The organism is Pseudomonas sp. GV085 (genome assembly GCF_003050925.1).
In the GTDB taxonomy this organism is placed as follows: Bacteria; Pseudomonadota; Gammaproteobacteria; order Pseudomonadales; family Pseudomonadaceae; genus Aquipseudomonas.
In genome coordinates this window covers 171,852-227,583 of record NZ_QAOV01000006.1, presented here as the reverse complement: position 1 = coordinate 227,583, position 55,732 = coordinate 171,852, and the positions used below count along the sequence as shown (strand labels likewise).

Below are 55,732 nucleotides of genomic sequence, written 5' to 3'. Positions count from 1 at the left end.
GCTCGACGTGGCCGAACACGCCAAGGTCTCCAAGGCCAGCGTTTCGCGGTTCATTGGCGATGATCGCGCCCTGCTCTCCGATGCCATTGCCCAGCGCATCGAACAGGCAATTGCCGAACTCGGCTATCGCCCGAACCAGATGGCCCGCGGCCTGAAACGCGGGCGCACCCGCCTGATCGGCATGCTGGTGGCCGATATCCGCAACCCTTATTCAATTGCCGTGATGCACGGGGTGGAAACCGCCTGCCGTCAGCACGGCTATAGCCTGGTGGTGTGCAACACCGACCGCGACGACGAGCAAGAGCGCCAGCACCTGGCCCTGCTGCGCTCGTACAACATCGAAGGCCTGATCGTGAACACCCTCGGTCATCACCGCGACCAATTGCACGAACTGCACCGGGAAATGCCCATGGTACTGGTGGATCGCAAGGTGGAGCACCTTGAAAGCGATATGGTCGGGCTGAACAACCCGCAGGCCATCGAGATGGCCCTCGCCCATCTTGAAGAGCGCGGTTATCGCGATGTGTTGCTGGTCACCGAACCGTTCGACGGCACCAGTTCGCGAATCGAGCGGGTCAGCAGCTTCAAGGCGCAAATCGGGCAACGCCCGGCACTTCGCGGCACGCACATCGAAACCGGCAGCGAGCTGACCGCACAGCTGAAATCCTTCCTCGACGCGCCTGGCCCCGGCCCTAAGGCGTTGTTTTGCGCGAACGGGGTTGCGGCGCTGGCCAGCACCCATGCGTTGCGTGAACTCCAGTGCAACCTGTTCGACGACGTGGGCTTGATCGCCCTCGATGACCTGGATTGGTACCCGTTGGTGGGCAGCGGCATTACCGCCCTCGCGCAGCCGACTACCGAGATGGGCGCCAGCGCGTTCGAGTGTCTGCTCAAGCGGCTGCGGGGGGATGACGGGGCGGTGCGGACGCTGGATTTTTCGGCGCGGTTGGTTGTGCGGGGTTCGACCCTTGGGAATTTGCGTTGAATGTTAAGACGCCATCGCGAGCAGGCTCGCTCCTACAGTGGATTTGTGAATATAGGCCCATTGTAGGAGTGAGCCTGCTCGCGATGGGGCCCTGACTAGCACCACAAAAAAATTTGAACAAAAATGAAACCGGTTTCAGAGGTAGAAAAACAATGAACAGACCAGCCGTTTCCATCAGCCTTTCCAGCTACGGCGCAGACATTGTGCGTCAACGCGGCCAGGGCAGCTTCATCGAGATTCTCGCCGCCGCCGGCGCCACGCGCATTGAGTGGCGTGAGGAATTACTGACCATCGAGGACCCTGCTCAACTGGCCGATGCCACTCAGGCAGAAGGCCTGCAGAGCGTGTATTCATCACCCATGGAGCTATGGCTGGCCGGGCAATCCAGGCCCAACCCCGAACTGGTCACGGCCCTGCAACGCGCCCAGGCGTTCGGCGCCAAATGGCTGAAAGTGTCGCTGGGCTATTTCACCGACAACAGCGATCTGCAAACCCTCGCCCGAGTGCTGGGCGAAAGCGCCGTGCAGTTGCTGGTGGAAAACGACCAGACCCTGCACGGCGGCCGCATTGAACCCTTCCAGCGCTTTTTCGCGGACGTCGAGCGGCACGAGCTGCCGATCAAAATGACCTTCGACATCGGCAATTGGCACTGGCAGGACCAGTCCGCCGCCAGCGCCGCGCGGTTGCTCGGTCGTCACGTCGGTTATGTGCACTGCAAAGCGGTCACGCGCCGTGCCGACGGCAAACTGGTCGCCATCCCGCCCGCCGCCAGTGACCTGCAACAGTGGGAACACCTGCTGCAGCACATGGCCCAGGGCGTTATGCGGGCCGCGGAATATCCGCTGCAAGGCGATGACCTGGTGCAACTGACCACCGAGCACGTCGCTGCCCTCGCCCACCTCGGCCAATCGCAGCTGGAGAGTGCTCATGTCTGAGATCGATATTCTGTCCTTCGGCGAGACCATGGCGATGTTCGTCGCCGAGCAGGCGGGTGATCTGGCCAGCGTCGGCGCTTTTCACAAACGCATTGCCGGCGCTGACAGCAACGTTGCCATTGGCCTTTCCCGACTGGGCTTCAACGTGGCATGGCTGAGCCGTGTCGGTGCCGATTCGCTGGGCCGGTTCGTGGTCGATACCCTGGAAAAAGAAGGCCTGGATTGCCGCCACGTCGACATCGACACCGCCCACCCGACCGGTTTTCAACTCAAGTCCCGCACCGACGATGGCAGCGATCCGGTGGTCGAGTACTTCCGCCGTGGTTCGGCGGCCAGTCACCTGTCGCCACACTCGATCGTGCCCCAATTGCTCAAGGCCCGACACCTGCACGCCACCGGCATTCCTCCGGCGCTCTCGGAGTCGGCGCGGCAGATGTCGTTCGAATTGATGACCTGCATGCGCGAGGCCGGGCGCAGTGTGTCCTTCGACCCGAACCTGCGCCCGAGCCTGTGGGCCAGCGAGCAACAAATGATCACCGAGATCAACCGCCTCGCCGCCCTCGCCCATTGGGTGCTGCCGGGGTTGAGCGAAGGTCGCTTGCTGACCGGTTTCGAAGACCCGGCCGACATCGCCGCCTTCTACCTCGACCAGGGCGCCGAAGCCGTGGCGATCAAGCTTGGCCCGCACGGGGCTTACTACCGCACACATGTTGATCAGGGTTTCGTGGCCGGCGTGCCGGTGGCAACGGTGGTCGATACGGTGGGTGCCGGCGATGGTTTTGCCGTCGGCATGATCAGCGCGCTGTTGGAAAACCAAAGCGTGGTCGAGGCCGTGAAACGCGCCAACTGGATTGGCAGCCGGGCGGTGCAAAGCCGCGGGGATATGGAGGGGTTGCCGACCCGATCCGAAATGGTCAGCGAATTTGAGGTCGCCATCGCGAGCAAGCTCGCTCCTACAGAGGATTTGTGTCGAACGTAGATCCAACGTAGGAGCGAGCCTGCTCGCGATGAGGCCAGCACAGTCACTAAAGATTCAAACCGTTACCTGCTGCGACAAAAACAACAAGCTCAGGAGCACCACCATGAAAACCGCAACGCTCGCCACCCGCCGCTGGTGGTACATCATGCCCATCGTGTTCATCACCTATAGCCTGGCGTATCTGGATCGCGCCAACTATGGGTTCGCCGCCGCATCCGGCATGGCGGCCGACCTGATGATCACACCAGGCCTGTCGTCGATGCTCGGCGCGCTGTTCTTCCTCGGCTACTTTTTCTTCCAGGTACCCGGCGCGATCTACGCGCAGAAACACAGCGTGAAGAAGCTGATTTTCGTCAGCCTGATCCTCTGGGGCGGCTTGGCGACGTTGACCGGGATCGTCTCCAACGCCTACTGGCTGATCGTCATCCGCTTCATGCTCGGCGTGGTCGAAGCGGCAGTGATGCCGGCGATGCTGATCTACCTGTGCCACTGGTTCACCCGCGCCGAACGCTCGCGGGCCAACACCTTCCTGATCCTCGGCAACCCGGTGACCATGCTCTGGATGTCGGTGGTCTCGGGCTATCTGGTGCAACACTACAGCTGGCGTTGGATGTTCATCGTCGAAGGTTTGCCAGCGGTGTTGTGGGCATTCATCTGGTGGCGCCTGGCCGATGATCGCCCGTCACAAGCCAAGTGGCTCAACGATCAGGAAAAACAGGACCTGGAAAGCGCACTGGCCGCCGAACAGGTCGGCATCAAGGCCGTGAAGAACTACGCCGAAGCGTTCCGCTCACCCAAAGTGATCATCCTGGCCCTGCAGTTTTTCTGCTGGAGCATTGGCGTGTACGGTTTCGTGTTGTGGCTGCCATCGATCCTCAAGGCCGGCGCGCAAATGGACATGATTCAGGCCGGCTGGCTGTCGGCGCTGCCGTACCTGGCCGCGGTGATCGGCATGCTGCTGGTGTCCTGGGGTTCGGACAAACTGCAAAAACGTAAACGTTTCGTCTGGCCGCCACTGCTGATTGCTTCGATTGCCTTCTATGGTTCCTACGCCTTGGGTGCCGAACACTTCTGGTGGTCCTACACCCTGCTGGTGATTGCCGGCGCCTGCATGTACGCGCCTTACGGACCGTTCTTCGCAATCATTCCGGAGATCCTCCCGGCCAATGTCGCGGGCGGCGCCATGGCGCTGATCAACAGCATGGGCGCCCTGGGTTCCTTTGGCGGTTCCTATTTGGTCGGTTACCTGAACAGCTCCACCGGCTCGCCCGCCGCCTCGTACCTGTTGATGAGCGGCGCGCTGATGTTCTCGGTGCTGCTGACCATTCTCCTCAAGCCCGGCGCCAGCGATCGGGAGCGGCCCGCGGCCACGGTAACGCGCACCGCCACGGCACATTCCTGAATTGAAGTTGAGATCTCGAAGATGAAAAAGCAGGTCGTCCTGTACAAGAAACTCTCGCCGCTGCTGATGGCTCGCCTGCACGAGCAGACCGAAGTGACGCTGATCGAAAGCCTTGATGCCGAGGGCCTGGGCAAACTGCGCGATGCCCTGCCCCGCGCCCACGGCTTGCTGGGTGCCAGCCTGAAACTGGATGCCGAACTGCTCGATCTGGCACCCAACCTCCAAGCCATTGCCAGCGTCTCGGTGGGTGTCGATAACTACGACGTCGACTACCTGACCGAGCGGCGCATCCTGCTCAGCAACACGCCGGATGTATTGACAGAAACCACCGCCGACACGGGTTTCGCGCTGATCCTGGCAACGGCCCGGCGCGTCGTGGAATTGGCAAACATGATTCGCGAAGGCAATTGGACCCGCAACATCGGCCCCACGCATTTCGGCAGCGACGTGCACGGTAAAACCCTGGGCATCATTGGCATGGGTCGCATTGGCGAGGCGCTGGCCCAGCGCGGGCACTTCGGTTTCGGCATGCCGGTGATTTATCACAGCCATTCGCCGAAACCGGCGGTGGAACAGCGGTTCAACGCGCAGTACCGCAGTCTGACCGCGCTGTTGCAACAGGCGGATTTCATATGCCTGACGTTGCCGCTGACCGCTGAAACCGAAGGGCTGATCGGTGCAGAGGAGTTTGCGCTGATGCGGCCCGAAAGCATCTTCATCAACATTTCCCGGGGCAAGGTGGTCGACGAAATGGCAATGATAGAAGCCTTGAGCGCGGGCCAGATTCGCGCGGCGGGGCTGGACGTATTCGAACGCGAACCATTGAATCAGGACTCGCCGTTGTTGCAGTTGAACAACGTGGTGGCGACACCGCACATCGGCTCGGCGACCCATGAGACGCGCGAGGCAATGGCCCGGTGTGCGGTGGACAACCTGCTGGCGGCGCTGGCGGGTGAACGGCCTGTGAACTTGGTGAATCCTGGAGTTTGGAAAGACTGAAGATCAAAAGATCGCAGCCTGCAGCAGCTCCTGCATGGACCGGGTTCACCGCAGTTTTGTGGATGGACATCAATCCTGGAGCTGCCGCAGGCTGCGATCTTTTGCTGTGGCGATCAGGCCCGCCGCGCCTCCAGCAAATTTGTCGCACACAATGCAATTCGCCGACAGGCATCGGCCAGCTTCATCTGATCCACCACCAACCCAATGCGGATATGCCCCGCCGCGCTCGGCCCGAACGCTTCGCCGGCCAGCACCGAGACGCCATGGCCCTCCAGCAGCCGTTCGGCGAAGCGCTGGGCCGACAACCCGGTCTGGCGTACATCGACCATCACGAACATTCCGCCATCCGGACGAATCGGCTTGAGGCCCGGACATTGGCCCAGACTTGCACACACCAGGTCACGACGCTGGCGATACTCTTCGCGCATCGAGGCCACTTCCGGCAGGTCACGGTCCAACGCCAGCTGCGCGGCGTTCTGCACGAAATCCGGGATACCGAACAACATGCTCAGCGACAGATTGACCAGGTGTCCGGCCATGGGTTTGGGCCCGATCACCCAGCCCACCCGCCAACCGCTCATGGCGTGGGACTTGGACAGGCTGTTGATCGTCGCCGTCCGTTCGGCCATGCCAGGCAGGCTCGCGGGGCTGATGTGCTCGCCCTCGTACAGCAGATCGCTGTAGACCTCGTCGCTGATCAGCCACAAATCGTGACGAATGCACAGCGCCGCCAGCTCCTGCCAGATCGCCAGTGACAAACTGGCGCCGGATGGATTGTTCGGACTATTGAGCAGGATGGCGCGAGTCCTCGGCGTGATCCGTGCCGCGACGTCCGCCGGGTCGACGCGAAACCCGTTCTGCGGACGCACTGGCACCGGGACCACTGTGGCCGCACACGCGCCGATCACACCTTCATAGGTCACGTACATTGGCTCGGCGACGATCACTTCATCGCCCGGATCGAGCAGGCATTGCGCCACCGAATACACCGCGCACTGCGCGCCTGGAAAGACGATCACATGCCCGGCATCCACCGCCTGACCGCTGCGTTGGCGCTGCCGGCGGGCAATGCTGTCGCGCAGCCCCCGACTGCCGCGCACTTCAGGATAGTGCGTGTCACCGGCCAACAGGCTGGCGATAGCCGCCTGGACAATGGGTTGCGGCGTATCGAAGTCGGGATCGCCAATTGACAGCAGCAGGACGTCGACACCCTGTTCGCGCAATTGCAGCGCTCGATCGTGAATCTGCCAGGCCGCCGCTCCGTCACCGGCGATTCGTTGGGTCAAGGCTGAATAGCGCATGTTTGTCTCCTGTCGCGCGGGTGCTCCAAGCCTCAACCCTATCTCAAATCGCGAAACACGCCACCATGGCGTTCAAATCCACCGCCAAAACTCCCATCAGGGCTTTTGTGAAAAACCCTCAGCCGCAGCGAACGGCCATCCGCCAGACGCGAGCGATGTCGGTCGCCCGCTCACGCAGCAAGCGCGGCGCCTCGGCACAGGCCTGGTCCAGGGTCATCGGCCCACTCGCCAGGGCAAACGCAGCGTCGATGCCATGCTCATAGAGCGCCTGATAACCGTCGCCCAGGGTGCCGGCAATGACGATGACCGGCACGCCTTGCTGGCTGGCGACACGCGCCACACCAAACGGCGTCTTGCCGCGCAGGGTTTGCGCATCGAAGCGCCCTTCCCCGGTGATCACCAGATCGGCGCCTGCAACCGCCTCGGCCAGGCCCACGAGTTCGGCAACCACCTCGACCCCGGCCTTGAACTGCGCCCCCAGGAACGCTTTGGCGGCAAAACCCAGGCCACCCGCCGCGCCACTGCCCGGCTCGTCACGGACATCCTTGCCCAAGGCTGTCGCGCAATGGTCGGCAAAGTGCCCCAGGGCACGGTCCAGTTGTTCGACCTGCGCCGGCGAGGCGCCTTTTTGCGGGCCGAAAATCTCCGAAGCGCCGTGGGGACCGCACAACGGGTTGTTGACGTCGGCGGCGATGTCGAAGCGTACCGGCGCCAGACGCGGATCCATGTCACTCAGATCGACGTGGGCCAATTGCCCAAGGGCGAGGCCGCCCGGTGATAGCGTCTGCCCCCGGGCATCCAGCAGTTTCACGCCCAGGGCTTGCATGGCACCGGCGCCGCCGTCATTGGTCGCACTGCCGCCAATCGCCAGGATCACCCGTTGAGCACCGGCATCCAGCGCGGCGCGAATCAATTGCCCGGTACCGAAAGTGCTGCTGATGCACGCATCCCGTTGCGCCACCGGGACCAACTGCAAACCGCTGGCCTCGGCCATTTCGATGATCGCGGTGTGGCTCTGCGGCAACCAGCCCCAGGCGGCATCCACCGTTGTACCCAGCGGCCCGCGAACCACGGTGCGGCGCTGTTCGCCTTCGCAGGCGGCAAGAATCGACTCGACAGTCCCTTCCCCGCCGTCGGCCATCGGGCATTTGATCAGCTGGGCATCAGGCCAGACTTGCGCCAATCCCAATGCAATGGCGTCGGCCACGCCTTGAGCGCTGAGGCTGTCCTTGAACGAATCGGGGGCGATCACGATTTTCATGGGAATTCTCCAGTTCCAATCTCCACATGCTGCCAGCCGCCATGAACAATAACGCCGGTCCGCTGCACAAGCGCCGATGAGGATTATTGTTCATTTCCACAAACCGGCATTCACACCTCCCCTGTAGGAGCTGCGTCGGTTTGCGGGAGGAGTTGGACGCCGAGATACAACGCCAGCATCCCATCCAGGCGCAACGGGTCAACCCCGCTCAGCTCGGCAATCCGCTCCATCCGATAACGCAGGCTGTTGCGATGAATGCCCAGTGCATCGGCGCAGGCCTGGCTCTGGCCGTCGTGTTCGCACCAGCTGCGCAGGGTCGCCAGCAACTGGCCGTTGCTGTCCCTGGCAATGACCTTGCGCAGCGGGTTGAGCAATTCGTCGAGGGCGTCGTCATTGCGGTGTCGCCAGAGCATCACTGGCAGCCGATAGCGGTTCAGCGTCAGCAATCGGGAGCGCGGCAACACCTCGCGTCCGTAGGCCAGCAAGTCACCGACCCGGCGATAGCAGCGGCGCAACCCTGCCAGCCCGTCGGCTTGCCCACCCACGGCGATACGCAGGATGTTCCAGCCAAGGCCATCGAGCTTGTCCAGCAAGCGCTCGTTATCGACCGACTGGCCGGCCGGCCGGCACCAGAGCAATGAAGTTTTGGCCGAGCTCACGCACCAACTGTCGGGGTGACGGCTGGTCAACCAGGCACTGAGTGCCTCGACGGTTTGCCCTGGAGCGTGTTCCAGGCCCAGTTCGAACAAGTACGGCACCCGGGTCATTTGTGGCTTGAGGCCCAACTGCTGCGCTTCATCGACCAGTCGCGGAGCATCCCCGGCTTCGCTGAGCAACAACGCCAGCAGATCATCGCAGCGCTGGCGCCGCCATTGCTGTTCGGCCTGCTGGTTACGCTGGCCCACCAGCATCTCGGCGGTCATGCGCACCAGTTCGGCGTAGGTGCGCAGTTGCTCGGGTTCGCCGGTGATGCCCAGGACGCCGATCAGGCGCTGGTCCAGCATCAGCGGCAGGTTGATGCCCGGCTGCACACCCTTTAGATGAATCGCCGTCTGCGCATCGATCTCCACCACGCGGCCGTTGGCCAGGACCAGTTGCGCGCCTTCATGCCGGGTGTTGACCCGCTCCGGCTCGCCGCTGCCCAGGATCAGTCCCTGGCTGTCCATGACGTTGACGTTGTACGGCAGGATAGCCATCGCCCGGTCGACAATGTCCTGGGCCAGGTCGTGATCGAGTTCGAACATGCAAGTGATCCTTGAAGACGGTGGTGGAACGGGTTGTTCACCCGCACAGGCCTTGGTTGCAAACCCTGTGCTCAGGCACAAAGACAGCCACCCTGAGGGTGGTCGAGACTCTCTGGGCGATCAACGTTACCCTTTGCATCGCAAAAAATCATAATAAAGAGAGAGCCGCCATGACACAGAGCGCCGTAGCGTCCGACGCCATCGCTGACGACAAAAACGCCGTCTACAAGCGCATCACCCTGCGTTTGATCCCCTTCATTTTCATCTGCTACCTGTTCAACTACCTCGACCGGGTCAACGTTGGATTTGCCAAGCTGCAGATGCTCGACGCGCTGAAGTTCAGCGAAACCGTGTACGGCCTCGGTGCCGGCATCTTCTTTATCGGTTACGTGCTGTGCGGTGTGCCAAGCAACCTGGCCCTGACCAAATTCGGCCCACGGCGCTGGATTGCACTGATGATGATCACCTGGGGCACGTTGTCGACCTGCCTGCTGTTCGTCACCAGCCCGACCGAGTTCTACACCTTGCGCCTGTTCACCGGCGCTGCCGAAGCCGGTTTCTTCCCGGGCGTGGTGCTGTATCTCTCGCAGTGGTTCCCGACCTTCCGCCGTGGCCGCATCATGGCGCTGTTCATGTCGGCGATCCCGGTATCCGGTTTGCTCGGCAGCCCGTTCTCCGGCTGGATTCTCAACCACTTCGGCGCAGGCCAGGGCGGTCTCGCCGGCTGGCAGTGGATGTTCCTGATGCAAGGCATTCCAACCGTGATCCTCGGTGCGCTGGCTTACTTCCTGCTCAGCGACAGTTACGCCAATGCCAAATGGCTGACCCCGTTCGAGCGCTCGGTACTGGAAGCCGACCACGCTATCGATCTGGCCAACAAACCGAAAACCACGTCCGATTCACTGCTGGCGGTGTTCAAGAACCCGGCGATCTGGGCTTTCGGCCTGATCTACTTCTGCATCCAGAGTGGCGTGTACGCGATCAACTTCTGGTTGCCGTCGATTATCAAGAACCTGGGCTTCAGCGATAACCTGGTGATCGGCTGGCTCAGTGCGATTCCGTACCTGCTAGCCGCCGTTTTCATGCTGATGATTGGCCGTTCGGCGGACCTGCGCAAAGAACGCCGCTGGCACTTGGTGGTGCCGATGTTGATGGGCGCGCTGGGGCTGCTGATTGCGGTGAACTTCGCCGCCAACCCGGCCATCGCGATTCTCGGCCTGACCATCGCCACCATGGGCGCCCTCACCGGCCTGCCGATGTTCTGGCCGGTGCCGACCGCGCTGCTCAGTGCCGGCGCTGCGGCGGGTGGCCTGGCGCTGATCAACTCGATGGGCCAGATGGCCGGCTTCCTCAGCCCGTACCTGGTGGGCTGGGTCAAGGACAGCACCGGTTCGACCGATGCGGCGCTGTATCTGCTGGCGGGCGTGATTGTCTGCGGCAGTCTGTTGGCGTTGCGCATGACCCGTACCCTGCGCGCCTGACCACCACCTGACCACTGTAGGAGCGAGCCTGCTCGCGATGGACGTCAACGATAACGCGTTTATCCTGGATAAACGTGGTGTCCTGAAGTTCTTCGCGAGCAGGCTCGCTCCTACAGTTTGATTCGAGTGTGTTTGAGATTTGCGTTTGCTCCCGGCGATCGTTCTGGTATCTGATTGAGCCTTTCCCACTGGTAAAAGGATTTGCTCATGAGCTATCGCACGCTGGGTCATTCGGGTCTGCAGGTGTCCACCCTGACCCTGGGCACCATGATGTTCGGCGAACAGACCAGCACCGAAGATTCCCTGCGGATCATCGACAAGGCCTGGGACCAGGGCATCAATTTCATCGACACCGCCGACGTCTACACCAACGGCCGTTCCGAAGAAATCGTCGGCGAGGCCATCGCCAGCCGTCGCCATGAATGGGTGCTGGCGACCAAGGTCGGCTTCGGCCCCATGGACGGCGTCCCCAACCGCAGCGGCCTGAGCCGCAAACACCTGTTCAACGGCATCGATGCCAGCCTGACGCGCCTGGGCACCGATTACCTCGACATCTATTATCTGCATCGCGAAGACCACAACACGCCGCTGGAAGTCACGATCTCGGCCATCGGCGATCTGATTCGCCAGGGCAAGATCCGCTATTGGGGCCTGTCGAACTACCGTGGCTGGCGCATCGCCGAAGTCATTCGCGTGGCCGACAAACTTGGCGTTGACCGGCCGGTGATCAGCCAGCCGCTGTACAACATCGTCAACCGCCAGGCTGAAACCGAGCAGATCACGGCGGCGCAAAACTACGGTCTGGGCGTGGTGCCTTACAGCCCGCTGGCGCGCGGGGTGCTCAGCGGCAAATACGCGCCTGATGTGAAACCGGACGCCAACAGCCGTGCCGGACGTCAGGATAAACGCATCCTGGAAACAGAATGGCGCGTCGAGTCCCTGCACATCGCCCAGCAAATCCAGCAGTACACCCAAGGCCGCGGCGTCGGCATCGTCGAGTTCGCGATTGCCTGGGTGCTGAACAACAGCGCCGTCACCTCGGCCATTGTCGGGCCGCGTACCGAAGCGCAGTGGGACGCCTACACTAAGGCGCAGGCGGTGAGGATCACGGCCGAGGACGAGGCATTCATCGATTCGCTGGTGACGCCGGGGCATGCGTCGACACCGGGGTTCAATGATGTGAGCCATTTTGTGTCGGGGCGTAATCCGCGCAATAACTGAAAATCACAAAACCACTGTAGGAGCGAGCTTGCTCGCGATGGTGGGTCAGCTACATAGATGTCAACTGACACACCATCGCGAGCAGGCTCGCTCCTACAGTTGGACAGTGTTGATTGATCGGTCAATATTCGTCTGAAAAACCACGTATCCTCCACCCCCGTTTCACCTTCAACCTTGCGAGGACAGCTTGTCTAAAGGTATCGCTCTGTCAGTTTCAGCCTCGGTGCTTTTTGCCGTCATGTATTACTACACGTCGCTGCTCACCCCCTTGAGCGGCGTGGAAATCTTCGGTTGGCGCATGCTGCTGACCGTGCCGTGCATGACCGTGTTCATGGTGGCGTCCGGCGAGTGGAAGCGCGTGCTGGAGATCGTTCGGCGCGCCATTGCCAACCCGAAACTGATGGGTGCACTGATCGCCTCCTCTGCCCTGCTCGGCGTGCAACTGTGGCTGTTCATGTGGGCGCCGCTCAATGGCTACAGCCTCGACGTATCACTGGGCTATTTCCTGCTGCCGCTGACCATGGTCTTGACCGGCCGCCTGGCCTACGGCGAACGCCTGTCTTATCTGCAAAAAATCGCCGTGGTGTTCGCCTGCCTGGGCGTGATCAACGAGGTGTATCAGGTCGGTGGTTTTTCCTGGGCGACCTTGCTGGTCTGCATTGGCTATCCGGCCTACTTCATCCTGCGCAAACGGCTGGCGTCGGACAATCTCGGCGGCTTGTGGCTGGACATGGCATTGACGCTGCCGGTGGCGCTCTGGTTCATCCAGAGTGGCGCACAAGGTTTCGCTGTGTTTGACCAGCATCCCTGGTTGTCGCTGTTGATCCCGCTGCTCGGCGTAATCAGTGCGTCGGCGCTGGTGGTCTACATCATTGCCAGCCGCCTGCTGCCGTTCAGCCTGTTCGGCTTGTTGAGCTACGTCGAACCGGTGTTGCTGCTGGGAGTGGCATTGCTGCTGGGAGAGAGCATCAAGTCCGGCGAATGGCTGACCTACATCCCGATCTGGATGGCCGTGCTGGTGCTGATGTTCGAAGGGTTCAAGCATTTGGTGCGGCAGCGCAGGCCTTAAGCACACACACAAAACTGTGGGAGCGAGCAGGCTCGCTCCCACAGTTTTTTACAGCGTCAACAGATTAGTCGGTGGAGAGAACACCACGACGCACCTGGTCACGCTCGATGGATTCGAACAGTGCCTTGAAATTGCCTTCGCCGAAACCGTCGTCGCCCTTGCGCTGGATGAATTCGAAGAACACCGGTCCCATCAGGGTTTCCGAGAAGATCTGCAGCAGCAGGCGCTTGTCGCCCGACTCGGACGAACCGTCCAGCAAAATGCCCCGCGCTTGCAGTTCACCGACCGGCTCGCCGTGGTTCGGCAGACGGCCTTCGAGCATCTCGTAGTAGGTCTCCGGCGGCGCGGTCATGAAGCGCATGCCGATGCTTTTCAGGTGGTCCCAGGTCTTGATCAGGTCATCGGACAGGAACGCAACGTGCTGGATACCCTCGCCGTTGAACTGCATCAGGAACTCTTCGATCTGCCCGGCGCCCTTGGACGATTCTTCGTTCAACGGAATGCGGATCATGCCATCGGGCGCGGTCATGGCCTTGGAGGTCAGGCCGGTGTATTCGCCCTTGATGTCGAAGTAGCGGATTTCGCGGAAGTTGAACAATTTCTCGTAGAAGTTGGCCCAGTAGGCCATGCGACCGCGGTACACGTTGTGGGTCAGGTGATCGATGATCTTCAGGCCGGCACCGACCGGATGGCGGTCAACGCCTTCGATGAACACGAAGTCGATGTCATAGATCGAGCTGCCCTCGCCGAAACGGTCGATCAGGTACAGCGGCGCACCACCGATGCCTTTGATCGCCGGAAGGTTCAGCTCCATCGGGCCGGTTTCGATGTGGATCGGCTGGGCACCGAGTTCCAGGGCGCGCTTGTAGGCCTTTTGCGAATCCTTGACGCGGAACGCCATGCCGCACACCGACGGGCCGTGCTCGGCCGCAAAGTACGAGGCCACACTGTGGGGTTCGTTGTTGAGGATCAGGTTGATCGCGCCCTGGCGATACAGGTGCACGTCCTTGGAACGGTGGGTCGCCACCTTGGTGAAGCCCATGATCTCGAAGATCGGCTCCAGGGTGTTCGGGGTTGGCGATGCGAGCTCGATGAATTCAAAGCCCATCAGGCCCATTGGGTTTTCGTATAAATCTGCCATGGTCGGCGCCTCATCATTCTTTATCAATTAACAAAGGTTAGTTGTAAGCAATGCTGAGACCGGTGGGTGGCGCACAGGAGATGCCCCGCACGCTGCGGGCGAGAAAGTCACCGTAGATCAGTTGAAACCCGAATATCTTCATTGTCGACCCAAGGCTCTTGCGGGCGAGGCTTCTGCTGCCAGAAGACGATTATTATTGTATGCGTAACCCGATTCTACACAGCGTAAATCAATTTGTCCGCCTTCTGTATCAAATCCCCTTTTTCCCTGCTCGTGCAAGGGGTTTATTGCACAGGAAAATCCCCGCCAGAATCAGCCCGCCGCCCAGACACATGGCCAGCGTCAGCGGCTCGTCCAGCAGCAGCGCGCCAAGGAGAACCGCCGTCAGCGGGTTCAAGGCAATGAACACCCCGGAACGTGTCGCGCCGATTTTGCGGATGCCGTCGTAGTAGGCGATGTAAGCCAGCGCCGACCCCAGCACGCCCAAGTACAAAAGGCTCATCCATTGCTGCGCACCGAGTTGAGCGATCGCGGCGACACTCACCTCACCGCGCACAATGCAGGTGATCCAGAGCATGACGGTGCCCAGCAGGATCGACCAGGTCACGGTTTGCACCGGTCCCAGGCTGTGGTTCAGTTCCCTGGAGAACAGCGAGTAGATACCCCAACCGAGGACGCAACCAAAAATCAGCAAGTCGCCGAGCCAGGCCCCCGCACCCGCACCGACACCGCCAGCCAGTAGTTGCGGGTCACGACTGACGATCACCATGCTCGCGCCTGCCATGCAGATCGCAATGCCGACGACCTTGGCCCGGGTCAAGCGCTCCTTGAACAGCAGCCAGGAAGCCAGGCCGATCACCGCCGGATTCAGCGCCACGATCAAGGACGCCCGTGAGGCGTTGATGTAATGCAGGCCGTAAAAGAAGCACAAGTTGTAGAAAAAGATCCCGAAAAAGCCAAGCAACAACAATTGCAGCCATTGCCGGGGGCTGGGCCGGACCAGCGGCGTCCGCGCCATGCGTATAAACAGCAGCAACGCCACGCTGGCCAGCAGAAACCGTAGGCTGGCCGCCAATAACGGGCTGAGGCCGCCGGCCAGATAGCGCCCGGCGACGAAGGTGCCGCCCCACACCATGGTGACCGCCGCCAGTTTCAGATACACCGGCAGATCCGAGGGTTTTGACAGGGTTTGCTCGCAGATCGTCATTAGATTCCAGGACCGGATATTGGAAAGATGACGTATCATTTGGCTAATACCCAGTCATCGTAAAATGAGCAAACACTCATGACCCTCACTCAACTGGAGATTTTCTCCCTCGTGGCCGAACTCCAAGGCTTCACGGCAGCAGCCAATCGCCTGGGTATTTCCCAATCGGCGGTGTCCCATGCCTTGAAGTCCCTGGAACTGGAGTTGGGTGTCGAGCTGTTGCGCCGCCATCAATCCCGGGTCGAGCAAAGCGACATTGGCCAGCAGTTATTGCTGCGCGCCCGAACGATGCTCGGCCTGGCCAACACCCTGCGCCAGGAAGCGGCCGATGCAAGGGGCATGAAACGCGGCACGCTGCGCATCGGCTCCTTCGGCCCGACCTCATCGATCAAATTGCTGCCGTTGATTCTGCAGCAGTTCCGCGCTGCCCATCCCGGCATAGAGGTGCATATCGACGAAGGCCCCGACCGCCAGGTGCTCCAGTGGCTGGAGGAACGACGGATCGACATCGGCTTTGTGGTGTTGCCCGAGGAGCGTTTCGACACGGTCGCGTTGATCGAAGACCAGATGGTCGCGCTGCTGCCCGCCGACCACCCGCTGGCGGTTCACGACAGCCTGAACCTGAAGGACCTGTGCGATTTCCCGTTTGTGCTGACCGAGGCCGGTTCTTCGGAGCTGGTTTCACGCCTGTTCTCAGCGGCCCGACTGACGCCCAACATCCGTTATCGCTGCTCGCAGTTGATGAGTACCCTGGATGTCGTCGCTCGTGGCGACGGGGTGACGGTAGTTGCCGAAGGTTCATTGCCCAATCAAATTGACGGCCGCTGTGTGAAAAAACCGCTGTCGCCGGCAGTGTTGCGCCAGGTCGGCCTGGCGGTGCTCGATCGACGCCAGGCGTCACCCGCGACGCTGGCCTTTATCAAACTGGCCGCAAGCCTTGACTGGCGTTGAGCGGCATAACCGCCAAGGGCCAACTATCATGGCCCGTACCCGAACTCTTCATGGGAGGCGTTTTGCCCTGCCAGCCTTTGAGAGCCTTACTTCTTCGTGACAGGATTCGCGAATGCCGCTAAAAGCCAAAACCCGCAGTCGCAGCGCACGAATGGCTGTCACCCTGATCAGTGGATTGCTCCCGGTGCTGCTGGGGGCCGCCATTCTTTACATGCAAGCAGGGCGTGCGCTCAAACACAACGCCGAACAAACCGCCGAAGAAGCGATTCGCCAGTTCGACTTGATGCTCGACAACAGCGCCCAGGCCGCTCATGAACTGCTGCCACTGGCGGGCCAAAGTTGCGCTGACGTCAGTCTGGCCCTGCGCGAGCAGGTCACTCGGCGCCCATTCGTGAGTTCAACCAATCTGGTGTGGAACGACAACCTCTATTGCAGTTCTCTGTTCGGCGAATACCAGGAGAAGGTCAACCCCGGTGACTACACCCGGGGCGCGTTACAGCTCATGAACGGCAATCCGGTAACGCCCGACACCGCCTTGCTGGTGTACCGCCTGAGCGAAGGAAAAAAAGGTGCACTGACGACCCTCTATGGTCATCACTTGAGTCATATTCTGCGTATGATCGGCCGCAAGACCTTGCTCTTGCTGCAAGTAGGCCCGGACTGGATAGCCGCCGACGGCAAGGTTCACAGGGGCGCCGCGCCGGACCTGCCCGTTGCGCAAAGTCGATTGGCCTCCCGGCACTATGCGTTTGCCGTGGAAGCCGGCTTTCCCGAAGGCGAAACCTGGCGATACATGCGAAACGAATACCCACCATTGTTCAGCTTGCTGATTTTCTTCGGTGTGATTGCCGGGTCAATCGGTCACTTCCTGCAAAAACGCTCATCGGCACCCACCCAGGAAATGCAACGGGCACTGGAAGCTCAAGAATTCATTCCGTATTTCCAGCCCGTGGTGCATGGCGACAGCAAAAGCTGGTCCGGCGCGGAAGTGCTGATGCGCTGGAAACATCCGAAGGAAGGTCTGGTGCGTCCGGACCTGTTCATCCCGTTTGCCGAGCACTCCGGGCTGATCGTACCGATGACCCGCTCGCTGATGCGACAAACCGCCGCCCTGCTCGCCCCGCAATCCGCCGGATTCAACAAACCGTTTCACATTGGCATCAATATCACCGCCAGCCATTGTCAGGACCTGGAGCTGGTCAAAGACTGTCGCGAGTTTCTCGATGCGTTCGAGCCGGACTCGATCCATCTGGTGCTGGAACTGACCGAGCGCGAACTGATCGAGCCCACGGCCATCACCCTGCAACTGTTCGAGCAACTTCGCGAACTGGGCGTGAAAATCGCCATCGATGATTTCGGCACAGGCCACTCAAGCCTTGGCTACCTGCGGCAGTTCAATGTCGATTTCCTGAAAATCGACCAGAGTTTTGTCGCCATGATCGGCATCGACACACTCTCCAGCCACATCCTCGACAGCATCATCGAACTGGCGGTCAAGCTCGACCTTGCCCTGGTGGCCGAAGGTGTCGAAACCCGTGAACAGAGTGATTACCTGAGTGCTCATCAAGTCAACTTCCTGCAAGGTTATCTTTTCGGCAAACCCATGCCCGGCGCGGAATTCATTAGTGCATTAAGCAACCGTTAACTCGCGAATTTAACCGACAAAACAACGATGACACGCACCAATTTGAATCAAAACACTACTGCCGTTACATGAAAAAAAAGACAGGATTTACTCTTGGCCAATTAACTACTACAATTTTACATGCCTGCGCTAAATTGACAGGTGAGCCACTATCACCGAGTCGCTACAAGGCTCTTGGCTTATAGCTTTGTTTGCGGTTGGTATCAGCCAAACACACTATTGGAGTAAAGATATTGTCCAGACTCGCTGAATTTCGTGCAGCCGAAAAGGCCCTTCAAGAACAGCTCAAGCAGTTGGAATCCCTGAAGAACGATGCCGGGCTCAAGAAAGAAATCGAATTCGAAGAGAAGCTCCAGGGCTTGATGAAAACCTATGGCAAGAGCCTGCGCGACATCATCGCCATTCTCGATCCCAACCCGGCAAAATCCGGCCTGCTGCAGGCAGCAGCACCTAAAACCCGCCGCGCCCGCGTGGTCAAGGTTTATCAGAACCCGCACACCGGCGAGCTGATTGAAACCAAGGGCGGCAACCACCGCGGTCTGAAAGCCTGGAAAGAACAGTACGGTGCAGCCACCGTTGATTCCTGGCTGCGCGGCTAATTCTCGCGGCGACAAAAAAGCCCTGCTTATGCAGGGCTTTTTCATGAGCTATCTAAATGCCCGGGGCGGATACCAGACAACTACCTGACTGCCAACAACTTTGTGCTTAATCCATTTGGATATCTAAAATTTTCTTCATGCATCGAAAAAGCACTGTCGCTTACTAAAGTTTCAAGCTGTTACGGGCAGCGTCTATTTCATCCTGGCTCGCCTTATAAGCCTCGGCCTGCCCGGCGTAGGAAAGAACATAGGCCTTATCGGCATCCACCGCGGCCACCAATGTTTGGGAAAGCACATGCCTGCCGTTTTGCGTGACGGTACAGGTTGTTTCCAGCGCGGCCAGTCGACTCAACGTAGTCGCATGAATTCGCGTGCAGACACTTTGATACCCGCCCTGAAAGAAGTCTTTTTGAACTGACTTGCGCATCTCCAGCAATACGCCTTCGAGGTTTACCTGGTGATCGCTTTGCACCGGACTCATGGTCAGCTCCATCACCATGAGCGGCGATCCATTCTGATCATTTTTGACCGCCCGCTGGCGACTCACCCCCGACGCCGATTCAGGCACGACTTCGACCTGCCAACCTTCCGGCCAGGTCACTACTGGCGCATCGGCATGCGCAGCGCCAGCCACCGAAAGCACGCTTAACAGAATGAACAGCAGTTTATGGAATCTAATCATTGCACTGGGCACTCACGGATCAAGCCGTAAAGTCTGGGCCCAGGCCGGCCGTCAGGCAATAGCCGACTGTTTGGGTTTGGTGATGTCCGAGCCCTTGCGTATCATTGCCGCCATTCGTTAGCCCACATATTTCCCGGAGGGCCCATGAGCCTGCACGAATTGAACACCTTCCCCGGCGTCACCGCCCAACCGGACGCCGCCACGCAGAAGTTTGTCTTCAACCACACCATGCTGCGGGTCAAGGACATCACCAGGTCCCTGGATTTCTACACACGCATTCTGGGCTTTACGCTGGTGGAAAAACGCGACTTCCCGGAAGCCGAGTTCAGCCTGTATTTCCTGGCGCTGGTCGACAAAAACCAGATCCCGGCCGATGCTGCCACGCGCACCGAGTGGATGAAATCGATCCCCGGCGTTCTGGAGCTGACCCACAACCATGGCACCGAGAACGACCCGGATTTCGCCTACCATAATGGCAACACCGACCCCCGTGGTTTCGGCCATATCTGCATCTCGGTACCGGACATCGTCGCCGCCTGCGAGCGCTTTGAAGCACTGGGCTGCGATTTCCAGAAACGCTTGAGCGATGGTCGCATGAAGAGCCTGGCATTCATCAAGGACCCGGACGCCTACTGGGTCGAGATCATTCAGCCAGCACCACTGTAGGAGCGAGCTTGCTCGCGATAAACCTGAGAACACCGCGGGGCACCTGCCCACCAGCGTTATCGCTGACGACCATCGCGAGCGAGCTCGCTCCTACATAAGTAACGTGCAAGACAAAAAAAACCCATGATCATTCATGGGGTTTTGTGTTTTCAGCGCCGGGGTTTATGCCGGGGCAGAAGTGCGGATCAAGTGATCGAAGGCACTCAGGGAAGCCTTGGCGCCCTCGCCCACCGCGATCACGATTTGCTTGTATGGCACGGTGGTCACGTCGCCGGCGGCGAACACACCCGGCACCGAGGTTTCACCGCGAGCATCGACGATGATCTCGCCACGGGGTGACAACTCAATGGTGCCTTTGAGCCAATCGGTGTTGGGCAGCAGACCGATCTGCACAAAGATCCCTTCCAGTTCCACGTTACGTAATTCGTCGTTCTGACGATCCTTGTAGCGCAGGCCGTTGACCTTCTGACCGTCGCCGGTGACTTCAGTGGTTTGAGCACTGGTGATCACGGTGACGTTCGGCAAGCTGTGCAACTTGCGCTGCAATACCGCATCGGCACGCAACTGCACATCGAACTCCAGCAGTGTGACATGGGACACAATACCGGCCAGGTCGATGGCCGCTTCGACGCCGGAGTTACCGCCGCCAATCACCGCCACGCGCTTGCCCTTGAACAGTGGGCCGTCGCAGTGCGGGCAGTACGCCACGCCTTTGTTGCGGTATTGCTGCTCGCCCGGCACGTTCATCTCACGCCACCGTGCACCGGTCGCCAGAATCAAGGTTTTGGCTTTTAACGATGCGCCACTGGCGAAGTGGACTTCATGCAGTTCGCCGTTTTTGCCAGGAATCAGCTTGTCGGCGCGCTGCAGGTTCATGATGTCGACGTCGTACTGCTTGACGTGTTCTTCCAGGGCCACGGCCAGTTTCGGCCCTTCGGTTTCCTTCACCGAGATGAAGTTTTCGATGGCCATGGTGTCCAGCACCTGTCCACCAAAACGTTCCGCCGCGACACCGGTGCGAATGCCTTTACGGGCCGCGTAGATTGCCGCCGAGGCACCGGCCGGGCCACCACCGACCACCAGCACATCAAAGGCTTGCCTGGCGCTGATTTTCTCGGCTTGGCGTTCGATGCCGCTGGTGTCGATTTTGGCGAGGATTTCTTCCAGGCCCATACGGCCCTGACCGAAATTCTCGCCATTGAGGTAGATGCTTGGCACCGCCATGATCTGGCGCTCATCGACTTCGGCCTGGAACAGCGCGCCGTCGATCGCGACGTGGCGAATGTTCGGGTTCAGTACTGCCATCAGGTTCAGCGCCTGGACCACGTCAGGGCAGTTCTGGCAGGACAGCGAGAAGTAGGTCTCGAAGCTGAATTCGCCTTTGAGCGAGCGGATCTGTTCGATCACTTCGGCACTGGCTTTTGACGGGTGACCGCCGACTTGCAGCAAGGCCAGTACCAAGGAGGTGAATTCATGGCCCATCGGGATGCCGGCGAAACGCAGACTGATATCGGCCCCGGGGCGATTGATCGAGAACGACGGCTTGCGTGCATCATCGCCGTTATCGAGCAAGGTAATCCGGGTGGAAAGACCGGCAACGTCTTTCAACAGTTCGAGCATTTCCTGGGATTTCGCACCGTCGTCGAGGGATGCAACGATCTCGATCGGCTGAGTGACCCGCTCCAGGTACGATTTCAACTGGGCTTTAAGATTGGCGTCCAACATACGGGCGATTTCCTTTTTGCTGTTTCATATAAAGCAGGCATAAAAAAACGCCCGAGCGAATCTCGCCCGGGCGTTTTTATTGGGCGGTGCAGCTTACTGGGTAGGTGCGGAGTTCCGCCCTGATGAAGCGATCACAGACTTAGATCTTGCCGACCAGGTCCAGGGACGGCGCCAGAGTGGCCTCGCCTTCTTTCCACTTGGCTGGGCAAACCTGGCCAGGGTGGGCAGCGACGTACTGGGCCGCCTTGATTTTGCGCAGCAGTTCGGAAGCGTCACGGCCTACACCGCCGTCGTTCAGTTCAACGATCTTGATCTGGCCTTCCGGGTTGATCACGAAGGTGCCGCGGTCAGCCAGGCCTGCTTCTTCGATCAGCACGTCGAAGTTACGGGAGATAGCGTGGGTCGGGTCGCCGATCATGGTGTACTGGATCTTGCCGATGGCTGGCGAAGTGTTGTGCCAGGCAGCGTGGGCAAAGTGGGTATCGGTGGAAACGCTGTAGATCTCGACGCCCAGCTTCTGGAATGCGTCGTAGTTGTCAGCCAGGTCTTCCAGCTCGGTCGGGCAAACGAAGGTGAAGTCGGCCGGGTAGAAGAACACCACAGACCACTTGCCTTTGAGGTCAGCGTCCGAGACTTTTACGAAGTCGCCATTTTTGAATGCGTCAGCTTTGAACGGTTTAACTTGGCTGTTGATGATAGGCATCGTTGACTCTCCGTCAGGGGTTAAGAAGTTGATGGAGAGAACTTTACCCACTCGACGAACGCAAGGCTCATTGGCAAACCTGATCCTGCTGATTGGCTTTCGCTATTAGCCAGCTGTATTAATAGAAGAAAACGGTATCTAGGGCGACACGGGCTTTTCCGTGAGGCGCGCCATGCCGAGGAACGGACTGGCTTCGATGTAACGCATGGCCGACTTCATGTCCTTCCAGCCCACATAGCTCATCAGCGACTTCAGATCCCAGCCACTTTGATGCGCCCAGGTGGCAAACCCGCGACGCAAGGAGTGACTGGTGTAAAGCTCACTGGCGATACCCGCCCGCGCCAGCGCCTGACGCAATAACGGAATCACACTGTTGGCGTGCAATCCCTCCTCACCCAAATGCCCCCAACGGTCGATGCCGCGGAACACCGGTCCACGCACCAGTGCCGCCTCGGTAATCCAGTCGATATAAGCCTGCACCGGACACAAGCGTTGCAAGGCCGGCGTCTGATAGGTCTTGCCGAGGTTGTCGCGATCACTCTTGCTGCGCGGCAAATAGAGGCTGATGCCGGAACCGGTGCTGGCCTGAACGTGTTCAACCTGAAGCCGGCACAACTCGTCACTGCGAAAGCCGCGCCAGAAGCCCAGCAGAATCAACGCCATGTCGCGCCTGGCCCGCAGCAAACCCGGTCGATCGCCTTCGGCCCTGGCGGTTTGCACTTCTAGCTCCAGACAACTGACCACCTGCTCCAGATGCCGAAGCTGCAAGGGTTCGGCTTGTTTTTCCTGGGCCGGGTGCAGCGCGCGAATGCCCTTGAACACCTTACGCACCACCGGCGCCTTGGTGGGATCGGCAAAACCCTGGCTGTTGTGCCACTGCGCCAATGCCGACAAACGCAGTTTCAGCGTGTTGATCGACAACACACCGGCATGGGCCACCAGATAGCGCGCCACGCTGTCGCCGGTGGCCGGCAGAAAACCACCCCATGTCACCTCAAAGTGTTCGATGGCCGCGCGATAGCTGCGACGGGTGTTGTCGCGTGTCGCAGCCTGCAGATAGCGATCCAGATCGCTCATAGGAAATGAACCTGTTTTGACCGACTGTAGGAGCGAGCTCGCTCGCGATGATCGTTAACGATGACGCTGGATGCCTGTATGCACGCAGCGCTCTAAGGTTTTTCGCGAGCAAGCTCGCTCCTACAGGGTTTGTGTACGGAATTAGCGCGAGGAATACTTCGAAACTTCGCTCACATGGGGTAATACCAGTATATCCCGTGTTAATAGCATTCAGTGTCTAACTTTACCAATTGAATGGTACAATGTGTATTTACGTGGTACGTACCACATAATCAAAACCCGGGAGATCTCATGGCACGCGGTGGTGTAAATAAAGCGGTGGTTCAAGCCGCTCGGTTGGCGATCCTCGCCCGCGGCGAAAACCCCAGCATCGATGCCGTACGCATCGAGATGGGCAATACCGGCTCGAAAACCACGATCCATCGTTATCTCAAGGAGCTCGATGACAGGTTTGAACCTGTCGAAGCGCCGTCCGAACCGATCGACGACGAACTGATGGCGCTGGTGGCGCGGCTCGCACAACGGCTCAAGGAGCAGGCGCAAGAACCAATCGATCAGGCGCGCACGCAGTACGAAGAACAACGCAAGACGCTGGAACACCAGCTCGGCGAAGCGCAAAAAGCCAACAGCGAACTGCACCAGCAATACGAATTTCAAAGCCTGGCGCTGACCCAGGAATCCGAAGCCCTGCACGAAACCCGCGCCATGCTGCAAACGGAGCAAACCCGCAACGCCGGGCTGAACCAGGCGCTGGCCGATTTCGAATTGCGCTTGAAGGACAAGGAAGAGCAGATCCGCTCCCTTGAAGAAAAACACCTGCACACTCGCGACGCGCTGGAGCACTACCGCAATGCGGTCAAGGAACAGCGCGAACAGGAAATCAGTCGCCACGAAGGCCAGGTGCAACAGCTACAGATGGAACTGCGCCAGGCCCAACAAAGCGCGCTGGTACGCCAGGATGAAATCACCCAGTTGCACCGCGACAATGAACGCCTGCTGACTGAGAACCGCGGCACACTGCGAGAGCTGAGCCTGCTGCAAGAACAGCTCAAGCAAAGCAATACCCGCCAGGATCAGTTGCTGGAACAGACCACTCGCGTCGACGGCGAGCGCACCCTCCTCCAGGAACGCCTGCGCGTCGCCCTGCTGGAAAGCCAGGCACTCAAACAGAACGTCGATGAGCAGTCGCAGCTCAACAGGTCACTGGAAATGGATCTGGCCAAGACCCGCACGGACCTGGAAGAACGCGTACGTCTGGCCGCGACCCTTGCGGCAGCGGCAGACGCAGCGAAGGACGATTAACCGGCGAGCGGCGTACGCATGGTGACGAACTCTTCGGCGGCCGTCGGGTGCACGCCGATGGTTTCGTCGAAGTGGCGCTTGGTGGCGCCGGCCTTCAAGGCAATCGCCAGGCCCTGGACGATTTCACCGGCGTCCGGGCCGACCATGTGGCAACCCAAGACCTTGTCGGTACTGGCGTCCACCACCAGCTTCATCAGCGTGCGCTCCTGGCATTCAGTCAGGGTCAGCTTCATCGGCCGGAAGCGGCTTTCGAAGACCTCCACGTCGTGGCCGGCTTCGCGGGCCTCTTCTTCCGTCAGACCGACGGTGCCGATGTTAGGCAGGCTGAACACCGCCGTCGGGATCATCTTGTAATCCACCGGACGATACTGCTCGGGCTTGAACAAGCGTCGCGCCACCGCCATGCCTTCAGCCAGGGCCACCGGTGTCAGCTGAACGCGGCCGATCACATCGCCCAGCGCCAGGATCGACGGCTCGGCGGTCTGATACTGCTCATCGACCTCAACGAAGCCTTTCCTGTCGAGTTTGACCCCGGTGTTTTCCAGCCCGAGATTGTCCAGCATCGGACGACGCCCCGTGGCGTAGAACACGCAATCGGCTTCCAGTTGGCGACCATCCTTGAGCGTGACTTTCAGACTGCCGTCGACCTGCTTGTCGATGCGCTCGATGTCCGCGTTGAATTGCAGATCCATGCCGCGCTTGGTCAACTCTTCCTGCAAATGTTTGCGCACGGAACCGTCGAAGCCGCGCAGGAACAATTCGCCGCGATACAACAGCGTGGTCTGCGCACCCAAACCGTGGAAGATCCCGGCAAACTCGACCGCAATGTAGCCACCGCCCACCACCAACACTCGCTTGGGCAGCGCTTTAAGGAAGAACGCCTGGTTGGAACTGATGGCATGCTCGTGCCCCGGGATCTCCGGAATCTGCGGCCAGCCGCCGGTAGCGATCAGGATATTTTTGGCAGTAAAGCGCTCGCCATTGATCTCGACCTGATGCGGATCGACGATCTTCGCATGACCTTCATGCAGGGTTACGCCGCTGTTGACCAGCAAGTTGCGATAAATGCCATTGAGGCGATTGATCTCGCGGTCCTTGTTGGCGATCAATGTCGGCCAGTCGAACTGCGCTTCATCCAGGCTCCAGCCAAAACCGGATGCCTGCTCGAAGTCTTCGGCAAAGTGCGCACCATAGACCAGCAATTTTTTCGGCACGCAGCCGACGTTTACACAGGTGCCGCCCAGGTAGCGGCTCTCGGCCACGGCCACTTTCGCGCCGAACCCGGCAGCAAACCGCGCCGCCCGCACACCGCCAGAACCGGCACCAATCACATAAAGGTCAAAATCGTAGGCCATTTTCAATCTCCTCGGCAGGTGACCAGCATACCCGCAGACATTTGCGGGGCAAGCGCTGCACACGATATGAGGCCGGAAAATGAAAAAGCCACCCGAAGGTGGCTTTTCAATACAAACAGGTTGCCGGCTATCAATAAGCCTTGCCCGTCTTGTAGAAGTTCTCGAAGCAGAAGTTGGTCGCGTCGATGTAGCCTTCGGCGCCACCGCAGTCGAAACGCTTGCCCTTGAACTTGTAGGCAATCACGCAACCATCCTGCGCCTGTTTCATCAGGGCGTCAGTGATCTGGATCTCGCCACCTTTGCCTGGGTCGGTTTGTTCGATCAGGCTGAAGATGTCCGGCGTCATGATGTAACGACCGATGATCGCCAGGTTCGACGGGGCATCTTCCGGCTTTGGCTTCTCGACCATGTTGCGCACGCGGTACAGGTCGTCACCAATCAGGTCGCCGGCAATCACACCGTACTTGCTGGTTTCTTGCGGGTCGACTTCCATGATCGCGACGATGGTGCAGCGATACTGCTTGTACAGCTTGACCATCTGCTTGAGTACGCCGTCACCTTCCAGGTTGACGCACAGGTCATCCGCCAGTACCACGGCGAACGGCTCGTCGCCGATCAGCGGACGACCGGTCAGGATCGCATGGCCCAAACCTTTCATTTCAGTCTGGCGAGTGTAGGAGAACGAGCACTCATCCAACAGGCGGCGGATGCCAACCAGGTATTTTTCCTTGTCGGTGCCCTTGATCTGGTTTTCCAGCTCGTAGCTGATGTCGAAGTGGTCTTCCAGGGCGCGTTTGCCGCGACCGGTGACGATGGAGATTTCGTTCAAGCCAGCGTCCAGTGCTTCTTCAACGCCGTACTGGATCAGTGGCTTGTTCACCACCGGCAGCATTTCTTTGGGCATGGCTTTAGTCGCTGGCAGGAAGCGAGTGCCGTAGCCGGCTGCTGGGAACAAGCATTTCTTGATCATATAAGTCCTTGTAAGGGCTGTGCGTGTACGAGTTTCGGCGCAGTCTAATCAGGCGGCGTGCACCTTACAATGCCCCCGCGCTGGCCAACCGATGCCAACATAGAGAAATAATCTTGCCGATAGTTCCCTGCGCAAGCCCTTATGCATAGCACAGACTTGCACAATTGCACGGCATTCAACCGCCCGCAACGAAGCACCATACGCCCATCGGCACCCGTTGAGTGCGTTTGGCGGTATCATGGCGCGATTGGACCAGACAACGAGGCAAATAGATGTCGGAAGCAAAAAGCGTCAACGGATTCCTGATCAATCAGGTGAAAGACGGTCAATGGTGGGTTGCCAGTGTCACCGGTGAAAATATCGCCGGACCTTTCCCTTCCGAAGCCCTGGCAATCGAAGTGGCCTCGGTGCTGGAGCTTGAGCACCCGGAGCCCAAGCGACGCGTCAAGGACAAGAACTGATCGACGTCCAAGGTGAAAGCCCTGCCATTGCGCAGGGCTTTTTTGTGAGCGCATGCGAAAGTCGTGGCCCTTGGCTATAACCTTTTGCGTATGACGCTGTCTCAGCGTTAGCCCACCCCCCTGACGACGACCACTCCATGAAGAAATTTTTGCCCCTGATTGCAATACTGGTCCTGAGCGGCTGCGCAACGTCGAAAGAAACCTACCTGGGCAACGGAGAAAAAGGCCTGTCGATTGATTGCTCCGGGGAAGCCAATTCCTGGGCTGCGTGCTACGAAAAGGCCGATGCGTCCTGTGCCGGCACCGGCTACAAGATTGTCGGAACCGATGGCACGCCCTCGCTCGATGAGAGCGACAAGACCCTCGGCGCCGACATCGGCAACTACAAGAGCCGCAATGTCGTAGTGATCTGCAAGTAAGGCGCCGCGCCCTACAGATGAATTTCAGCGAATTTGATGCCAAGCCCGCGCAGGGTATCGATCAGATCATCAAGGCGGCTGAAAGACTCGACTTCATCATTGTCATCCACCAGGAAATAGCTGCGCCCGGCGCTTTTCTTGAAAAACACGATCCATTCCCCCAGCTCCGCCGGATTCTGAATCACATGAGTGGCAGAGATCAAACCCTCTGCATGGCGCTCCCGGACCTGCTCTCGCTTCATGTTCGACTCCATAAATGACGATGCCGCCAAAGCAGGGCTTTGGCGGCATCGGTGCTGATCGTCGACAGTCTATCAGCCGGAAATGCACGCGTTGGCAGCATTCTGTACGTCCATTGGACGCACCGGGACATTGGACATGCTCTCGTGCAGCTTGATGCTGCTGCCACCCGAACGCTCTTCAATGTCGAATACGGCAGACGGGCCCGAGGAATACTTGAGTGGCACGATGACACGCACCCCATCCTTGTGCGGCTCGATTTGCAAGGCGCCACGACTGTCGGCCAGTTTTTCGCTCAGGCATTGCGCATATTCATGGGGCTTCTTGCCAGAAATCACGTTCATGGTCGGCAGCGACTCGTTGATTTCCGAGACGTTCGCACAACCACTCACCAATACCGCCAGCGAAAGAACCAAAAAACCCCACTTCATACAAAACCTCCGATAAAGAGGGTCGGACAGCGCAGATGCGTTTTTTCTCCGAGACAAACTGCTTTATCGCTCATCAAGCGTGAAATTAGCGTTTTTAATTGTCAAAGTGGCCGGATAATAAGGCCTTCGGGCTGATAAACTGCGCCAATCGCCCATGCTATCGTTTTGATTTTGTAGAAAAAGCCCTTCTGGAGGCGCCTCATGAAATATATCCATCAGCGCGAGCACCTCAATGAAGACGACATCGTCGTCATTCAATGCTCCCAAATGTGCAACATCCGCTTGATGAACGACGCCAACTTCCGCAGCTTCAAGAATGGCGGCCGTCACACCTATCACGGCGGCGCATTCGACACGTTCCCGGCCCGCATCACGGCCCCGAGCACCGGTTTCTGGAACATCACGATCGACACCGTCAACCGCCGCGCTATCAGCGTGACGCGCAAACCCACCCTGACCCACTCGATCAAAATCATTCGCCGTTCCAGCACGAAACTGAGCTGATCAGCGAACCCGAAACACCAGACAGGCAGAGACAACCGTGGCCCAAACGACCAAGTACGTCATCAAATACAAACTCAACGGTGAGCGCCGCTTCGAGTTTGCCCAGCTTGAAAACGGCACCCTGGAAGAAGCCAAAGCGGCGCTGGATGCCATTCATGGACAGGACGACGTCATCAGCGAAATCAGCGTCAGCAAAGCGCTGTAACGCGATCCGGAGCGACAATGGACGTCAGCTCCCACTCGCAATTCGACCGCAAGCAGCGGAGTGCCTGCTTCATCCTTGTCTTGCAGACTGGCGACCTCAACAACAAGAGGCCCGGCAATGAGCGAGCAATATCTGGACAGGCTGGACTGGCCCCGGCTGGAACAGCAACTTGATCAGGACGGTTGCGCCGTCATCCCCTCACTGTTGAGCCACAAGGCTTGTGATCAGGTCAGCGCCTTGTACCCTCGAACCGAGCCCTTCCGCTCGCACGTGGTGATGGCTCGCCATGGTTTCGGCCGAGGCGAATACAAGTATTTCAGCTACCCGTTACCGGAACTTGTGGCCCGTTTGCGCAGCGCGCTCTACCCGCGCCTGGTACCCATCGCCAATCGCTGGCAGGAACAATTGGGTTTGCCCGACCGTTTTCCCCAAACCCATCAAGCCTTCCTCGAACGCTGTCATGCCGCTGGTCAGAACCGTCCGACACCGTTATTGCTGCAATATGGTCCTCAGGACTACAACTGTTTGCATCAGGATTTATACGGTGAGCATGTTTTCCCACTGCAAGTAGCGATTCTGCTGTCGGAACCCGATGAAGACTTCACCGGTGGCGAGTTTGTCCTGACCGAACAGCGCCCGCGAATGCAGTCACGCCCGATGGTCATCAGCCTGAAGAAAGGCGACGGCTTGATCTTTGCCGTCAACCAGCGGCCGGTCAAAGGCGTTCGCGGTTACTATCGCGTGACCCTGCGTCACGGCGTGAGTCGCCTGCACAGCGGCAATCGGCATACCCTTGGAATCATCTTTCACGATGCGTCATGAGCCCATGAACCCGCTGACTTTCGATCTGTTTGCCAATGCAGAGCCCAAGCAACAGCCCAGGCGCGAGCAGATCGGTGAACAGTCCTACGTACTTAGAGGCTTCGCCCTGCCCTGGCTGGAACGCTTGCTGCCCGCCCTGGAGTCGGTGCTGGTAGCCGCGCCGTTTCGGCAGATGGTCACGCCCGGCGGCTTTACCATGTCGGTCGCCCTGAGCAGTTGTGGCCAATTCGGCTGGACCACTGACCGCAATGGTTATCGGTACACCCGAGATGATCCACAGACCGGCCGGCCCTGGCCAATGATGCCCGTGGTGTTTCTGCAACTGGCACAAGCGGCGGCACTGGCAGCGGGTTTCGCCGATTTTGCACCGGATTCCTGCCTGATCAACCGCTACGTCCCCGGAGCAAAAATGTCATTGCATCAGGATAAAGACGAACACTGCTACGCCGCCCCCATCGTTTCGGTATCCCTGGGCTTACCGGCGATGTTCCTGTTCGGTGGTTTTGCACGCGGCGACAAAAGCCAGCGCATCCCCCTGCTGCATGGCGACATCGTGGTCTGGGGTGGCGTGGATCGCCTGCGTTATCACGGCGTATTGCCGATCAAGGATGGCCATCATCCGAAACTGGGCGAGCAACGCATCAACTTCACCTTCCGTACCGCCGGATAAAGACTTCGAATTTGACCGCAAGCGTCGGAGTGTGTGGGAATTGCCCCATGGTTAATGTGCAGGCAACCCCCTCAATGGACGTGACGCCATGACTACCCAATCGACCAAGATCTCCATCGAAAACGATCCGCGCTGGGCCGCCGTGGTCGCGCGCGATCCCAAGGCTGACGGTCAGTTTGTCTATGCCGTGAAGACCACAGGCATCTATTGCAACCCCAGCAGCCTCGCGCGCTTGCCCAAGCCGCAGAACGTCGAATTCTTCGATAGCGCCGAACAGGCCCGGGCCGCGGGTTATCGTCCGAGCAAACGCGCGACAAAGGATCAGAGCGAACTCGCCGCGCAACATGCCGCCACCGTAGCCGCCGCTTGCCGCCGGATCGAAGCGGCCGAAACGCTACCTGCGCTGGGCGAATTGGCCGATGCGGCAGGGTTGAGCAGTTTCCATTTCCATCGTGTGTTCAAAGCCGTCACCGGCCTGACGCCCAAGGGTTACGCCGACGCTCATCGTTCACGCAAGGTTCGCGAGCGACTGGCAGACGGCGGCTCGGTGACCGATGCTCTGTATGACGCTGGCTTCAACTCCAACAGCCGTTTCTATGAAGCGGCAGACCAACTGCTCGGGATGAAACCCAGGGATTACCGCGCCGCCGGTCAAAACAACGACATTCGTTTTGCCGTTGGCCAGTGTTCGTTGGGCGCGATTCTGGTGGCGCAGAGTGAGCGCGGGGTCTGCGCAATCCTGCTCGGCGATGATCCGCACCAACTGGTGTGTGATCTGCAAGACAAGTTCCGGCGCGCCAACCTGATTGGTGCCGATCATGAGTTCGAGCAATTGATTGCCAGGGTCGTCGGCTTTATCGAGGCGCCGGCCATTGGCCTTGATTTGCCTCTGGACGTACGCGGCACGGCGTTTCAGGAGCGTGTCTGGCAAGCGCTGCGAGAGATTCCCGTTGGCAGCACTGCCAGCTACGCCGATGTCGCTCAACGCATCGGCTCGCCGAAAGCCGTTCGCGCCGTGGCTCAAGCCTGCGGGGCGAACAGCCTGGCCGTGGCGATCCCGTGCCATCGCGTGGTGCGCAGCGATGGCAACTTGTCGGGCTATCGCTGGGGTGTCGAGCGCAAACGCCAGTTGCTGGAGCGCGAGTCGCAGTGATCAGCGATTCACATCCACCACCACGCGCCCGCGCAACTGCCCGGCCAGCAAGCGCGGCGCGGCGTCGATGGCTTCGCTCAAGCCGATTTCGTGACTGATCAGCGGCAACAGGTTGAAATCCAGATCCCTGGCCAGGCGACTCCAGGCTTCCACCCGTTTGGCTTTGGGCTGGGTCACGCTGTTGATACCGGCCAGGGTCACACCGCGCAAAATGAACGGTGCAACGGATGCCGGAAAGTCCATGCCTTGCGCAAGACCGCATGCCGCGACCGTGCCATTGGCCTTGGTGCTGGCGCAAGCGTTGGCCAGGGTGTGGCTGCCGACCGAGTCGATGACTGCCGCCCAACGCTCCTTGGCCAACGGCTTGCCTGGTTCGGACAGCGTGACCCGGTCGATGATTTCGCCAGCGCCCAGTTGCTTCAGGTAATCATGCTCCGACGTCCGTCCGGTAGACGCGACCACCCGGTAGCCGAGCCTGCTCAGCAACGCGATGGCGAAACTGCCGACGCCACCGTTGGCACCAGTGACCAGGACTTCACCCTGTTCAGGCGTCACGCCATTGTGCTCAAGGGCCAGGATGCACAGCATGGCCGTGTAGCCCGCCGTACCGATGGCCATCGCCTGGGCAGCGGTGAATGCCTTGGGCAGCGGGATCAGCCAGTCACCGTTCAGGCGAGCCTTCTGCGCCAGTCCACCCCAATGCCCTTCACCCACGCCCCAGCCATTAAGCAGGACCTGGTCGCCGACCTTGTAGTCCGGATGCCCGCTGACTTCAACGACACCGGCCAGGTCGATGCCCGGCACCATCGGGAATTTACGCACCACCGGGCTGCTGCCGGTGATCGCCAGGCCATCCTTGAAGTTCAGCGTGCTGTAGGCAACACGCACCGTGACATCGCCTTCGGGTAACTGATCGTCCTGGATCTCTTGCAGCGTGGCCCGGTAACCGCTGTCGTCTTTGTCGATCAAAATACCTTTGAACATTACGGCCTCTCAATGGATTCAGTCTGGTGGTGGTGCAACTGAAATAACACATGGCAGCAGATTGGCGTACTCGACTTTAAGCCAATCTGCCAATTCCATAACGCTTCCCGAGTGATGAATCACTCCTTCGGTGGTGGGGGCTGGAGGCTTGCACCGACGCTGAAAGAAGGTTCTTCACGGAATTCCGGGGAACACCGATACCTGTAGAAACTGCGATGCGGCGATCCGACTTGCCAGCGATGGCGACCTTTCGGCCGAGCATTTTCTTCCTGGTGTACATATTCATTGCTGCGGTAACGGCCACTCAGGGTTCCGCCCTGACGGCGGGTCACTTGGAAGAGCCTGTAGGAGCGAGCTTGCTCGCGATGGAGGTCAACGATGACGCGGGGAGCCTGACACCCCGCGGTGCTCTCAGGTTTTTCGCGAGCAAGCTCGCTCCTACAGGGCCCGCCGCGATCGGCCATCCATGGCCGTGCGCGGCTAACCCGGCATCCATGCCGGGTTGCCCACTGCGCAGAACCTGCGCTCGGCCTCTCGAGGCGGCGTGCACCGCAACAGCACCGCGAGGCGAGCTAACGCTCGACCTCGTTGTTTGGTGGTGCACGCGTTCCCCTGTAGGAGCTGCCGAAGGTTCGGGCCGCGTTCGGACGATCTTTTGATCTTGCTTTTGCGATCTAGAGATTGCTGAAGATTAAGATCAAAAAGATCGCAGCCTTCGGCAGCCCCTACAGATATTTCGTTATATGTGTTCCCCCGGAATTCCGTGAAGAACCTGAAAAAAGCCTCACCCGCAGAAATGGCGACTGGCCTTGCGCCAGTCGTTGCGTTACAAATCCTGTTCTACCGTCCCTGCCCTGCTTCAACGTCGGAGAACACAGCACATGAACCAATGGCCAGATACCCGCATTCTTGACCTGCTCGGGATCGAACTGCCGATCATTCAGGGGCCAATGGCCGGTGCCACGAACTCGTCCATGGTGATTGCAGCCTGCAACGCCGGCGGCCTGGGTTCGATGCCGGCGGCGATGCTCAGCACGGATCAACTGCGCGAAGAACTGAAAACCATCCGCCAACACACCCAGCGCCCGATCAACGTCAACTTCTTCTGTCATCAGCCTCCAGCCCCTGATGAACAACGTGCGCAGGACTGGAAAAACCTGCTGCAACCCTACTACCAGGAACTCGGCGCCGATTTCGATGCGCCAACCCCGGTGTCCAACCGGGCACCGTTCGATAACTCGGCCTGCGAAGTGGTCGAAGAATTTCGCCCTGAAGTGGTGAGTTTTCACTTTGGCCTGCCGGAAAAATCCCTGCTCGACCGGGTGAAAGCCACCGGTGCGAAAGTGCTCTCCTCGGCCACCACCGTCGCAGAAGCCGTGTGGCTGGAGCAGCATGGTTGCGATGCAATCATTGCCATGGGCTACGAGGCCGGAGGCCATCGCGGGATGTTTCTCAGCGATGACCTGAGCAGTCAGGTGGGGACTTTCGCCCTGGTGCCACAAGTCGTCGATGCGGTGAAGGTGCCGGTGATTGCCGCCGGCGGCATCGCTGACGCACGAGGCGTCGCCGCCGCCTTCATGCTGGGCGCTTCGGCAGTGCAGGTGGGGACGGCGTACCTGTTCACGCCAGAGGCCAAGGTCAGCCCGTCCCATCACAACGCGTTGCGCACCGCCAAAGAAAGTGAGACGGCCATCACCAACGTGTTCACCGGTCGCCCGGCCCGGGGCATCCTCAATCGGGTGATGCGTGAACTGGGGCCCATGAGCGCCAAGGCACCGGCCTTCCCCCTTGCCGGTGGCGCGCTGATGCCTCTGCGGGCCAAAGGTGAAGCGGACTTCAGCAACCTCTGGGCCGGCCAGGCCTTTACCCTCGGGGTCGAATTGACCACCGCGGCACTGACTCGACAACTGGCTGAAGAAGGATTAGCGAGACTGCTACGTCACTCTTGAGCAGCACTTGCGATAAAATCGTATACAGTTTTGTGATGGCACATTCCGTTTAAAGGTAATTCGCTATATATTTTTGTACATAACGAATAACCTTCTGCAATTGCCTTTAACGGAGCCGTTTCATGGCCATTCGCGTCTCACGCGCTACCCCTGCCTGCCTCGCGAGTTTTCTCGCCATATTCGCCTTCGGCTCAGCCCAGGCGGACGAAGTCCAGGTGGCTGTCGCCGCCAACTTCACCGCGCCCATCCAGGCCATCGCCGCTGACTTCGAAAAAGACACCGGGCATAAGCTGGTCACCTCCTTTGGTGCCACCGGCCAGTTCTACACCCAGATCAAAAACGGCGCGCCGTTCGAAGTGTTCCTCTCGGCAGACGACAGCACCCCGCAAAAACTTGAAGCCGAAGGCGATTCCGTCAAGGGCTCGCGCTTCACCTATGCGGTCGGTACCCTGGCACTGTGGTCGGCCAAGGAAGGCTACGTCGATGCCAAGGGCGATGTGCTGAAAAAGAACGAATACCAGCACCTGTCCATCGCCAACCCGAAAGCTGCACCGTATGGCCTGGCGGCGACCCAGGTGTTGGCCAGGGAAGGTCTGACCGACAAGGTCAAAGACAAGATCGTTGAAGGCCAGAACATCACCCAGGCCTACCAGTTCGTCTCCACCGGCAACGCCGAGCTGGGTTTTGTCGCCCTGTCGCAGATCTACAAGGACGGCAAGATCACCAGCGGTTCGGCCTGGATCGTTCCAGCCACCCTGCACGACCCGATCAAACAAGACGCTGTGATTCTCAATAAGGGCAAGGACAACCCGGCCGCCAAGGCATTGGTTGACTACCTCAAGGGGCCGAAAGCGGCCGCTGTCATCAAGTCCTACGGTTACGAAATCTAAATGTCGCTATCGAGTGCCGATTATTCCGCCATTTGGCTGACCCTGAAACTCGCGTCCCTGACGACTGTCATCTTGCTGATTGTCGGCACTCCGATTGCGTTATGGCTCTCGCGCACCCGCTCCTGGTTGCGCGGCCCGGTCGGGGCGATTGTTGCCCTGCCCCTGGTGCTGCCGCCGACAGTGATTGGTTTTTATCTGTTGCTGGCGCTCGGCCCTCACGGGTACATCGGCCAGCTCAGCCAATCACTCGGCCTTGGCACCCTCACCTTCAGTTTTGCGGGGTTGGTCATCGGTTCTGTCCTGTATTCGATGCCGTTCGTGGTCCAGCCGCTGCAAAACGCTTTTTCCGCAATCGGCACGCGTCCGCTCGAAGTGGCCGCGACGCTGCGAGCCAATCCCTGGGACACCTTTTTCAGCGTGACGCTGCCCCTGGCCCGCCCCGGTTTCATTACCGCGGCCATTCTCGGCTTCGCCCACACCGTCGGCGAGTTCGGCGTGGTGCTGATGATCGGCGGCAACATTCCCGAGAAGACCCGCGTGGTCTCGGTGCAGATCTACGATCACGTCGAAGCCATGGAATATGCCCAGGCCCATTGGCTGGCCGGGGTGATGCTGGTGTTCTCGTTTGTCGTCTTGCTGGCGCTGTATTCCAGCCGAAAAACCAAAGCGGGCTGGAGCTGATCGATGATTCAAATGCGCCTGAAACTGGGTTACCCGGGCTTTGCCCTGGACGTCGACCTGCAACTGCCCGGGCGTGGCGTCACTGCGCTTTACGGTCACTCAGGCTCCGGCAAGACCACTTGCCTGCGCTGCATTGCCGGCCTGGAACGGGCCGATCAAGGCTTTATCCAGGTCAACGATGAAGTCTGGCAAGACAGCGAAAACAAGCTCTTCGTCGCGCCGCACAAACGCGCGCTCGGCTACGTGTTCCAGGAAGCCAGCCTGTTTCCTCATCTGTCGGTGCTGGCCAACCTGCAGTTCGGCCTCAAGCGCATTCCCAAGTCGCAACGTCGGGTCGATATGGCCCACGCCACCGAGTTGCTGGGCATCAGCCATCTGCTGGACCGGCGCCCACAACACCTTTCGGGTGGTGAGCGACAGCGCGTCGGCATGGCCCGTGCGCTGCTCACCAGCCCGAGATTGCTGTTGATGGACGAGCCTCTGGCCGCGCTGGATGCCCAGCGCAAAAGTGAAATCCTGCCCTACTTGCAACGTCTGCACGACGAACTCGACATCCCGGTGCTGTACGTCAGCCACTCCCAGGATGAAGTCGCGCGGCTGGCCGACCATATCGTGTTGCTTAACAACGGCAAGGTACTGGCCAGCGGCCCGATCGGCCAGACCCTGGCGCGCCTCGACTTGCCGCTGGCGATGGGGGACGACGCTGGTGTGGTAATCGTAGGTCGCGTGAGCGCCTACGACGCCGACTATCAACTGCTCAGCCTGCAATTGCCCGACACCACTCTCAACATTCGTGTGCCTCACACACCGATGGATACGGGTCAGACACTGCGCTGCAAGGTCCAGGCGCGAGATGTGAGCCTGAGCCTGCACAGCGCCGAGCAAAGCAGCATTCTCAATCGCCTGCCGGTCACGGTGGTCAGTGAAATGAATGCAGACAACGCCGCCCATGTGCTGATTCGCCTGGACGCCGCAGGCTCGCCGCTGCTCGCACGGATCACGCGTTATTCCCGCGACCAATTGAACGTCCATTCTGGTCAGCAACTCTGGGCGCAAATCAAAGCGGTCGCGGTGCTCGCGTAAATCCGGCGGCACCTGAGCCGACGAATTAACCTGCCTATTTTTTGCACGATCACCAATGGCTTCTATAGTTGATCTGTACACGAATCAGCGGCGGAGACGCCATGGAAGACATTTTCGTCGTGAAGCGCTGTAACAGGATCATCATCCATGGCCGTCGTGCGGGTGAATATGACCACCTGCCACCGGTTGCCGCGGTCTGGTACCGCATCGCCGATACCCGAACCCAAGGCTTCATCGGAGACGGCTACGATGTTGAAGAAGACGCCCAGCGCATTTGCCGGCAGTTGAACGCCAAATCACAAGTGACAGCCCGACAAAGTTGACGGCCTGTTACCATTTTTTAACGGGTCTATACTGAATGGGTTGAAGGATCAGCGACCCCAATGGCAGAAAACTCGATCCAGGCGGGCTTTTTGCTGCCACACCCAGGTTTCTTGAACGGAGGTGTCACCCATGTCCGAAAAAGAGTCCATCACCACCCTGCTCACCTTGCTGGACTCCCGTCAGGCCCGCTTGGCCGCGGCCTGCAAGGAAATTGCCGACTGGGTCGATCATCAAGGCGGACACCCCACCGCCCTCAGAATCCGTGATCGCCTGAACGACATCGAGAAGGACACGCCGCTGATTCGGCACACGCTGTCGTCGCTCAAACCTGTCGACCCGCCTCTGCCTCGGTTCAGATGATCCGTTACGGATTTGCGGTGCGAGGACAGGCCTGACTGGCCGCACGAACGGTGACGTTGACGTCGCCGTGTGTCTGGCTGCCTGATTGACTTTCATCCGCTTCCACGACCCGGCCTGGTGCCGGGATTTTTTGTTGCCCAAAACCAATCGACTCGCGCGAGGGCTCAATCGGGCACGGGCTCCATAATCTCGCGCAGGGACATACGCTTGAACGCCTCGACCAATGCTCGCCCTTCCTCGGGTGCACAAGTGACCGCAAGGCGAATGGTCGCCTCACCCAGGTGCCAGATCAAAAACGCCGATTCCTGAACCTGTTGTTCATCGATATCGGGATATACGCGAAGCATGGCCTGGGCCAGCAGTGCTCCGGCCACCCGACTCTCCTCCAGCTCCAGTCGCAACAACTGCTTGTCGGCCTGCATGCCGGACCAGATGTCACGCATCACCGGTGTCGCCATCACGATCTCGTAATACAGATCGAGCAACTGCGAATAGGCTGCCTGCAAGCCTCGGGCATCCTCGACAGCCTCCATCGCCTGCGTAATGCAACGACGACTTTCAGCGTTGTAGCGTTCGGCCAGCGTGCGGATGACGGAACACTTGTCGGGGAAATACTGATAAAGGGAACCGATCGAGATCCCGGAACGCTCGGCAATTTCACTCATCTTGAGTTGGTCGCAGCCCTTGTCCGCAATCAATTGAGTCGCCACGGTCAGAATCAGCTCTTGACGCTCGCGGCTGCGTTGTTGCGTGGGATTGCGTCGAACCGCTTGCGCAGCAGGCTGTTCGAGGGCTTCAGAGGGCTTTTTGCGCACGAGCGAATTCCCGATCAATAACGTGACGTGTACTCACCTTAGCATCGCCGCTCGCCGCGCCCAATAACGGATGCCACATGTCGGGGACTTCGAGCCGCTGGGTTGACGACAAAACATGAGCATCTATCATCTTTTAAACGTGAGTATCACTCACATTAACCGATGGAGATGAACGCGATGAAAACCGATCAACCAATCACACTGGTCCTTGGCGCCACGGGCAAAACCGGGCGGCGAATCACACAACGACTCGAGGCTGCCGGCCTGCCCGTTCGCCGAGGCTCCCGTGACGCGAATCCCCCTTTCGACTGGGAAGATCGGTCAACCTGGGACGCGGTGATAGATGGCGCTCATGCGGTCTACATTTCCTTCCAGCCTGATCTCGCCGTTCCAGGCGCCCTTGAAACCATTCAGGCGTTCACCGACCTGGCAGTGAAAAGCGGAGTCCGCAAACTGGTTTTGTTATCCGGGCGCGGTGAGATCGAAGCGGAACAGGCCGAACGTGTCGTACAAAACAGCGGGATTGACTGGACGATTCTGCGGGCCAGTTGGTTCTGCCAGAATTTCAGCGAGGCGCACTTTCTTGAACCCATTCTGCAAGGCGAACTCGCACTCCCCGTCGGCAATATCGCCGAGCCCTTTGTCGACGCAGAAGACATTGCCGAATGTGCCGTCGCCGCACTGACCCAACCCGGACACACCAACCAGCTCTATGAATTGACCGGCCCTCGGGCGCTGACCTTTGCCGAAGCCGTAACCGAGATCGCCCGCTCCACCCGTCGCAACATCGAATTCGTGGCTGTACCAGCGGATGCCTATCGACAAGCGTTGGAACAGGAACAACTTCCCCCGGAGTTGATCGATCTGGTGCTGTATCTGTTCACGACTGTGCTCGATGGCCGCAACACGCTCGTGACCGATGGCGTACAACGGGCACTGGATCGGCCGGCACGCGACTTTAGCGACTACGTACAGCGCACTGGCGCTACGGGCATCTGGGGAAATGGAAGTCCGACGTAAAGCAGTGGCAAGAACCCGCTTCGTCGACTAGGGTATTTTGCGTATCGAACTGCGGCGCCTTTATTGGCAGGAGCCTGATCAAGGAGGTACCCATGTCAACCAATCGTAGTGCTGAGCAAACCTATCGCCAATGGTCCAGCCCGATCCTGTTGGAACTCAAGGAGCGAGAACATCAAATGAACCCGTCAGACCGCCAGGCTTTGGAAAACGTACTGCTGGAAAGAAGGCTGATCGATACCGGCAACCCGACCGGCAGCGATCGCCGCAAGACAGACCCGGCGTCCTGAAAAGCATCAGACAATCACGACCAAGACCGATGTAATGAAGCAGAAACAAACAAGGGTTTGCGCAGCATTCGCTCGCAAACCCTTGGTTTCAGATAATACCGGGCAACGGAATCGATGGCTTTGCCGCTTTAAAACCACCCACTACGCTCGTCTTCCAACTCCTGGCGGCACTGCTTGAGTTGGGCGCTGTAAATCTCCGACTGTTTTTGTACTTTCTGGGCAACCTGCATCAGCCAGGGTTTACTGCGATAAGTATTGCGGCTATAGCCCCCACGCCCCTCATGGTAAGCCAGGTACTGATTGTAGGTGTCCCATTTGGAGATCCCCAGCTGACGCTGGGTGCCAGTGGTGTACCAACCGATAAACATGATCGCGTCGTCGAAGCTGTCACGCGAACCACCGTTGCCAGTATCGCCCCTGTACTCGCCCCACACCGGATCTTGAGCCTGCGCATAACCGTAAGCCGAGCTGACTCGCCCCCAAGGGATCACCCAAAGCAAATAGTCACGAGGCGGCAATGCATCTGCCACATAGCTGCTTTCCTGCTTCATGATCGCCATGGCCACATGCAGAGGCGTCCCATATTCACTCTGCATTTGCAGCGAATCCTCGTACCAATCGGGATACTCACGGTAAATACTGCAGAGATTGCTCTGATCTTTGGGTGGCATAGTCGTGCAACCGGTCAAAAACATAAACAACAAAGCCAACAGCAAAACTTGTCTTTGCTTCATCCAGCACCCTCAAAAAAAATAAGGTTCTTCACGCAATCCCGGGAAACTGTAGGAGCCAGCCATCATCCAAGGTGTGGGCTGGAGCTGATTTAGGTTAGGTCATCGTCCTTAAAAAGATGAAATCTCTTGGAGAAATCACCGATCACTTACGAAGAACTGCTTCGGCATGACGAGGTGATCGCTCAACTGCTCGATCTGGGTTGTAGCAAGTTGAGTGAGCTTCGCCAGTTCAAGCCGGATGCTGCGGGCTTGGTTGTAGCCAGCGACATCGAACATGCTCAACAAATTGCCCAGGCCCTGGACGCCCAAGGGGAAGGTTGCCGCATCGTGACAAACAAAACCCCGGACGCTCAACAGATGATCAATGCGTTCAGACAGAGTTCTAGTGTGCCGTCTCAGAAAAAACGTTTTCTTTAGACTGTGATGTCATCGCCTCTCGTGCATGCTGGATCTTGCGCAAGATGTCTTCACCTTTTGCACTCCAGACGTATCGGCTTGGCTGAGCATTGTGTAACGCTAAAAACGTGGTAATGGAGCTGGCCAACTCACGTGTCGAGCTGAAGCTGCCGTCACGCAAGAAAACGGTGATATCTCGGAAGAAGCGTTCAACCAGGTTCATCCATGAACTGGAGGTCGGGGTGAAGTGCATGTGAAATCGCGGATGTCGCTTGAGCCATTCCTTGACCACCGGATGCTTGTACGTGGCGTAATTGTCCACGATCAAGTGCAGTTACAGGCCCTTGGGTGTTTCCCGGTTGATCTTTTTCAGGAAGGCCAACCACCCCTGATGTCGGTGTTGAGTTTCAATGCTGCTGATCAGTCGGCCTTGTAGATAATCCATCGCCGCAAACAGTGTGAGCGTGCCGTGACGAACATAGTCATGGGTTTGTGTACGGATATGACCGATACCCACCGGCAATCCGGGTTGCGTGCGCTGCAAGGCTTGAACCTGGCTCTTCTCATCGCAACAGAGCACCAGAGCACCAGGGCTTTATCGGGAGGCGCCAGATACAGCCCGATGACGTCCCAGAATTTCTCTTCGAAGTTCGGGTCGTCGGACAGCTTGAAGGTGCGTGTCAGGTGCGGTTTTATGTCGTTGGCGGCCCATATCCGCTGGACGCTGGCCGGTGAAATGCCGGCGACTCGAGCCATGCTTCGACAGCTCCAGCGAGGCTGACCGATACGCGGCTGAGTGACTTGCTCAAGGGTTCGTTTCAACGCTTCAGCCGGCAAGGATGGCTTGCGACCTCGTCCGGGCAGATCCACCAGGCCTTGCAGACGCAGCTCTTGAAAACGCGTGCACCAGCGCGTGACTGACACAACGGAGAGACCGGTCAACTGGGCAATCTCGTTGCGCGAACGGCCTTGAGCCGCCAGTAAAATCACCCGCGCCCGACGACCGTCGCGCTGACTGATCGTGGCCGACCTTATGCGTCGACTCAGTTCAATTTGTTCGTCCTAACTGAGCACGATGTCCTGAGAGTTCATGTGATCACTCCAAGCACTGACTGACCACAGAAACATGGCTAAGGCTAGAAATTCATTTCTGAGACAGGACACTAGGCAAGGGAATCCCACACTTGCACCAGGCCGAACAGATGCACCAGCCCATAGACCAGGCAGACCGCCGAGCTGATCACGATGAAGCGAATACTACGCCCAGTGCCTGCCAGCGTGAACGGTCCCAACAGGCCGCGCAGCAGGTAGACCAGGGTGATCGCGCACAATGCCGGGCGCAGCAGGGGCAAGGGATCGATCACCCCGGCACCGGACAGTGCATACGCCGCCCATGCGGCGAGCACCAGGGCAATCCCCGTCGTGACCACCGCGGGAAACCAGCGACCGGCCTGGGCTGCACGCACAAAGCGGTCGCCAGCGCCAAACAAGCGATACCAGGAAGGCCCTCCCATGATCACCCCGACATGCATCAGGGCCGCCAGCAGGCTGAGCCCGGCGCCGATCACCAGCGCCATGTTGTATTCGTTTGCCATTCCATCGCTCCTTGATGCAAAAAGCGCCACGGTGAGCCCCATAGACGTCGTGGCGCGTCGGCAGGGCCCGCCTTGACCACGTACTCAGCTGGTTGCCGCTTCGGCGCGGGTGCCGACGTCCATCACCTGGTAGCGCACGTGACGACCGCAGACCGCAGCGGCCGCTTCCACCCCGCCAGTCATGGCGCCAAAAATACCATGCCCGGTACGGGTCGATGCGCCGCACAGGTACAGGTTGCGGATTTCAGTCTTGGCCCCTGGCCTGTTGTGCAGGAAGTACTCCGGGGTAAAGGCCAGACCGTAGGACGTGCCCCCTTCGGAGCCGATAAAGCGCGTCACTGAAAAAGGGGTCGAGACTTCCTGATACACGATGTGGTCCGACATTCCCGGAATCACCCGTTCAGCCAGGGCAATCAGCTGGCGGGCGTACCACTCTTTCTTCTCCAGGTACACAGGGTTGGTCCGGTAGCTACCATCCGTCAGTTCGGCCTGGGTCACGCCCCAGCTTTGCGGGGTGGAAGGCACCGCCGACATAAGCTGCAGGTTATAGATGCCGGGCGGGGCGATGGCCGGGTTATCCGGGTCTTTCATCGTTGCGTTACCGATGAACAGATGGGGCTCCTCGGGAAACTCTCCGGCGAACACCTCGCGGTAGGCCTTCTCATAATCGCAGCCAGGGTAGATGCGGTAGTTGGTGTTCTTCAGGCCCATGGCCTTGAGGTCCATGTCGATGCCGAGATAGACCACGCCCATGGCCGGTGACATCTCGAACTGTTCGGCACGACGCACGGTCTGTGGCTTGAGGTGTTCACGGCCAATCAGGCCAAGCAGGGCCTGCTTGATATCGGCGTTGCAGATCACCGCGTCCGCCTTGACCACCCGCTTGCCCAAGTGCTTGTTGCTGAACTCGACGCCCACGGCACGACCGTTCTCGATCAGGATACGTTCGACCTTGGATCGCAGGAGGATCTTGCCGCCCTTTCGCTCGACCACCTCGCCCAACTTGTCGGAGAACATCTGGCCGCCACCCGAGGGGTAATAGGAACCCTGCAGGAAGTGGTTGACCACCGCGGCATGGCCAGCCATGGTCGCGCGGCTCGGCGGCTGGTGATAGACCCCCAGCTGCCCGGTCAGGATGGCCCGAAGGCGTTGATTCTGCGTACAGGTGTCGAGGAACTGCGCCACCGTCGATTTGGCATGCCGCATCAGCATCCAAGAGCGTGGCAGCACCCACAGCGCGGTCAGCGGCCGCGAGTGGATGCCCATGAAATCCCAGACCTGCTGCAGCATCTTGAAGTAGCGGTTGATTCCCGCTCGCTCCTTGGGAAATGCCTCCAGCAGCTTCTCGCGAAAGCGTTCATAGCCACGGGGAACCGCGAACTGGAAGTCGGGAAAACACAGGGTTTCGAACCCCTCCGGGTCCTGTTCGATAAATTTGATTTCACCATCATTGATACCTGCACCCCGCAAAATCCGCGGAATCAGACCGTGCTTGCCACAGTCACCGATGTAGTGCAGGCCGACGTCGAACTCATAGTCCTTGCCCTTGCGGTGGAACACCGTGGCACAGCCGCCCATTTCATAGTGCATGTCGAGCACCAGTACCTGCTTGCCGCGATTGGCCAGGGTCGCGGCAGCCGTCAGGCCACCGATGCCGGCGCCAACTACGATCACGTCAAAGGTGTCGCTTTCGAGGGTCTTGAATCGATCAAAACTTTGCATGGATAAGGTTCCAGTCGCGCATCAGGCATGGGCCAGGTGGTGGTCGCGGGTCGGATCGACCGCCTCGGCCTCACGTATCAGGTGGGGCAGCTTGTTCGGCTTGCGGCTCCAGTGTTCATGGTTCGCCAATGGCGGAATCTGCTGCAGGATCACCGGCCAGTGCTTGACCAGCTCGGCGTTGAGTTCGATGAAATACCGGTTGCTGTCATCGAGCTGGTTCTCCGGCTGAATCGCTTCCTCCGGACACTCGGGCAGACACAGGCCACAGTCGACGCACTCCTGAGGGTTGATGGCGATAAAGTTGGGCCCCAGGTGGAAAGCATCCGCGGGGCAGATATCGACGCAGCTGGTGTGGCGGCATTGAATGCAGTTGTCAGTCACTACGTAGGTCATGGTGCGTCTCGTAAAAATCTGGTTTGACGGGGAAGTCGCCACTCAGAAGTAGCGGTCGACCAACAAACGCGCCGACAACATCGTCCCGATGAAACCTGCGCCCGGGAATGTCCAGGCCCCGACCTGGTACAGCCCCTTGACCGGGTATTTCTGCGGGAAACGGTTGAACAGGCCGGATTGTCGGGTGTTCTGCTCGAAGCCGTAGATCGCGCCCTCCGGGTTATGGGTGAACTTGGTCATGGTGCGTGGCGAGCCGCTCTCGCAGACCTCTATGTGCCGACTCAGGCCTGGAATGACTCGTTCGGCGTTGGCGATCAGCAGCTCGGTGAGTTCAAGCTTCTTGCGCCTGTAGTCGAGCTTGCCCAGCGAGTGCCACTCGCTGGCGCCCGTCAGCGTGAACAGGCCCAGGCTGGACTTTCCGGCCGGTACCATAGAAGCATCGACGTTGGAGAAGTAGTTGATCGACCAACTGGTGTTGTCGCCATGCAGCTCCCCGGCCTGGATATGCTCGAACTGTTCGCGCTGGGTTTTCTGCGGGGCGAAGAAGTGGATGTACTCCTCGGGGCCCACTCCCAACTCGCTCAGCGGGCAATCGAGCCCCAGGTAGACTTGAAACCCGGACACCGACAACTTGAGCCGGCGCAGTCGCGAGCGGTACCTGGCGTCGAAGTGCTGCTCGCCAGCCAGTGCCACGACCGCATGGGGCGAAATATTGGCCACAACATTGCGCGCCTTGACCCTGCCCGACTTGCGCGTTACCACGCCGCCGATTCGCCCGCGTTCAATCACGATCTGGTTGACCGCTGACTCCAGCTCGACCCGGCCGCCATGTTGCTCGATCACTTCGACCAGGGCATTGGACAATGCCTGGGAGCCGCCCTTGATCGAATAGCCGCCGTTCTCCAGATAGTCGATAAAGGGATAGGAAAAGTACCCGAACGCCAGGTCCTTGGCCGGTAGACCGTAGTAGCTCCATTGCGCCGACAGCACTTCCTTCAAGCGTTCGTTGGAGGTGAAACGCGAGAAGTAGTGATCCACCGTTTCATGGCCATACTTGAGCACCCGCGGATAGATCATGGGCGTCGCCACCAACCTCATCCAGAAAGGTTTGCGCGAATACAGAAAGCCGCACAAGTCCTTGTAGTTGCGCTGAGACTCGGCAAACAGGCGATTGATGTTGTCGACTTCCTCGGGAAAGAAACGGAACAATTCGCGTTTGTAACCTTCCAGGTCTCGGTGTCCAACCGTTATGTCGATGTCCTGAGAGCGATAGCGATACAGGGTCGGGTGATGAAGAAACTCGACTTTGTCCGCCACGCCACAGGCCTCGATGACATTGAACGACTCGGCGCCACGTACCACGCCGTCGAACGAATGCAGCGAAACATCGAAGTTGAAATCCTTGCGCCGAAAATTGCTGGCATAACCGCCGGGTACATTGTGCTTTTCCACCACCAGTACCTTCTGGCCTCGCTGCGCCATAAGGCTGGCACTCGCCAGCGCGCCAAGGCCCGCGCCGACGAAAACGGTATCGTATTCTTGACTCATTACATCTCCAGGCTCTGCGGCCTGATCCAGACAGCTAAATCAGACCGTCAGGCCGCCGTCGATTACGAATGTCTGACCGGTGATGTAGTCGGCCTGGGTCGACAGCAGAAAGCTGGCCAAGGCCGCCACTTCACGCACTTCACCGAAGCGCCTGAGGGGGATGGTGTCGGTGATCGACTTGCGCACCGGGTCGGCGATCTGCTCGACCATCTCCGTGGCAATGAAACCTGGGGCGATGGCGTTGACGTTGATCTTGAACCGCGCCAATTCCAGGGCCATGGTCTTGGTAATGCCGATCATCGCCGCCTTGGTCGCTGAATAACTCAACTGCCCCTTGTTACCCTTGAACCCACTGACGGAGGACATGTGCAAGATCTTGCCGCGACGCTCGGCGGCCATCGCCGGCGCCAGGCATTTACTGAAATACACCGCCGAATCGAGGTTGGTCGCGACCACATCGCGGTAACGCTCGATATCGAACTTCAGCAACAGCTGATCGCCGGTCACCCCCATGTTGTTGATCAAGCCATAGGGCTCGCCGAGGGTCTCCACCAACTGTGCACACACTGCCTCGACCGAACCGTGGTCCCGCCCGTCACAGGCATGCCCATGGGCCCAGCCACCGCTGGCCGCCACTTCCCGCTCCAGTTGCAAAGCCGCGTCGGCCGAGGACTGGTAGGTGAAAGCGACCTGATACCCTTCCCGTGCCAGGGCCGAGACCAGTGCGCGTCCAATGCCACGACTGCCGCCACTGACCAGCACCCATTTGCCGTTTGAAGACTGCTGAACATCCATGATCTACATCCTTTAGCCTGATGGTCCTTGCCGTTGTTACGCGGGCACGACAGGTGTTTGAGCTTCTGCACGATTGAAGAAATCGAAGATTTCCTCGAAGTAGCGGTCCCGATGCTTCTTGTGGTTTTCCAAGTGACGACAGCCCTCGAAACCGACCATATGTAGCGCCTCGCAATCCAGGCTGAGCCCCGCCACGCTGGCAGCCGGGATAAAGCGGTCGTTGAGCCCGTAGAAATAGGCGATCGGTAGATCGCGCACGCCCTGCAACGAGTGATCAATGGCACAGGTCCCCGTGGGGACCGCCAGACGGCTGCCGCTGATCCAGCGCATAGCGAGTCGCAGCGGTCCGCGGGTGAAGTAGCTGCGCACCGAAACCGGCACACTGTCCAGCACCGCCGAGGTAAAGGGCGTGGTATCGCGCGCCAGGGCATGGGACAGGTGATAGCCGCCAAACGAACAGCCCACCAGGTGGATGGGCAGGCCGGGGTTGTCCCGGATCACTCGCCGGGCAATCGCCAGCACATCGTCGGCAAACGCGTGGCCGCCGATGGTGCTGCGGCCGAAGCCTTTGAAGTTGAAGGCGACCACGTGATAACCCTGGTCGAGAAACGCCTGATCCAGTTTGTTCTCGAAAAAGTAATGCATGCCGTACTTGAGGAACGGATGGCACAAGAGCACCACGCCCCGAGGGTGCATGGCGGTGGTGCGCAGGGACGCCCCCTCGAGCCGGCTGCCGTCGCGTGCGACTTCGACAAAGCCTGCCGCACGACTTGGCACGTCGCGCTTCCAGCCTTGTACCTGGCGGAACATTGTCCGGATGAACAGCTTGGAAATGGCGACACCCAGCCAACCGGTCGATTGCTCGTTTTTGCTCATGCTCGCTTCCATTGTCTGGCCTTCATCTCGGCATAACCGAATGCCGCTTCGTAACTGGGACCCGCCACCCAGGCGCTGAGGAACTGCACGCCCTGCACCGGGAAGCCGTGATGGAATACATGGCCGCTGAGATCGGTACCCACCATCGCCCCATAACCCGAACCGTCGGTGTTGTTGGTGAAGCGCACATAGGTGTGGGGCGTGGCAACCTCGGTATGCAGCACATGTCCGCGCAGCCCCGGCACCTGGCTCAACAGACGCTCCACCAGGGTGTCGCTGGCCCGTTGTTTCTTGGCGCGGTATTGCGCTGTGCGGCGCTGCGGCCAATGGGCGATCGAGTCGAGCACGTTGATACACACCACCAGGCCCCCAGCCGGGTCCAGGGCGTGATAGTTGGTGACCTCGATCGGCGACATCTCCCAGAATGCCCGCTCACTGAGCGCCGCCTCATAACCGCTGCGTTCGGCGGCCATGCGCAGCTCGGCGCCTGCCGCCGGATCACCGGCGAACAGCATCGATTCGCTATGCAGCAGGCCAAGTTGCGCCGGTGGCAGGTCGGTCACCAGGTACACCGTGGTGGTCGAGCGTGCCGGTTTCAGCGCGGTGAGTTTCTCCCGAGTGGCCGCCAGCTCCACATCCGCCGCGAACAGTGACTGCACCGCGTAGTGCGGTGAAGCGTTGATGTACACCCGCGAAGAATGGAATACGCCACGATTGGTGCTGACGCCCGTGGCATTGCCTTGCCCATCGGTGAGCACCCCATCGACACCTGTGCTGAGCAGGATCTGCCCACCGGCCTGTTCAATCCGCTGCGCCAGTAGATTGGACAGGTGCTGGGAGGAGCCCATGACATAGGCGTTGCCACGGTTGAGCGTGGCGTACACCACATGCAGGTAGTACAGGTAGCCCAGGTCTTCCGAGTAGCCACCGACGTAGATTCCCGGTGCCGCCAGGATCTCGATCAGGTACGGATCGTCGAACAGCTCGTGCAGCGCCTGACGCACGGTCTTGTGCTTCAGGTTGCGATGCGCGAAACGCAACTGGGCCATGTCCGGCTCAAAGGTGCCGTCCAGCATCTGGAACTGGTAGTAGCCGTTGCGCCCGTAAGTTCGAACGTGCTCGAAGAAGGTCGCGATGGCCTCGGCCTGATGGGGAAAACGCTCGACCAACAGCTGTTGCACACCGTCCGCGTCATTGGCCAGCGGCAGCGCCATGCCGTCCTGGTAGGCGCAGAAGTAGTCCTGGGGATAGACCAGGTCCAGTGTCTCTTCCAGCTCCAGATTACGCAGGATACGGATCAGGTTGCCGCCCTCGGCCATGCCACTGAGCTTATGCAGACTGCAGTCGAACACCGCGTCCTGTTTCGGCCGACTGAACGTGGAGGCATACCCGCCGACAACAATATGCTTGTCGACTACCAGCAAGCGCACCCCGGGGTCACGTTTGACCAGCATGGCCGCACAGGCCAGGCTGGTGATCCCGGCACCGACGAAGATCGCGTCCCAGGACGGCTGGCTCATTGGCGCAGCCCCAACTTGTCGACCCAGGCGTAGATCTCGGCAAAGCGCATGGCATTGAGCCGGGCGTTGTGGGCCGAGCGCCAGACCTCCTCGATCTTCGCCTTGTCATCCACCGCGATCGGAAACTCGAACGAGGTGTGCCGGGCGATTTCCGGGTTATAGGTGAACATGTCGATCAACGCCGGAATGATTCTGCGACTCATGGCCTTCACCTGGGCGATAGACTCCAGGCTGGCCGTTTCAAAGAACGACTCGCTGATCCAGCGACCGAAGGCGATGTGCCGGGCCTCGTCATGATGATGCTCACGGAACATGGTACGGGTCATAGGTTCGATGCCTGGGCCCTGGGACGTGTGCATCGCACCCATTTCCGCGACCCACTCGATCAGCAGAGTGAACAGCACGCCTACCGCGGGCTCCATTTTCGGCAGTGTCTGGGTCAGCAATTCGTAGAGACCCACCGGCGGGTTCCACAATTGCAGGCCGGCCTTGCCCATGAAGCGCTTGAAGGTCAGGGTGTGAACGATCTCCTCCTTGGAGAAGATCATCAGGTACTCCTGCAGGTCCTGGGAGATGCGATCGTGGAATTGGGTGACATAACCCATGTACAGCGGCGGAATAGTCTGCTCCAGCCAGATGAACATGGAGATGTCACGGCCGGTTTCCAGCCAGGCCAGTTCCAGCTTCTGTGCCTCGCTCAGGCCTTCACAGAAACGAGTGCCGTTGATCCACAGATGATCGGGGTCCTTCGGGTACAGGCTGCGATCGACCTCCTGGTCCCAGGGCAATACGGTCGCGTGGTCCATGGTCTTGTGGTGCGAGACCTCGCTCAGCTTGCGGACCTTCGATTCCCTTGCTTCTGAAATGGTGAGCACACTATTGGTCTGCGTGGACATTCCCTTGCTCCTATCCGTAACGGTAGACCTGCCAGTCAGGCAGGGACGGCGGCCGATTCCTTGAACTCGACCACGAACTCGCACAGCTGGCGCAGCGTGGAAATCTTGCGGCTGGCGAACGAATCGGGATCCAGCGCCACGCCGATCTTCTTCTGCACCACTAGCTGCATCTCGACGAAGTCCAGGCTATCGAACGCCATCGATTCGATGTTGGTATCGAGGGTCACATCGTTTTCGTCGACATCCTTGAGTTCCAGAATGAGGTCGCGAACAACAGCAAATACTTTCTCTACAGTGGTCATTGCACAGCTCCTTGGTGGGTTGAAAGTGTCTTTGCCATCAGCCCGAGAGTGATGGTCATCACGTGGCGATCGCTGACATGCACCCCAAGATCGAGGGTGCCCACGGCCTTGCCAGGGCTTTCAATCAGGTGGATGTTGTCGATCTCACAGCGAATATCGGTCTGCAACTTGCCCAGCGAGCGCAGCGACGTGCAGAAGGTGATCTGGTGGCTGGTCTGCACCACCAGGTGATCTGACAGATCCTCAAGCCGGTCCGGCCGCTGTCGTTGACGGAACTGCGGGGACAGGCAATCGAAGATCACTCCCAGATGGTTACGAATGAAGTGGGAAAAGATCAGTGCATCGAGCGCGACCCAATCATCGACCCCCCGGCCCAGGTCATCACGAAACTGTGCGAGCCAGGCCGCGACCTCCTCGCGTGCCAGCAGGAAGCCCGGGGTTGTGGATAACCAGACCGGCGCTTCGACGATACGTACATGGCCGATCATGTGTTCACTGTCGCCGCCGCTCGAGTGCAACTTGAACCCCGTGCTGTCGCTGCGCTCGCGGGTCGACAGGGCTACCGGGCTGTCGCGCAGCACCGGAGCCTTGAGCAGCGCCTTGAACTGCATCCAGTCCTGGGGCAGCACCTGATTGACGCGCCCCATGCGATGCTTGACCGGCAGTAGCGCGAGCATGCCATGCACCACCACATCGGCTGCGTCCATGCGGCGCGCCGCCTCACGGTCGAAGTGGATCGGGTTGCGATCACCGGAGAGGCCGGCCCAGGCCTCGATCTGCTCGGCTCCGAATTGCAACTGCATGATCAGACCACCTTGCGCAGCATGATGCCGGCGTTGGCACCACCGAAGCCGAAGCTCAGGTTCAGCACGTTATTCAGGGTCTGCCCATGCAGATGCTCGTTGGGCACGTAGTTGAGGTCGCAGTCAGGATCGGCCTCATCCATGTGGATAGTCGCCGGGATGGTGCCACGGGCCATGGCCTTGAGGCAGAAGACCGCCTCCATGGAACCGGCGGCACCGATCAGGTGGCCGGTGTAGGACTTGGTGCTGGACATCGGAATGCCGTATGCGGCGTCCCCCAGGGCCAGCTTGATCGAGCGGGTTTCGTTGACATCGTTGAGCGGTGTCGAGGTGCCGTGCAGGTTGACGTAGTCGATCTGCGAAGCCTGCACGCCTGCCTGCTTGCAGACGTCATTGATCACCCGTACCCGGGCCTGCATGTCTTCGGCCGGGGCTGTCATGTCGTAGGCGTCCGAATAGTTAGCGTAGCCGGTGATCTCGCCGAGAATCTTCACGCCCCGTGCCCGGGCCGACTCATAGTCCTCCAGGCATAGCACAGCCGCGCCCTCGGAGAGCACGAAGCCGCTGCGTCCCTTGCTGAACGGGCAGCAGGCCAGACGCGTGTTTTCCTGTTCTTTGCTCAGGGCCTGGATGACATCCACCGACCAGACGTTGAACTGCTCTTTCAAGGACTCACTGCCACCAGCGATCATCACCTTGGCGCGGCCGCTGCGAATCGCCTCGTAAGCCTCACCAATGGCGATGGTGCCCGTGGCGCAGGCTGCAACCGGGCTGTTCTGGATACCACGCATGTTCCAGTTCATGGTGATACCGGCGGTCGCGGCATTGCACATCGACATGACGGTGGCGAAGGAAGTGGAGATGCCGTGCTTACGGTATTCGTTGTTATTGCAGTTGGCGGTGTCGAGCCCACCCCAACCGGTGCCCAGGATCACGCCGCGATCAAAGGGCGAGACGATCTCATCCAGGGGCGTATCACCGAACGCCATGCGGATCGCCTCGTGGGTGGCCACCAGGCTGTATTTGGCGAACAACGGCAACATCTTGGAGATTTTCTTCGAAAACGGACGCATCGCTTCACGACCGAAGTCATCGATAAAGCCAAAGTAACGCGCATGGATGCTCGGATCGTCGAACCTGTGCTGACGGTAACCGACCTGGTAATCCATCATTGCGTCCCAGATGGCGTCGACATTCTCGCCGAGCGAGCAGATGGCGCCATAACCGGTTACAACGACCCGGCGCGGTTCTGAAGAAGCGGACTTTTCCATGATCTTCCCTGTTTCGATGTCTTGACTGGAATGCCGCACAGCGTGAATAAGCCTGATCCAGACGCTCAGACTGTCATTGGCATGTTCGGCGATATAGGCAAGTGGAGCACTCGCAAGTACAAACCATGACGCCTTGGTTGGAACATTCGTCCAGCATTGAAAAGTTCAGCGCTGCGGCGTCATAGGGGGCTTAACCACTGCCCGGCATAAGTTGCCGTAGTTACCCAGAGAGAACAACTGTATCTAGGTGCAGATAGCGCGATGAAAATCAAACTATGCAACCTGCAACTGCACCTAAGTACAGGTTGCCGCTGGGCGGACATTGATAAACTAACAATGGTCGCGCGATTGATTTTTCGTACCCGGAAGTTCATTCCCCGCGACCTGTACGAGCCGCACCACTTAGTACTTAAGTACCAGTTCCCATGGAAGAACGTTAATAACATGAAAGCTATCGAGTTTCACGCGCTTGACTATAGTGCGACACCCCACGCCTGGGTCGCCGACTTGTATCGCCTGCGCAAGGAAGTATTCGCTGATCGTTTAAGTTGGAAGGTCAATATAAACAACGGCATCGAGTTCGATGAATACGACAGCGAGCGGACGACCTACCTGATCGGTACCTGGGAGGGTGTCCCCTTGGCCGGCCTGCGCCTGATCAGCACTCTGGATCCCTATATGGTCGAAGGGCCGTTCCGTGACTTTTTCCGCTGCGAGCCGCCCAAGCACGCGCTGATGGCCGAGTCCAGTCGCTTCTTCGTCGACAAGATCCGATCACGCCAATACGGCCTGGCCCAGGCACCGCTGACCGAAATGCTGCTCTTTTGCATGCACAACTATGCCGCAGGCAGTGGCCTGGAATCGATCATCACCGTGGTTAGCAATGCCATGGGACGGGTCGTACGCAACGCCGGCTGGCACTACGAAGTGCTGGATACCGGCGAAGCCTCTCCGGGGGAAAAGGTGCTGCTGCTGAACATGCCGGTAACCGAGTTCAATCGTCAGCGGCTGATGTCCAGTATTGCGCGCAAGCAACCCTTGTCATCCACGCAGGCAAGCCAGTGGCCGCATCGTCTGTACATCCGCGACACACCGCTCGGTTAGCCCAAGCGGATCAGCGCCTGAATCAGAGGATGCCTAGGCGTCGAGCCTCATAAACCGCCTGCTTGGCATTGCAGACCTGCAGTTTTCCGGAAATGTTGGACATGTGAAATTTGACCGTGCGCTCGGAAATCGCGCAGATCAGCGCGATTTCCCGGTAGGACTTGCCCATCATCACCCACTTGAGCACCCCCATCTCCTTGCCCGAAAGTGGCCCACTCTGAAGTTTGGAAAACAGTTCATCCACCGTCCGCAGGCTCAACAGTCGGCTATGAAAGCGGATCAGTGCCATCTGTATCTGCCCCTGCTGGTCGGCCATGCGGCGATCGAAGTCGGCTTGCTGCCCGCCGTTGCAAAGACTCAACGAACTGAACACTCCACAGGGGTCATGCAGGATAAAGGTGGCGCCGGAGCAGATCCGGTATTGGCTGGAACGTCGAAACAACTCCCGACTCTTGTCACAGGAAACAGCCTGGAGCGCATCACTCCAAGAAAATGGCGCGCAACTTTTAAGACCGTGATGAATGATCGGATCGATCAAATGATAGTTGGCTCCCTTATAGGCTTTCAGCCAGGGCGATGGATAATCTGAAATAATAAGAGGAGCCGTTTCACGATTTCGAGGAACAGCAAAGTAGGCATAGCTTAATCCCTGAAGGTCCCCCAACAGGTTTTCAAGTTCGGATTGTAAACAGACGCTTGAATGACTCTCGTCGGCCGGGACGAAATCAGAGTATTTGAATTGACTATCCATGTCATGAGCTCATTATCCTTCAGGATTACCTCAACTCTGCGGAAACGGCGAAGACAATGCAAGTTTTTTCATTATACCTGGCGCGTGAGTGCGTAGCACTGACATACAAGGCGGTTAATTCCGGTACGCTGGCGGGCTATATTCGACTATGACCTAAGGCAAACTCAGCGTTGAAGAACGCGTCGCCATCCAGCTCGGCCAAGCCCAAGGCTTTAGTCAGCGAAGGATCACCTGCTTGATCAACCGAGCGCCCTCGACGGTAAGCCGGGCGCTGCGCCGCAACCAAGAGGCCTGTAGCCGCTATTCGGTACGTACTTGGAGCTGTCGAAGCATGGCTCGAGTCGCCGGCATTTCACCGGCCAGCGTCCAGCGGATATGGGCCGCCAACGATATAAAACCGCACCTGACACGCACCTTCAAGCTGTCCGACGACCCGAACTTCGAAGAGAAATTCTGGGACGTCATCGGGCTGTATCTGGCGCCTCCCGATAAAGCCCTGGTAGAGAGAGCTTCTGGATCTCAATGCCGTCATAGTTGACCGCCTACCTAATGGATATGTGATCTGTCCCGTACAGCCATTTGTTTTCCTTTTCGCCCGTAGCCTCGGCAATCTCGCAGACGCGCCACCCCATCCAGTACAGAAACTTGGATTGGCGGCGGGGATCGATGGGCAGCAATTCGGTCATAGTCATGGCCGCGATGCTGCCGCCCGCGCTCGCGACTCAATAGCGCCGCCCTTTGTACCGCCCTTCCCTACAGTCCCACCTCGTTGCCGCCACTCGCGCGCGTCACGACCATGCCCTCATCGCAACGCACTGCTCACCCACC

General features: G+C 59.2%; 58 protein-coding genes and 4 pseudogenes (1 of these 62 running past the window's edge). 32 read left to right on the top strand and 30 right to left on the bottom strand.

Going from position 1 to position 55,732, the window contains the following annotated elements; translation table 11 throughout:
- The 5 genes from C8K63_RS15225 to C8K63_RS15205 all read left to right on the top strand — a co-directional run.
- Positions 1-985, top strand: the 3' portion of a protein-coding gene (locus tag C8K63_RS15225; RefSeq protein WP_108217451.1) for a LacI family DNA-binding transcriptional regulator. The gene continues 41 nt to the left of window position 1, outside the view; 985 of the gene's 1,026 nt are visible here — the last part of the coding sequence; its start codon lies off the left edge, out of view; its stop codon occupies positions 983-985.
- A gap of 152 nt (positions 986-1,137) precedes the next feature.
- Positions 1,138-1,920, top strand: a complete 783-nt coding sequence (locus C8K63_RS15220) for a sugar phosphate isomerase/epimerase (RefSeq protein WP_108217450.1) — start codon at positions 1,138-1,140, stop codon at positions 1,918-1,920.
- A complete protein-coding gene (locus C8K63_RS15215) occupies positions 1,913-2,899 on the top strand; it encodes a sugar kinase (protein WP_108217449.1) in 987 nt (328 codons plus the stop codon). Before C8K63_RS15220 ends, C8K63_RS15215 begins: the two co-directional genes overlap by 8 nt.
- A 103-nt stretch (positions 2,900-3,002) precedes the next feature.
- A complete protein-coding gene (locus C8K63_RS15210) occupies positions 3,003-4,301 on the top strand; it encodes an MFS transporter (RefSeq protein WP_108217448.1) in 1,299 nt (432 codons plus the stop codon).
- A 21-nt stretch (positions 4,302-4,322) separates the two neighbouring features.
- Positions 4,323-5,300 carry a D-glycerate dehydrogenase gene (locus tag C8K63_RS15205; protein ID WP_108217447.1) on the top strand — a complete coding sequence of 326 codons (978 nt, stop codon included), beginning with the start codon at positions 4,323-4,325 and terminating at the stop codon, positions 5,298-5,300.
- Positions 5,301-5,413: 113 nt separating this feature from the next.
- Here C8K63_RS15205 and C8K63_RS15200 read toward each other — a convergent pair whose 3' ends face one another.
- From C8K63_RS15200 to C8K63_RS15190, 3 genes are all read right to left on the bottom strand, one after another.
- A complete protein-coding gene (locus C8K63_RS15200; RefSeq protein ID WP_108217446.1) occupies positions 5,414-6,601 on the bottom strand; it encodes a pyridoxal phosphate-dependent aminotransferase in 1,188 nt (395 codons plus the stop codon).
- A 118-nt stretch (positions 6,602-6,719) separates the two neighbouring features.
- Positions 6,720-7,862 carry a glycerate kinase gene (locus C8K63_RS15195; protein ID WP_108217445.1) on the bottom strand — a complete coding sequence of 381 codons (1,143 nt, stop codon included), beginning with the start codon at positions 7,860-7,862 and terminating at the stop codon, positions 6,720-6,722.
- Positions 7,863-7,972: 110 nt separating this feature from the next.
- Entirely contained in the window at positions 7,973-9,106 is a 1,134-nt protein-coding gene (locus C8K63_RS15190; RefSeq protein ID WP_108217444.1) for a sugar diacid recognition domain-containing protein, read from the bottom strand.
- 170 nt (positions 9,107-9,276) lie between these two features.
- Here C8K63_RS15190 and C8K63_RS15185 point away from each other — a divergent pair, with 170 nt between their 5' ends.
- From C8K63_RS15185 to rarD, 3 genes are all read left to right on the top strand, one after another.
- Positions 9,277-10,587: an MFS transporter gene (locus C8K63_RS15185; RefSeq protein WP_108217443.1), complete on the top strand. Its 1,311-nt coding sequence runs from the start codon at positions 9,277-9,279 to the stop codon at positions 10,585-10,587.
- A gap of 207 nt (positions 10,588-10,794) precedes the next feature.
- On the top strand, positions 10,795-11,808 hold the full coding sequence (locus tag C8K63_RS15180) for an aldo/keto reductase (RefSeq protein ID WP_108217442.1): 1,014 nt from the start codon (positions 10,795-10,797) through the stop codon (positions 11,806-11,808).
- Positions 11,809-11,995: 187 nt separating this feature from the next.
- Positions 11,996-12,877 (top strand): EamA family transporter RarD, encoded by an 882-nt coding sequence (gene rarD, locus C8K63_RS15175; RefSeq protein WP_108217441.1) that lies wholly within the window; start codon positions 11,996-11,998, stop codon positions 12,875-12,877.
- 64 nt (positions 12,878-12,941) lie between these two features.
- Here the strand turns inward: rarD and hppD are convergent, their stop codons facing one another.
- Both hppD and C8K63_RS15165 read right to left on the bottom strand, forming a co-directional pair.
- The gene (gene hppD / locus C8K63_RS15170; RefSeq protein WP_095966635.1) at positions 12,942-14,018 is read right to left on the bottom strand and encodes a 4-hydroxyphenylpyruvate dioxygenase; all 1,077 of its coding nucleotides are present in this window, start codon (positions 14,016-14,018) and stop codon (positions 12,942-12,944) included.
- A 250-nt stretch (positions 14,019-14,268) separates the two neighbouring features.
- Complete coding sequence (locus C8K63_RS15165; RefSeq protein WP_108217440.1) at positions 14,269-15,225, bottom strand: DMT family transporter; 957 nt, start codon at positions 15,223-15,225, stop codon at positions 14,269-14,271.
- A 78-nt stretch (positions 15,226-15,303) separates the two neighbouring features.
- Here C8K63_RS15165 and C8K63_RS15160 point away from each other — a divergent pair, with 78 nt between their 5' ends.
- From C8K63_RS15160 to C8K63_RS15150, 3 genes are all read left to right on the top strand, one after another.
- The gene (locus C8K63_RS15160) at positions 15,304-16,176 is read left to right on the top strand and encodes a LysR family transcriptional regulator (RefSeq protein WP_108217439.1); all 873 of its coding nucleotides are present in this window, start codon (positions 15,304-15,306) and stop codon (positions 16,174-16,176) included.
- A gap of 112 nt (positions 16,177-16,288) precedes the next feature.
- Positions 16,289-17,821: an EAL domain-containing protein gene (locus C8K63_RS15155; protein WP_108217438.1), complete on the top strand. Its 1,533-nt coding sequence runs from the start codon at positions 16,289-16,291 to the stop codon at positions 17,819-17,821.
- 233 nt (positions 17,822-18,054) lie between these two features.
- On the top strand, positions 18,055-18,420 hold the full coding sequence (locus C8K63_RS15150) for a histone-like nucleoid-structuring protein, MvaT/MvaU family (protein ID WP_008051761.1): 366 nt from the start codon (positions 18,055-18,057) through the stop codon (positions 18,418-18,420).
- A gap of 163 nt (positions 18,421-18,583) precedes the next feature.
- Here C8K63_RS15150 and C8K63_RS15145 read toward each other — a convergent pair whose 3' ends face one another.
- Positions 18,584-19,102 (bottom strand): DUF4946 domain-containing protein, encoded by a 519-nt coding sequence (locus tag C8K63_RS15145; protein ID WP_108217437.1) that lies wholly within the window; start codon positions 19,100-19,102, stop codon positions 18,584-18,586.
- Positions 19,103-19,246: 144 nt separating this feature from the next.
- On the opposite strand from C8K63_RS15145, the gene gloA reads away from it, so the two are divergent.
- Positions 19,247-19,768, top strand: a complete 522-nt coding sequence (gene gloA / locus C8K63_RS15140; protein ID WP_108217436.1) for a lactoylglutathione lyase — start codon at positions 19,247-19,249, stop codon at positions 19,766-19,768.
- A gap of 162 nt (positions 19,769-19,930) precedes the next feature.
- Here the strand turns inward: gloA and ahpF are convergent, their stop codons facing one another.
- The 3 genes from ahpF to C8K63_RS15125 form a co-directional block, all read right to left on the bottom strand.
- A complete protein-coding gene (gene ahpF / locus C8K63_RS15135) occupies positions 19,931-21,493 on the bottom strand; it encodes an alkyl hydroperoxide reductase subunit F (RefSeq protein ID WP_108217435.1) in 1,563 nt (520 codons plus the stop codon).
- Positions 21,494-21,632: 139 nt separating this feature from the next.
- Positions 21,633-22,196 carry an alkyl hydroperoxide reductase subunit C gene (ahpC, locus tag C8K63_RS15130; RefSeq protein WP_007975937.1) on the bottom strand — a complete coding sequence of 188 codons (564 nt, stop codon included), beginning with the start codon at positions 22,194-22,196 and terminating at the stop codon, positions 21,633-21,635.
- Between the two features lie 138 nt (positions 22,197-22,334).
- On the bottom strand, positions 22,335-23,273 hold the full coding sequence (locus tag C8K63_RS15125; RefSeq protein WP_108217434.1) for a site-specific integrase: 939 nt from the start codon (positions 23,271-23,273) through the stop codon (positions 22,335-22,337).
- A 47-nt stretch (positions 23,274-23,320) separates the two neighbouring features.
- Between C8K63_RS15125 and C8K63_RS30855 the strand changes: the two are divergent.
- Positions 23,321-23,404, top strand: a pseudogene (locus tag C8K63_RS30855) (outer membrane lipoprotein carrier protein LolA); the annotation flags it as partial.
- 160 nt (positions 23,405-23,564) lie between these two features.
- Positions 23,565-24,575: a DNA-binding protein gene (locus C8K63_RS15120; RefSeq protein ID WP_108217433.1), complete on the top strand. Its 1,011-nt coding sequence runs from the start codon at positions 23,565-23,567 to the stop codon at positions 24,573-24,575.
- Here C8K63_RS15120 and gorA read toward each other — a convergent pair.
- Positions 24,572-25,930 (bottom strand): glutathione-disulfide reductase, encoded by a 1,359-nt coding sequence (gene gorA / locus C8K63_RS15115; RefSeq protein WP_108217432.1) that lies wholly within the window; start codon positions 25,928-25,930, stop codon positions 24,572-24,574. The two genes, C8K63_RS15120 and gorA, sit on opposite strands and share 4 nt — an antisense overlap.
- A 130-nt stretch (positions 25,931-26,060) precedes the next feature.
- Complete coding sequence (gene galU, locus C8K63_RS15110; protein WP_093220174.1) at positions 26,061-26,900, bottom strand: UTP--glucose-1-phosphate uridylyltransferase GalU; 840 nt, start codon at positions 26,898-26,900, stop codon at positions 26,061-26,063.
- Positions 26,901-27,172: 272 nt separating this feature from the next.
- Here galU and C8K63_RS15105 point away from each other — a divergent pair, with 272 nt between their 5' ends.
- Both C8K63_RS15105 and C8K63_RS15100 read left to right on the top strand, forming a co-directional pair.
- Entirely contained in the window at positions 27,173-27,361 is a 189-nt protein-coding gene (locus C8K63_RS15105; RefSeq protein WP_108217431.1) for a hypothetical protein, read from the top strand.
- 137 nt (positions 27,362-27,498) lie between these two features.
- The gene (locus tag C8K63_RS15100; protein WP_108217430.1) at positions 27,499-27,780 is read left to right on the top strand and encodes a hypothetical protein; all 282 of its coding nucleotides are present in this window, start codon (positions 27,499-27,501) and stop codon (positions 27,778-27,780) included.
- An 11-nt stretch (positions 27,781-27,791) separates the two neighbouring features.
- Here C8K63_RS15100 and C8K63_RS15095 read toward each other — a convergent pair whose 3' ends face one another.
- Positions 27,792-28,022, bottom strand: coding sequence for a hypothetical protein (locus C8K63_RS15095; protein WP_108217429.1), 231 nt, complete (start codon positions 28,020-28,022; stop codon positions 27,792-27,794).
- A gap of 72 nt (positions 28,023-28,094) precedes the next feature.
- On the bottom strand, positions 28,095-28,451 hold the full coding sequence (locus C8K63_RS15090) for a hypothetical protein (protein WP_108217428.1): 357 nt from the start codon (positions 28,449-28,451) through the stop codon (positions 28,095-28,097).
- Positions 28,452-28,652: 201 nt separating this feature from the next.
- Between C8K63_RS15090 and C8K63_RS15085 the strand changes: the two genes are divergently transcribed.
- From C8K63_RS15085 to ada, 5 genes are all read left to right on the top strand, one after another.
- Positions 28,653-28,955, top strand: a complete 303-nt coding sequence (locus C8K63_RS15085) for a DUF1883 domain-containing protein (protein ID WP_108217427.1) — start codon at positions 28,653-28,655, stop codon at positions 28,953-28,955.
- A 37-nt stretch (positions 28,956-28,992) separates the two neighbouring features.
- Positions 28,993-29,160, top strand: a complete 168-nt coding sequence (locus C8K63_RS30475; protein ID WP_177413278.1) for a hypothetical protein — start codon at positions 28,993-28,995, stop codon at positions 29,158-29,160.
- Between the two features lie 117 nt (positions 29,161-29,277).
- A complete protein-coding gene (locus tag C8K63_RS15080; RefSeq protein WP_108217426.1) occupies positions 29,278-29,982 on the top strand; it encodes a 2OG-Fe(II) oxygenase in 705 nt (234 codons plus the stop codon).
- Positions 29,972-30,652 (top strand): DNA oxidative demethylase AlkB, encoded by a 681-nt coding sequence (gene alkB, locus C8K63_RS15075; RefSeq protein WP_108217425.1) that lies wholly within the window; start codon positions 29,972-29,974, stop codon positions 30,650-30,652. Before C8K63_RS15080 ends, alkB begins: the two co-directional genes overlap by 11 nt.
- 88 nt (positions 30,653-30,740) lie before the next feature.
- Positions 30,741-31,805 (top strand): bifunctional DNA-binding transcriptional regulator/O6-methylguanine-DNA methyltransferase Ada, encoded by a 1,065-nt coding sequence (ada, locus tag C8K63_RS15070; RefSeq protein ID WP_108217424.1) that lies wholly within the window; start codon positions 30,741-30,743, stop codon positions 31,803-31,805.
- Here ada and C8K63_RS15065 read toward each other — a convergent pair whose 3' ends face one another.
- Positions 31,806-32,789: an MDR family oxidoreductase gene (locus tag C8K63_RS15065; protein ID WP_108217423.1), complete on the bottom strand. Its 984-nt coding sequence runs from the start codon at positions 32,787-32,789 to the stop codon at positions 31,806-31,808.
- Positions 32,790-33,670: 881 nt separating this feature from the next.
- Here C8K63_RS15065 and C8K63_RS15055 point away from each other — a divergent pair.
- From C8K63_RS15055 to C8K63_RS15030, 6 genes are all read left to right on the top strand, one after another.
- Entirely contained in the window at positions 33,671-34,738 is a 1,068-nt protein-coding gene (locus C8K63_RS15055) for a nitronate monooxygenase family protein (protein ID WP_108217421.1), read from the top strand.
- 122 nt (positions 34,739-34,860) lie between these two features.
- A complete protein-coding gene (gene modA / locus C8K63_RS15050) occupies positions 34,861-35,628 on the top strand; it encodes a molybdate ABC transporter substrate-binding protein (protein WP_108217420.1) in 768 nt (255 codons plus the stop codon).
- The gene (modB, locus tag C8K63_RS15045) at positions 35,629-36,309 is read left to right on the top strand and encodes a molybdate ABC transporter permease subunit (RefSeq protein WP_108217419.1); all 681 of its coding nucleotides are present in this window, start codon (positions 35,629-35,631) and stop codon (positions 36,307-36,309) included.
- A 3-nt stretch (positions 36,310-36,312) separates the two neighbouring features.
- Complete coding sequence (modC, locus tag C8K63_RS15040) at positions 36,313-37,392, top strand: molybdenum ABC transporter ATP-binding protein (protein ID WP_108217418.1); 1,080 nt, start codon at positions 36,313-36,315, stop codon at positions 37,390-37,392.
- Between the two features lie 101 nt (positions 37,393-37,493).
- Positions 37,494-37,715, top strand: coding sequence for a hypothetical protein (locus C8K63_RS15035; RefSeq protein WP_108217417.1), 222 nt, complete (start codon positions 37,494-37,496; stop codon positions 37,713-37,715).
- Positions 37,716-37,845: 130 nt separating this feature from the next.
- Positions 37,846-38,076 (top strand): hypothetical protein, encoded by a 231-nt coding sequence (locus tag C8K63_RS15030; RefSeq protein WP_056724476.1) that lies wholly within the window; start codon positions 37,846-37,848, stop codon positions 38,074-38,076.
- A gap of 164 nt (positions 38,077-38,240) precedes the next feature.
- Here the strand turns inward: C8K63_RS15030 and C8K63_RS15025 are convergent, their stop codons facing one another.
- Complete coding sequence (locus tag C8K63_RS15025) at positions 38,241-38,891, bottom strand: TetR/AcrR family transcriptional regulator (RefSeq protein ID WP_108217416.1); 651 nt, start codon at positions 38,889-38,891, stop codon at positions 38,241-38,243.
- A gap of 177 nt (positions 38,892-39,068) precedes the next feature.
- On the opposite strand from C8K63_RS15025, the gene C8K63_RS15020 reads away from it, so the two are divergent.
- Both C8K63_RS15020 and C8K63_RS15015 read left to right on the top strand, forming a co-directional pair.
- Entirely contained in the window at positions 39,069-39,911 is an 843-nt protein-coding gene (locus C8K63_RS15020) for an NAD(P)H-binding protein (protein ID WP_108217415.1), read from the top strand.
- A 92-nt stretch (positions 39,912-40,003) separates the two neighbouring features.
- Complete coding sequence (locus C8K63_RS15015; protein WP_108217414.1) at positions 40,004-40,198, top strand: hypothetical protein; 195 nt, start codon at positions 40,004-40,006, stop codon at positions 40,196-40,198.
- Between the two features lie 128 nt (positions 40,199-40,326).
- Here C8K63_RS15015 and C8K63_RS15010 read toward each other — a convergent pair whose 3' ends face one another.
- The gene (locus C8K63_RS15010) at positions 40,327-40,932 is read right to left on the bottom strand and encodes a hypothetical protein (RefSeq protein ID WP_108217413.1); all 606 of its coding nucleotides are present in this window, start codon (positions 40,930-40,932) and stop codon (positions 40,327-40,329) included.
- 123 nt (positions 40,933-41,055) lie between these two features.
- On the opposite strand from C8K63_RS15010, the pseudogene C8K63_RS15005 reads away from it, so the two are divergent.
- Positions 41,056-41,316: pseudogene (locus tag C8K63_RS15005) on the top strand (diguanylate cyclase); the annotation flags it as partial.
- Here C8K63_RS15005 and C8K63_RS15000 read toward each other — a convergent pair.
- The 12 genes and pseudogenes from C8K63_RS15000 to C8K63_RS14945 all read right to left on the bottom strand — a co-directional run bounded on the left by C8K63_RS15000 (position 41,315) and on the right by C8K63_RS14945 (position 53,049).
- Positions 41,315-42,381: pseudogene (locus C8K63_RS15000) on the bottom strand (IS630 family transposase). The pseudogenes C8K63_RS15005 and C8K63_RS15000 sit on opposite strands and share 2 nt — an antisense overlap.
- A gap of 110 nt (positions 42,382-42,491) precedes the next feature.
- Positions 42,492-42,923 carry a hypothetical protein gene (locus tag C8K63_RS14995; RefSeq protein WP_108217412.1) on the bottom strand — a complete coding sequence of 144 codons (432 nt, stop codon included), beginning with the start codon at positions 42,921-42,923 and terminating at the stop codon, positions 42,492-42,494.
- 84 nt (positions 42,924-43,007) lie between these two features.
- Entirely contained in the window at positions 43,008-44,645 is a 1,638-nt protein-coding gene (locus C8K63_RS14990; RefSeq protein WP_108217411.1) for an NAD(P)/FAD-dependent oxidoreductase, read from the bottom strand.
- Between the two features lie 21 nt (positions 44,646-44,666).
- Positions 44,667-45,038, bottom strand: a complete 372-nt coding sequence (fdxA, locus tag C8K63_RS14985) for a ferredoxin FdxA (protein ID WP_108217410.1) — start codon at positions 45,036-45,038, stop codon at positions 44,667-44,669.
- 42 nt (positions 45,039-45,080) lie between these two features.
- Positions 45,081-46,586, bottom strand: a complete 1,506-nt coding sequence (locus tag C8K63_RS14980; protein WP_108217409.1) for an NAD(P)/FAD-dependent oxidoreductase — start codon at positions 46,584-46,586, stop codon at positions 45,081-45,083.
- Between the two features lie 39 nt (positions 46,587-46,625).
- The gene (locus tag C8K63_RS14975) at positions 46,626-47,381 is read right to left on the bottom strand and encodes an SDR family NAD(P)-dependent oxidoreductase (RefSeq protein WP_108217408.1); all 756 of its coding nucleotides are present in this window, start codon (positions 47,379-47,381) and stop codon (positions 46,626-46,628) included.
- Positions 47,382-47,417: 36 nt separating this feature from the next.
- Positions 47,418-48,257 (bottom strand): alpha/beta hydrolase, encoded by an 840-nt coding sequence (locus tag C8K63_RS14970; protein ID WP_108217407.1) that lies wholly within the window; start codon positions 48,255-48,257, stop codon positions 47,418-47,420.
- On the bottom strand, positions 48,254-49,777 hold the full coding sequence (locus tag C8K63_RS14965) for an NAD(P)/FAD-dependent oxidoreductase (RefSeq protein ID WP_108217406.1): 1,524 nt from the start codon (positions 49,775-49,777) through the stop codon (positions 48,254-48,256). The genes C8K63_RS14970 and C8K63_RS14965 overlap by 4 nt, the downstream gene beginning before the upstream one ends.
- Positions 49,774-50,673, bottom strand: a complete 900-nt coding sequence (locus tag C8K63_RS14960; protein ID WP_108217405.1) for a diiron oxygenase — start codon at positions 50,671-50,673, stop codon at positions 49,774-49,776. Before C8K63_RS14960 ends, C8K63_RS14965 begins: the two co-directional genes overlap by 4 nt.
- A 35-nt stretch (positions 50,674-50,708) precedes the next feature.
- Complete coding sequence (locus tag C8K63_RS14955) at positions 50,709-50,975, bottom strand: acyl carrier protein (RefSeq protein WP_108217404.1); 267 nt, start codon at positions 50,973-50,975, stop codon at positions 50,709-50,711.
- Positions 50,972-51,778 carry a MaoC family dehydratase gene (locus C8K63_RS14950; RefSeq protein ID WP_108217403.1) on the bottom strand — a complete coding sequence of 269 codons (807 nt, stop codon included), beginning with the start codon at positions 51,776-51,778 and terminating at the stop codon, positions 50,972-50,974. The genes C8K63_RS14955 and C8K63_RS14950 overlap by 4 nt, the downstream gene beginning before the upstream one ends.
- A 2-nt stretch (positions 51,779-51,780) precedes the next feature.
- Positions 51,781-53,049, bottom strand: coding sequence for a beta-ketoacyl-[acyl-carrier-protein] synthase family protein (locus C8K63_RS14945; RefSeq protein ID WP_108217402.1), 1,269 nt, complete (start codon positions 53,047-53,049; stop codon positions 51,781-51,783).
- Positions 53,050-53,310: 261 nt separating this feature from the next.
- Between C8K63_RS14945 and C8K63_RS14940 the strand changes: the two genes are divergently transcribed.
- The gene (locus tag C8K63_RS14940; protein WP_256594952.1) at positions 53,311-54,153 is read left to right on the top strand and encodes an acyl-homoserine-lactone synthase; all 843 of its coding nucleotides are present in this window, start codon (positions 53,311-53,313) and stop codon (positions 54,151-54,153) included.
- 22 nt (positions 54,154-54,175) lie between these two features.
- Here the strand turns inward: C8K63_RS14940 and C8K63_RS14935 are convergent, their stop codons facing one another.
- Positions 54,176-54,904: a LuxR family transcriptional regulator gene (locus tag C8K63_RS14935; RefSeq protein WP_108217400.1), complete on the bottom strand. Its 729-nt coding sequence runs from the start codon at positions 54,902-54,904 to the stop codon at positions 54,176-54,178.
- Positions 54,905-55,064: 160 nt separating this feature from the next.
- Between C8K63_RS14935 and C8K63_RS30850 the strand changes: the two are divergent.
- Positions 55,065-55,406: pseudogene (locus tag C8K63_RS30850) on the top strand (helix-turn-helix domain-containing protein); the annotation flags it as partial.
- A gap of 40 nt (positions 55,407-55,446) precedes the next feature.
- Here the strand turns inward: C8K63_RS30850 and C8K63_RS14920 are convergent.
- Positions 55,447-55,590: a hypothetical protein gene (locus C8K63_RS14920; RefSeq protein WP_371920766.1), complete on the bottom strand. Its 144-nt coding sequence runs from the start codon at positions 55,588-55,590 to the stop codon at positions 55,447-55,449.
- Positions 55,591-55,732: the final 142 nt, after the last annotated feature.

Coding starts and splice junctions, on each gene's coding strand:
- C8K63_RS14990 (WP_108217411.1), bottom strand. CDS start 44,645: ATGCAAAGTTTTGATCGATTCAAGACCCTCGAAAGCGACACCTTTGAC.
- gloA (WP_108217436.1), top strand. CDS start 19,247: ATGAGCCTGCACGAATTGAACACCTTCCCCGGCGTCACCGCCCAACCG.
- C8K63_RS14945 (WP_108217402.1), bottom strand. CDS start 53,049: ATGGAAAAGTCCGCTTCTTCAGAACCGCGCCGGGTCGTTGTAACCGGT.
- C8K63_RS14960 (WP_108217405.1), bottom strand. CDS start 50,673: ATGTCCACGCAGACCAATAGTGTGCTCACCATTTCAGAAGCAAGGGAA.
- C8K63_RS14975 (WP_108217408.1), bottom strand. CDS start 47,381: ATGGATGTTCAGCAGTCTTCAAACGGCAAATGGGTGCTGGTCAGTGGC.
- C8K63_RS15165 (WP_108217440.1), bottom strand. CDS start 15,225: ATGACGATCTGCGAGCAAACCCTGTCAAAACCCTCGGATCTGCCGGTG.
- C8K63_RS14965 (WP_108217406.1), bottom strand. CDS start 49,777: ATGAGCCAGCCGTCCTGGGACGCGATCTTCGTCGGTGCCGGGATCACC.
- C8K63_RS15205 (WP_108217447.1), top strand. CDS start 4,323: ATGAAAAAGCAGGTCGTCCTGTACAAGAAACTCTCGCCGCTGCTGATG.
- C8K63_RS15015 (WP_108217414.1), top strand. CDS start 40,004: ATGTCAACCAATCGTAGTGCTGAGCAAACCTATCGCCAATGGTCCAGC.
- C8K63_RS14935 (WP_108217400.1), bottom strand. CDS start 54,904: ATGGATAGTCAATTCAAATACTCTGATTTCGTCCCGGCCGACGAGAGT.
- C8K63_RS15100 (WP_108217430.1), top strand. CDS start 27,499: ATGAAGAAATTTTTGCCCCTGATTGCAATACTGGTCCTGAGCGGCTGC.
- C8K63_RS15090 (WP_108217428.1), bottom strand. CDS start 28,451: ATGAAGTGGGGTTTTTTGGTTCTTTCGCTGGCGGTATTGGTGAGTGGT.
- C8K63_RS15155 (WP_108217438.1), top strand. CDS start 16,289: ATGCCGCTAAAAGCCAAAACCCGCAGTCGCAGCGCACGAATGGCTGTC.
- C8K63_RS14940 (WP_256594952.1), top strand. CDS start 53,311: ATGAAAATCAAACTATGCAACCTGCAACTGCACCTAAGTACAGGTTGC.
- galU (WP_093220174.1), bottom strand. CDS start 26,900: ATGATCAAGAAATGCTTGTTCCCAGCAGCCGGCTACGGCACTCGCTTC.
- modC (WP_108217418.1), top strand. CDS start 36,313: ATGATTCAAATGCGCCTGAAACTGGGTTACCCGGGCTTTGCCCTGGAC.
- C8K63_RS15020 (WP_108217415.1), top strand. CDS start 39,069: ATGAAAACCGATCAACCAATCACACTGGTCCTTGGCGCCACGGGCAAA.
- C8K63_RS15080 (WP_108217426.1), top strand. CDS start 29,278: ATGAGCGAGCAATATCTGGACAGGCTGGACTGGCCCCGGCTGGAACAG.
- C8K63_RS15010 (WP_108217413.1), bottom strand. CDS start 40,932: ATGAAGCAAAGACAAGTTTTGCTGTTGGCTTTGTTGTTTATGTTTTTG.
- C8K63_RS15180 (WP_108217442.1), top strand. CDS start 10,795: ATGAGCTATCGCACGCTGGGTCATTCGGGTCTGCAGGTGTCCACCCTG.
- modA (WP_108217420.1), top strand. CDS start 34,861: ATGGCCATTCGCGTCTCACGCGCTACCCCTGCCTGCCTCGCGAGTTTT.
- C8K63_RS15055 (WP_108217421.1), top strand. CDS start 33,671: ATGAACCAATGGCCAGATACCCGCATTCTTGACCTGCTCGGGATCGAA.
- C8K63_RS15145 (WP_108217437.1), bottom strand. CDS start 19,102: ATGATTAGATTCCATAAACTGCTGTTCATTCTGTTAAGCGTGCTTTCG.
- C8K63_RS15085 (WP_108217427.1), top strand. CDS start 28,653: ATGAAATATATCCATCAGCGCGAGCACCTCAATGAAGACGACATCGTC.
- C8K63_RS14980 (WP_108217409.1), bottom strand. CDS start 46,586: ATGAGTCAAGAATACGATACCGTTTTCGTCGGCGCGGGCCTTGGCGCG.
- C8K63_RS15220 (WP_108217450.1), top strand. CDS start 1,138: ATGAACAGACCAGCCGTTTCCATCAGCCTTTCCAGCTACGGCGCAGAC.
- fdxA (WP_108217410.1), bottom strand. CDS start 45,038: ATGACCTACGTAGTGACTGACAACTGCATTCAATGCCGCCACACCAGC.
- alkB (WP_108217425.1), top strand. CDS start 29,972: ATGCGTCATGAGCCCATGAACCCGCTGACTTTCGATCTGTTTGCCAAT.
- C8K63_RS15035 (WP_108217417.1), top strand. CDS start 37,494: ATGGAAGACATTTTCGTCGTGAAGCGCTGTAACAGGATCATCATCCAT.
- C8K63_RS15105 (WP_108217431.1), top strand. CDS start 27,173: ATGTCGGAAGCAAAAAGCGTCAACGGATTCCTGATCAATCAGGTGAAA.
- C8K63_RS14970 (WP_108217407.1), bottom strand. CDS start 48,257: ATGAGCAAAAACGAGCAATCGACCGGTTGGCTGGGTGTCGCCATTTCC.
- ahpC (WP_007975937.1), bottom strand. CDS start 22,196: ATGCCTATCATCAACAGCCAAGTTAAACCGTTCAAAGCTGACGCATTC.
- C8K63_RS15030 (WP_056724476.1), top strand. CDS start 37,846: ATGTCCGAAAAAGAGTCCATCACCACCCTGCTCACCTTGCTGGACTCC.
- ada (WP_108217424.1), top strand. CDS start 30,741: ATGACTACCCAATCGACCAAGATCTCCATCGAAAACGATCCGCGCTGG.
- C8K63_RS15215 (WP_108217449.1), top strand. CDS start 1,913: ATGTCTGAGATCGATATTCTGTCCTTCGGCGAGACCATGGCGATGTTC.
- C8K63_RS15120 (WP_108217433.1), top strand. CDS start 23,565: ATGGCACGCGGTGGTGTAAATAAAGCGGTGGTTCAAGCCGCTCGGTTG.
- C8K63_RS15210 (WP_108217448.1), top strand. CDS start 3,003: ATGAAAACCGCAACGCTCGCCACCCGCCGCTGGTGGTACATCATGCCC.
- C8K63_RS15065 (WP_108217423.1), bottom strand. CDS start 32,789: ATGTTCAAAGGTATTTTGATCGACAAAGACGACAGCGGTTACCGGGCC.
- modB (WP_108217419.1), top strand. CDS start 35,629: ATGTCGCTATCGAGTGCCGATTATTCCGCCATTTGGCTGACCCTGAAA.
- hppD (WP_095966635.1), bottom strand. CDS start 14,018: ATGGCAGATTTATACGAAAACCCAATGGGCCTGATGGGCTTTGAATTC.
- C8K63_RS15125 (WP_108217434.1), bottom strand. CDS start 23,273: ATGAGCGATCTGGATCGCTATCTGCAGGCTGCGACACGCGACAACACC.
- C8K63_RS15200 (WP_108217446.1), bottom strand. CDS start 6,601: ATGCGCTATTCAGCCTTGACCCAACGAATCGCCGGTGACGGAGCGGCG.
- C8K63_RS14920 (WP_371920766.1), bottom strand. CDS start 55,590: ATGACCGAATTGCTGCCCATCGATCCCCGCCGCCAATCCAAGTTTCTG.
- C8K63_RS15095 (WP_108217429.1), bottom strand. CDS start 28,022: ATGAAGCGAGAGCAGGTCCGGGAGCGCCATGCAGAGGGTTTGATCTCT.
- C8K63_RS14955 (WP_108217404.1), bottom strand. CDS start 50,975: ATGACCACTGTAGAGAAAGTATTTGCTGTTGTTCGCGACCTCATTCTG.
- C8K63_RS15190 (WP_108217444.1), bottom strand. CDS start 9,106: ATGTTCGAACTCGATCACGACCTGGCCCAGGACATTGTCGACCGGGCG.
- C8K63_RS14995 (WP_108217412.1), bottom strand. CDS start 42,923: ATGGCAAACGAATACAACATGGCGCTGGTGATCGGCGCCGGGCTCAGC.
- C8K63_RS15185 (WP_108217443.1), top strand. CDS start 9,277: ATGACACAGAGCGCCGTAGCGTCCGACGCCATCGCTGACGACAAAAAC.
- C8K63_RS15195 (WP_108217445.1), bottom strand. CDS start 7,862: ATGAAAATCGTGATCGCCCCCGATTCGTTCAAGGACAGCCTCAGCGCT.
- gorA (WP_108217432.1), bottom strand. CDS start 25,930: ATGGCCTACGATTTTGACCTTTATGTGATTGGTGCCGGTTCTGGCGGT.
- C8K63_RS15160 (WP_108217439.1), top strand. CDS start 15,304: ATGACCCTCACTCAACTGGAGATTTTCTCCCTCGTGGCCGAACTCCAA.
- ahpF (WP_108217435.1), bottom strand. CDS start 21,493: ATGTTGGACGCCAATCTTAAAGCCCAGTTGAAATCGTACCTGGAGCGG.
- C8K63_RS14950 (WP_108217403.1), bottom strand. CDS start 51,778: ATGCAGTTGCAATTCGGAGCCGAGCAGATCGAGGCCTGGGCCGGCCTC.